The sequence below is a fragment of the Mesorhizobium sp. L48C026A00 genome, from assembly GCF_000502375.1.
Lineage (GTDB): Bacteria > Pseudomonadota > Alphaproteobacteria > Rhizobiales > Rhizobiaceae > Mesorhizobium > Mesorhizobium muleiense.
Genome location: NZ_AYWU01000009.1, coordinates 1 through 57671, shown reverse-complemented (window position 1 = coordinate 57671; position 57671 = coordinate 1). Strand labels below are relative to the sequence as shown.

Here is a 57671-nt window from a genome sequence, read left to right as displayed (position 1 = left end):
AGGCTCGTTGGTATCTGGGCTTGCCTCAATATTGGGCCTGGCGGCTGTCAGGCGTGCCATCGGCCGAAACGACGATCCTCTCGGCACAATCCCATCTGTGGAACAATGTGCGCAAGCAGTGGTCGCCCATTGTGGCGGGGCAGGGATGGCAGCGCCTCATGCCACCATTCCATCCGGCCTGGGAGAGGCTGGGGCCAATACGGCACGATCTGGCGCGCCGGCACGGCATACCGGAAGAGCTGTCTGTCCTGACCGGCGGCCACGACAGCAGCCTGAACCTCTACCGCTACCAGGCGGCAGGCATGCCCGACGCCTGCGTGATCTCTACCGGAACCTGGATTGTCGGAATGTGCGCGGCGACACCTCTCGACCGCCTCGATGAAAATCGCGGAATGGTGCTGAACAGCGACGTGACAGGACGCCCGGTCGGCGGCGTTTTGACCATGGGCGGACGTGAGTTCAGCCATGTGGCAGGGCAGGGGCAAGAAGGAACTGCGGCCGACGCTGCGCTGGTCAGCTTGCTGATTGAGCGCGGCACTTTCGCATTGCCGTCGTTCGGCGACGATGACGGCCTGTTTCCAGGCAGCGCTGGGCTCGGCCGGTTTGAAGGGCCGCCTGCAGAAACCCCTGCAGAGCGCAAGGCGCTCGCGGTGCTCTACGCAGCGCTGCTGACGGTAGAATGTATCGATGCGCTGAACGAAACCGGGCTGGTTGCATTGGATGGCACCTTCCTGAGGGACCCGCTCTACGCCACGCTGGTTGCGGCGCTGAGACCAAACGCCGAAACGGTCTACAACCTCGACTCCTATGGCACCGCGTCGGGTGCGGCGTTACTTGGCGAACATGAAACTCGTGACACGCCGGCTCCGATCGCGCTCAGCCTGCCGACTGCCTTTGCCGGCGATCGTGAGACGCTCGCAGCCTATGCACAGCGGTGGCGCGACCTGGCGAAGCGAAACAACCTGCAACGGGCCAAGACCAGCAAAAGGAACGATCGATGACTGATGACAGCGCTCTGCGCCGCGAGATGGTGGATGCTTGCCGCCGGATGAACTCAAGCGGCATCAACCAGGGCAATGCCGGCAATTTGTCGGTGCGCTCTAGCGACGGTTTCCTGATCACGCCCTCGTCGCTGCCCTACGAAACGATGACGCCCGAAGACATCGTCGAGATGGGCTTTGACGGCACCTATGTCGGCCGACGGCCCTCCTCGGAGTGGCGCTTCCACCGTGACATTTTGAGGGAGCGGCAGGAGATCGACGTCGTGCTGCATTGCCACTCGCTCTACGCCACGACGCTGGCCTGCCATCACAAGACGATCCCGAGCTTCCACTATATGACGGGAGTGGCGGGCGGCACCACCATCCGCTGCGCGGAATACGCAACCTTTGGCACGCAGGCCTTGTCCGACAATGCCTTGGTTGCACTCAAGGATCGCCTCGCCTGCCTGCTCGGCCAGCACGGCCAGATTTCGCTCGGCAAGACCATGGAGGCCGCGTTGTGGCTGGCGAACGAGGTCGAAACCCTGTCGCGCATGTATGTCCAGGCGCTTAGCCTTGGCGAGCCGCCGGTCCTTTCCGACGAGGAGATGGCGCGGGTGATCGAGCAGATGAAGAAGATGAGCTATGGCCAGGCGCCGGATCCGGAGGGAACGAACGATTTGGCGCGGCCGCGCGACGCTGCGGTCTAGCGCTGCTCCGGCAGATTTTAGTGAAGAGGTCTGTTTTCGCGCTGGGTGGCAGGTGAAGACTGAGATGTCCTCCTTACGGCAAACGGTGAATCAAATCGTTCAGCAAAAGCAGCGACGCGCCGGCGAACACGGCCGCAGCCGCGTCGTCCAGCATGATGCCGAGTCCACCCCTTACCTTGTCATGCACGACGCCGATGGGCCAAGGCTTGACGACGTCGAAAAACCGGAAAGCAAGGAAACCTGCTGCCCACCAGACCGGGTCTGGCGGCAGCATGGAAAGCGTTGCGGCCGTGCCGAAGGTCTCGTCAATGACGACGATCTGCGGATCCTCCGTCCTGGTATGGGCGACGACATGCGACGACGCCCATACTCCCACGGCGAATAAGCCTATATAGGCGAGCACGATCAGCCAAGGCGATGCAGGTATCAGGACCGCGGCAACAGCCACTCCGACGCCCGCGCCGGCGGTGCCTGGCCATACCGGAGATAATCCCGCGCCGGCAGAGGTCGCGAGCAGGTAAGCAAGCCTGGGCAGAAATTTACGCATGGCGTTTCGCACGGCCGACAGGGTGAATTGCGAATATGCGTTGTATCAGTCTTCCGGTTACTTCCGCTAACGCAGGTCGCGCAAAAGCAGGGCCCGACCCAGGGCCCAACCCGATAGTGCGCAGCGGTTTTGCGACAACGACGTGCGTAAAAACAAGAACTTAAAGCGCCTCGCATGAATCCATTCAGCCGCGACGCTTTAGACCGCCACTCGATTTGCGACAGCGGACACAGACGGACATTGCGCTGACCACCTCGATCGGCGCCGACGGGCTGGAACGAACCCTCAATTTGCCGGTTAAACGTCGACATCGTCAGAGGAGCCAAGTCATCATGATCGCCGGTCTCATGAAACGCCGTATCGACCCGCTATGGGAGCACGCCGCCTCTCCGCTGATCGGGATCGGCATGACCCCGAACCAGGTTACGTCAGGCGGGCTGGTGCTCGTCGCCCTGTCGTGCGCCGCCTATCTGTACAACCAGTCAAGCCTTGCCTTTGGCATTTGCCTGGCGTTTGCCTTCACCTTCGACGCGCTCGACGGGGCGGTTGCCCGTCGCAGACATATGAGCACCAAGGCGGGTGGCTATTTCGACGCCATGGCCGACCGTTATCAGGAATTCGCCGTGTTTGCGGCAATAGGCTGGGTCGCCGACCTGTGGGCGATCGCCATGCTCGCGTTCGCCGGCGGACTCCTCACCAGCTACGCCAAGGCGCGGACGGCGATCGAAATCCCCATAGAAAACCAGGCGTGGCCGGATTTCTTCGAACGGATGGAACGCCTGGTGTTCATTTGCGTGCTGTTGGTCGCCGACGGCTTGGCGACCGCCATGGGCGCCGCTTCGCCCTGGATTCTGACGGGCGGGTTCGCGCTGTACGCACTCGTGGCCAACGCGACAGCGCTGCAACGGATCAATCGCGCATTTGCGATGCTCAAACGAGCCGACGCGAAGCAGCCGTGAGACGGCGAAATCCCATAAGGATGAGGCGCCCGGCGCTCCCTGCGTGCCTGTTGTCCGCACCCCTCGTTAGACCGTTTCGAGCCGGCTGAACCGAACCGGGATGATTTTGCGGGTCTTCAGTTGTCCTGCCGAATCCTTGTCGATGACCGTCAGCAACTGCCCTTGTTCAGGGCCTACAGGCATAACCAGACGGCCCCCCGGCTTGAGCTGCTCGAGCAAAGCCGGCGGCGCCCGCCCCGCCGCGACGCTGACCAGGATCTTGTCGAATGGGGCGTGCTCTGGCCAGCCGCGAGACCCGTCCCCGACACGAATGCTGACATTGGACAGACCGAGGTCCTGCAGCAGAGCCTCGGCATGGCTTGCGAATTCCTCGATGATTTCGACGCTCCAAACGTGCCCGGCGAGTTCCGCCAGGATTGCGGTCTGGTAGCCCAGGCCGGTGCCGATCTCGAGCACCGCCTCGTGCGGTTGGAGCGCAAGGAGATCGGTCATGAGCGCGACGATGAACGGCTGCGAGACGGTTTTGTCGAAGCCGATCGGCAATGGCATGTCCTGGTAGGCATAAGGCGCGACCGAGCTCGGCACGAAGAGATGGCGCGGCACCCGCTGCATCGCTGCCATCACCCGTTCATCGAGCGCCGCCTTGCCGAGTTCCTCGCTTGTAAGGTCGGTATGGATTGCAATCATCTCGACCATGTGCCTGCGCAGCACTGCGAGGTGCTCTTCGTTCATTGGCTTCATGACCGTCGGGCTTTCTTCAACCAGGCTTGCTGCCAGATACGCTTATATCCTGTTCGTCACAGCAACGCCCGTCATCGTTTCCAGTTGCGGGTGGCCCACGGCGACCGGAGGTAATTTTGGCGTTGCGTCTGGTCGATATCGACGGCGGCCCTGGAGATCCGATGCCATGCCGCTATATCTGTATGTCCTAAAAGCGCGTCGTGTTTGACCGGCCTCATGCGACGCGCTTTAGTTTGTTGTTTATGCATGTCGTTATCGCAAAACCGCTGCACACTTTTGCGCGACATGCATCAGATCGCGGGTGATCGCCGCCCATGTACATCACGTCGGTGGAAAAATGGATACGCAAGCCTTCAGAGATTCGATTGCGAAATCACAGCCGCCCGCCGGCTTGAGTCCTGCCCTGCAGGCGCTGTGGTGGGATGCAAAGGGCGATTGGGAAAAGGCGCACGAGCGTGCGCAACTGCGCGACGATATGGCCGGTATGCGCGTGCATGCCTACCTGCATCGCAAGGAAGGCGATCAATCCAATGCGGAGTATTGGTATCGTCGCTGCGACGCCGCGCCGTCGACGTTGACGCTTGATGAGGAATGGCAAGAGTTGGCGCGGGAACTTTTGGAGCAAAGCTGACGGCTTCCGCACGAAAAGTCTGGCTCTGGCCGCGATCCGTCGTCGTAACGCAGGTTTTCCCACGATGCTGCTGCCTATCGACGATTCTGGGCTTGCAGGCCTAGGCGAGGGCAGGGGCTGCACTAGCTCCTGACTTTATCGGCAAGCGACACGGCGAGCTCGCCATCTGCGGCTCGGCCGCCGCAGTGGCGCGAAGAGGATACGTGGATCGCTCGCTGTACGCGCGATGTGAGGAGTTCGCCATGTTTCGTACGATTGCGTCGGCGCTGTTCGCCGCGCTGCTCTGCTCGGTGGCCGCGCGTGCCGCCTCGGAGGAGGTCCGCTACTATCCCGTTCCAGAGGGCGCCGGCCCGCACGATGTCGCTCCGGCGCCGGACGGCTCCGTATGGTACACCGCCCAGGGACAGGGCGCGCTTGGGCGGCTCGATCCTGATACAGGCGCCGTCAAGCACATCACCCTTGGCGACGGCTCGGCGCCGCACGGCGTGATCGTCGGTCCCGACGGCGCCGCCTGGGTGACCGACGGCGGCCTCAACGCCATCGTGCGCGTTGATGCCGAAACGGAAGCGGTGAAGGCGTTTCCGCTCCCTGAGGGGCACGGCTACGCGAACCTCAACACCGGTTCCTTCGACAAACACGGGAGGCTCTGGTTCACCGGGCAGGAGGGCATCTACGGCAGGCTCGATCCGGCGAGCGGCAAGGTCGAGGTCTGGAACGCCCCGCGCGGTCGCGGCCCCTACGGGATCACGACCACGCCGTCCGGTGAGGTCTACTACGCCTCGCTCGCCGGCAACCATATCGCCAGGATCGATGTTTCGACCGGCGAGGCTTCCCCGATCGACCCGCCGACCGCGGATCAGGGCGCCCGCCGCGTCTGGTCGGATTCCAAAGGCCGCATCTGGGTCAGCGAATGGAACGCCGGCCAGGTTAGCGTCTTCGATCCGGCCGCAAATGATTGGCGCAGCTGGAAGCTGCCCGGAGACGAGCCCCAGGCCTATGCCGTCTATGTCGATGAACGCGACACGGTCTGGCTCAACGATTTCAGCGCGAACGCCATCGTCCGCTTCGACCCGGCAACGCAGACCTTCGCGAGCTTCCCGTCCGACCGCGACAACGCCAACGTGCGCCAGCTCAACGGGCGCTCCGGCGAGGTATGGGGTGCGGAGTCCGGTACCGACCGCCTTGTCTTGATCGAGACCGAAACGGGCGAATAGAGCAAAGAGGTCGAGGCAAGGACGAAGGGCAATTTGCGCGAAGAGACCGCATGTCAGCGAGATGCCGCTCTACACGAAGAGAAAATCGCTGTTCGAGACGCTTGCGACGAGGACACCGTTTAGTGAAAGCGTGTCACTGTCGGAGAAGACGACCAGCGTGTCGCTCCCGACCTGCCGGAGTTCGCTATATCTTTGGTATCCTGAAATCTCCAGGAGATCATCGCCGGAAAGGTCGAAGTCGGTGATGGTGTCGTGGCCATGGCCGGCGGCGAAGACGAAGCTGTCGTTTCCCGTTCCGCCGGTGAGGATATCGCTGCCAAGACCACCGACGAGCCGGTCCGACCCGCCGCGGCCGTCCAGCCGATCTGCGCCGCAGAGGCCTTCGAGCGTGTTGGCTGCGCCGTTGCCCACCATGGTGTTGGCGAGTTCGTTGCCTTTTCCCGCCAGATTGGCAGCCGACCTCAGGAAGAGGTTTTCGACGTTGTCGGCCAGCGTCCAGTTTACATAGGCGTGCGTCTCGTCGAAGCCGCCATTGTTCGCCTCGATGGTTTTGTCACCGGCATTGTCGACATGGAAGACGTCATCACCCGCGCCGCCGACAAGCGTGTCGGCGCCCGCTTTTCCGTTCAAGATATCGCTGCCGCCCATTCCATAAATGACGTCCGCACTGGAACCGCCGGTAAGCGTATTGTTGCCGTCGTCGCCTACGATTGACCCCGGCGGCGGCTCGTCGAGTGGATCGATCCAGACGAAATCCGAACTGCTCAAGGAGGCGCTGGTCACGCCTTTCAGGAGAACAGTGTCACTGTCGGAGAAGACGACCAGCGTGTCGCTCCCGACCTGCCGGAGTTCGCTATATCTTTGGTAGCCTGAAATCTCCAGGAGATCATCGCCGGAAAGGTCGAAGTCGGTGACGGTGTCGTGGCCATGGCCGGCGGCGAAGACGAAGCTGTCGTTTCCCGTTCCACCGATGAGGATGTCGGCGCCAAGGCCACCGACGAGCCGGTCCGACCCGCCCCGGCCATCCAGCCGATCGTCGCCGCCGAGGCCTTCGAGCGTGTTCGCTGCGCCGTTGCCGACCATGGTGTTGGCGAGCCCGTTGCCTTTTGCCGCCAAATTGGCAGCCGACCTCAGGAAGAGGTTTTCGACGTTGTCGGCCAGGGTCCAGTTTGTATAAGCATGCGTCTCGTCGACGCCGCCATTGGTCGCCTCGATGGTTTTGTCACCGGCATTGTCGACATAGTAGACGTCATTACCCGTGCCGCCGACAAGCGTGTCGGCGCCGACCCCGCCGATGAGTTGGTCGGAGCCGCCGCGGCCCTCCAGCAAATCATCGCCAGCCAGCCCATCCAGCACATTGGCTCCCTCGTTTCCGCCGAGTTGGTCGGCAAAGGAAGAGCCTGTAAGATTTTCGATGCTGGTGAAGGTGTCGCGGTCGCTTCCGATACCGGTCCCGTCCAGGCCGAGATGTTGTTCCAGGGCGGCCATCCAATGTGAGGCGATTTTTGCATAGCCCCCGGCAGTCGGATGCAGCCCGCTGTCAAGCGGCGGCGCGGTGATGTCATCCGGTGTCAGATCACGCATGTCGACAAAGGCGATCTTGTGCCCCTGGGCGGCCAGTTCAGAGATCAGACCGGGCATGGCATCATTATACGCATCGACACGGTCTGCACGCGCTTGCGACTGTTGGCCGACGCGAACGGGAGGCAAGGATCCGACGAAGACGGTCAAGGCGGGATGGCTGGAGGTCAGGCTGAGCAAAAGGGTGCGCAAATCCTGCAGCATCGTTGGCACGCTGTCGGTCGAGCTGTCATTTGTTCCGGCGATCAGCAGCACGGCGTCGGGTTTCGTAGCTGCCACAACATCGTTGTCGATGCCGTTGAGTTGATTGAGCGTCCAGTTGCGGTGACCCTCGTGATCCCGATCGCCCATGCTGGCGGGTCCGTTGGACGAGGAACCGACGAAGTCGATCTTCACATTCAGTGCCGCCAACTGTTCCAGCATGAACTTCCGATACCCGCCGCTTTCGGTATCGGACGCGCTCGCGATCACTCCATAGGTAATGGAATCGCCCAGCGGCAGTATCGACAGCAACTTGTAAGCGTGGCCGGAAGCCAAATCGGCGATGACTCCACGGGACGAAGCGCCGTAAGTGACTGCGTCCGAACCGGCACCGCCGATGAAAGCGTCCGGACGGCTGCTGTCATAGAACACCGTCATAGTATTTTCTCCCCCTGGCAAAGCTGCTCACGGGCATGACCGCCTGGGCCGCAGCAGAAAGGCTCGAGATCGTCATAGGTGGTCGGCCGGTCGAAGTCGTAAGCAAGGAACCGCGGCGGCTGCCCGAACCAGCTGTTGGTGCCGCCGACCAGGCCGATCGTGTAATTCCACGATCTGCCGGCGTCCTCGTCCCGGATATTGCTGTCTGCGCCGCGTTCGAGCTGCCAACAATGCGTGCTGTGGCGCCACAATCCGAAGGGAACGCGAGCTTTCCTCCGTCTGACGAACTGGTGCAGGAAAAAGGCTGCATCGAAGCCAGCGCCGATCACGACGATACCATGGTGCTCGTCGGCGACCTGTTTGGCCCGGGTGTCGAGTACCACTGTCCATGGCCTCTTCAGCCACTGACCTGCACCTGACGCCGATGCGATCGGTTTTCTGCAGGTCAGCGAGACAAGTTCAATGTTGCATCGCACTCTTAGGCACTGCAACATAATATTTGCCACTACTTTGGGTAGATTGGCAACATTTTTTTGAGCCTGCAATACCCTGGCTCGACACCGGGCACCGTGACGCGGGCGGGCGATCGCTGTGGCTGTTCTTGTACCTAAATGGCGACAGATCGGCAATTTGACGTGGGCATTTATCGATAATTGGCGAAAACTGCGTGCGCGCATTGAGCCAGGGTGGAGCTTGAACTTTCGTCGTTGCCTGTGCGTTTAGGTTGTAGTACGCGTCCTGTTGCAGTGCAGCAATATCCGGCGGCAACGTGCGGCTGCGTGAGGGCTCATCCCGTCCCCCGGAAGGTGAGCACCGAAAACCGAACAGGTGAGGCGAAAATTCCGGAAGACGGGAGAAGCATGGGATGAGCATCGGAGCGGGCAGCGCCCGGCGTTGGCCGTCAGTCGGCATCGAGCGTTCACCCGTTGAGCGTTATGTCCTTGCAGCCCTTCTTTTTTTCCCGTTCCTGTGCGGGGTCGTTCCGATCCTGTTGTACGAGAAGGCGGCGTCCCGCGTGGCGTGGCACGATCCTGCCCTCGCCACGGTCAGCGCCATCGGGTTGGCCCTGCTTTGCTGCCTTTTTGCATTCGTGCGCTATCCCGCCGAGGCGCGGGCTGCGCGCATCATCGTGGTCGGCCTGGCGATAACGCTGGGCCTCTTCAGCTTCGGGCTTGGAGACGAACTCGGCATTGCCGACGCAGCTCGCGCCGACGCGTTGGGCAATGTACTCGTCTATTCTCGCCTGATCGCGCTTTTGGCCGCGCTTTTTTCGATCCTGCGGCCATCCTTCGCCATTTTTCCGATGGTCTATTTCGCCTTCCACAAGAACGTCACGCGGGCAGTTTCCGGTGCTGCGGAACTGGGCCGCAACGACTATGCGCCGTTGATTGAGGTCGGTCTCTTCCTGGCCTGTGGCCTGTTGGCCCTTGGCCTGCTGCAGAGTTTGAGCCGGCTGAAGCTCTTCACCAGGAACCTGCCCAGCCTTGGCGAACTCGGAACCAGGGAGTTCGCGGCTCAAGCTGCCGGCATATTGCTGCTTGCCGGAATCGGCGCCCATTTTGGCAACTACTTCATGTCCGGGATGGCCAAGGTCACGCTTGACGGAGGGCCGTTGAGCTGGATCCTCGAGAACCCGACCAGTTCCATTATGCTGGCCGGGTACGGGTTGGGCGCGGCCCCGCTGGGCTTTTCCGAATCGCTGCTCGCTCATGCTTATGAAGCGGTCAGAGCGGTCCAGATTCCGATGAATGTCGTTATCCTTGCTGCGCAGCTTCTATGCTTTCTCGCTTTTTTGCGCCGGCGGTGGCTCATCGGACTGACCGCGTTCTTCGATATCATGCATATCGGGATCTTCCTTCTGAGCGGCGCCCTATTTCTGCACTGGATCATCTTGAACAGTCTGATCGTCGCGGCTCTGACGAGAATGAAGGAAAGTTCGTTTTCCACGACTGCCATCGTAACCGGGATTGTTGTCACCATATTCGGCGACGCGGTCTTTTATAACGCGCGGCTCGGCTGGTACGATTCAAGGCAAATCCGGCAAGCACATTTCGAGGCGCTGACGAAAGAAGGTGACTGGGTGCGGGTCGCACCGAGCTTTTTCCGCGACGCTTCCTATCTGCTCTATGCCCGTCACTTCGGCTATCAGGAATATCGTCGTGAATCCGGCCACGTTCCGACCTCAGCTTGGGGCCAGATCGGGATCAGGAAGGTGCGGCCGAAGTCGTCGGACGTTGCCTCGTCCAACTATGAGGTCATGAAGCTTACCAAAGAGTGCGCCTATCCAGTCGAACTGCCAATCACGCCGCCTGACTACGATGCGGCCCGCCCGGCGTCGTTTATTCTTGGACAGCACAATCGCGCCGCGAACCTGGCGAACTCGGCTGTTGCGGTCGGTTACAACTTCTATCCACACCATCATTATTCCATGCCGTTCCTGCACCGCGCTTTTGAGGCGCTGGAGCCTCGCGACATCGTCGCGTATCGATACCTGGTCGATACCGTCTGCCTCGATGTCGCGGATGGCAAGGTCCTGCGGCGGGTTATGACCCAGACATTGGGGCCCAGGATCGATGTCCGCCAGTGAATCCGGCGAGGGCGCTGCGGACGTTTCAGCACGCGAGTTTTGACTATAGGGCAGCACCAGTTCCACGCTGGCAATCCTTGCCCCTGACGCTGGTCCAAGATTGCCACGGAAGTTGAATTTCATTCCCTGGACAGCCCGTCATAATAAGGCCGGCGGCGGCATTACCAGCATGTCTTGAGGAGGAGATAAAAATGCGGCTCAACTGGCCCTTGGTTTTCACGGATAAGGTTTCATCGGTGGTTTCTGCCGCAGCAGGGAGGAAGCGGCGTCGACGTCAGACTATCCTGATCTGTGCAGCTGTGGCGGCCGGTTCTGCGATCGCTAGTTTCGGGGCACAAGGCGCCGAAGAGGGAGCCTGGATCACCACTTGGGCTGCCACACCTGCTCCGCGCTGGTCGGATGATCTTCCTGCGCCTTTCGGAGTGCCGGAGGTATTGGAGAACCAGACCGTCCGCCAGGTCGCCCGCATCAGCGTTGGCGGCAATAGCGTGCGGGTCGTGCTGTCGAATGCTTTCGGCGAAAAGCCGCTGACCATCGGTGCCGGCAGCGTCGCAATAGCAGGCAAGGGCGGCAACGTCGATCAGGCGACCTTGAAGCCTCTGACCTGGGGCGGCAATAGTTCTGTGGTCGTTCCGCCGGGAGCTCCGATCCTCAGCGACCCCATCGCTCTCTCGGCAGAAGCGCTTTCCGAAATCTCGGTCAGCATTTTCCTGCCGAAGAAGACGGCGTTGTCGTCGGTGCATTGGGATGGCGTGCAAACCGCCTACATCTCCGGCCCGGGCAATTTCACAAACGAGGCTGCGTTCAAGGCTGACAGCACACTCAAATCGCGCCTGTTTCTGAGCGACATATGGGTTGACGCCGTGCCGGAATCCGAGGCGATCGTGTTTTTCGGGGATTCCATCACGGATGGGAATTGCTCGACCCCTGACGCCAACAATCGCTGGCCGGACCATATCGCCAAGCGATTGCAGGAGGCCAACCGCAAGGTCGCGGTGGTCAACGAAGCCTTTTCGGGCAATCGCGTGTTGACCGACGGTATGGGTGTCAATGCCTTGGGACGTTTCGATTCTGATATACTGAGCCATCCCAAAGTCTCGACCGTCGTCCTTATGATGGGCATCAACGATATCGGCTGGCCCGGCGAAAATGCAATCACGCCGGACGACAAGGAACCGACGGCGCAAGACATCATCACCGGATACAAACAACTCATCGATCGCGCGCACGCCCATGGCATACGCATTGTCGGCGCGACGTTGACCCCCTTCGCCGAAACCTTCAAAGGACTTCCCACCGAGGGTTACTACACGCCCGAGAAAGAAAAGATTCGCGTCGCGGTGAACGAATGGATCCGCACCGGCGGCGGCTTCGATGGCGTGGTCGACTTCGACAAGGTGATGGAAGACCCGGCCAAGCCGGGGTATCTGCGCGACGACTACGACTGCGGCGATAACCTCCATCCCAACGACGCGGGATACAAGGCAATGGCAGACGCGGTCGATCTCGACGTCCTGTTGGGTTCAGCCAAGTAGTCGGCTGTCGCTGCTGACCTTGCCGCGCTGCTCAGGCATTGCGGCAAGGTCGGTTCGCGCATGGCTCAAGTGAGCCCGAGCCGGACAAGATGGCGTACGACCGGTGAGAACATCTCCTGGCCGATGTAAGCTCCGGTGTTCGTATTTTCGAAGAGTGGGCCGGCGACGGCCGCATCCTCGATCACCGGAATACCTGCCTGGCGTGCTTGAGCCGTCATCTCGTCAGCCGCTCGGCCCTGGCCCTTGCCGACGACCGTCGGCACCGGCGTTTCACCCCTGACGTAACGCAATGCCACTGAGCGGTCACCGGACACGAAAACGATGACCGCGTTTTTCACGCCCAGCTTCGCCGGTTGCATCACGGCCTCACGCCGCTGTCGCTGCTGTTCATGTCGAATCAACGGATCGCCTTCGAGGTCCTTGTGTTCGCGCTTGTATTCGGTTGTCGTCATGCGCATGTCGCGCAGGAACAGCCAGCGCTGAATAGGAACATCGATCACGCCGATGACGACAAAGGCCAGGGCGGCGGCAATTCCAAGCGGTGTCAGCACCGCTTTGATAATTGGCTCCAGGCATGACGGAGCGCATCCCGGAGCATCGAAGAGCGGCTGCAGCCATGCGATCAAAAGGAATGCGAACAGGCCGGCCAGCAACACCACCTTGGCCAGGCCTTTGGTGAACTCGACGACGTTGCGCAGCGACAGGATCTTCTGAAGACCCTTCGCCGGGTTTATGTGATCGAATTGCGGCTTGAGCGGTTCAAACGAGAAGACCGGCCCGAACGTCCCCAGCATGCCGAAGACCACGGCGAGAACGACAACGATTCCGACGAGCGGCAAGGTGGCAAGCATCAGCAATGACAACGAATGGCGGATAGCCTGCAGGCTGACTTCAACGAACGAATCGCCGGGGGCGGTCACGGTCTGCACGAGTTCCGAAAGGTGCCCGAACAGCATCGGCCAGGCAAAATATAGATAGCCAAGCGCTGCGAAAAGCGTGAAGCCGGAGGCCAGGTCGCGGCTCTGCGAAACCTGGCCTTTGCGGCGAGCGTCGCGAAGCTTCTTGTCGGACGCCGGTAGTTTCTTTTCCTCAGCTTCTTCGGCCATGTTGCAATCTTATCGCACTGTTGTGGTTCCAGTCGGCCAAGGCCGTGTGTAAGGTGCGGCGGGCTTGAATACGGAGAGGTGAATATGCGGCTGCACGTCGTGTTCTTGCCCGTTGTCGCCATGCTGGCGGCGGCCGGTTGTCAGACGACCAAAACCGGCACCGAGCAGGCAAAGGCACAGGGCCCGTCGTCGCAATCGGAGCGTCTGATCAAGCTTGCGGACGATATCCATGCGCAGGGAGACAGTGGCACCGCTATCGCGCTCTACCAGCGCGCGGCAGCGATGCCGGATGCCAAGTCGAGCGCCTTCGTCAAGGCGGGCGAGGCCTATATGCGAGCCGGCTACCCCGCCGAGGCGGCTAAAGCCTATCAGGCCGCGCTGGCAAAAGCGCCCAATGACGGAGGGGCAATGCTCGGGCTTGGCTCGGCGATGATGGAGACGGGCGATATCGATGCCGGCATGCGCGCGCTCGCGCAGGCCGCGCCGCTGGTCAATACCAGCAGCGCCTATATCAGGCTGGGCGTGGCGCAGACATTCGCCGGTCAGACGGGGCAGGCGCAGACCACTTTTGCTCAGGCGTTGAAACTTGCGCCGGGGGATCTCGACGTCGAGAGCAACATGGCGTTGGCCGCGGCGCTCGAAGGCAATTCCGCCACGGCACTGCCGCTGGTCCAGAAGATCTCCGCCGCACCCAATGCGCAGTTGCATCACAAGCGCAACGTCGTGGTGGTCTACGGACTTCTTGGCCAGGCCGATCAGGTCAGGGCCTCGCCACCGATCGGCCTGGCGACCAAGGAGGTGAATACCTTGCTTGCGCGTGCCAGAACCATCCGGTCGAAGGGCAGCACACAGGCAAGGGCGAAAGCGCTCGGCTCTATCGTCGGCTAGCGCAATTCCAGGAAAAGTGTGAAACGGTTTTCCCGGGAAAAGCGCATAGCGCTTTCCCTGGGGAATTGCGCAAAAACAAGGAGATAGAGCGGTTCGGCGTTTCCGTGAAACGATGAACCGCTCTAGAGCATCGGTCCGGAAAGGGTTGAGGCCGACGCGCAAACAACCGGACAAGTTATGCATGTCGCGCAAAAGCGTGCCCTCGGGCCTGCCCGGAGGGTGGGCAACGCCGCATCGGCTCACTCGACTGGGAGCGTTGTTTGCGGCGTCGCCGGCCCGCTGTTGGCTCCACCGATCGGCGCCTCTTCGCCATTGAGGTAACGCCGGGCGGCATTTGCCGTCGGCGCGGCCGCCGCCGCCCCCATGCGCCGGCCCTCGACGAGGTCCCGCTGGCTTTCGGCCATGCGTTGAAGATTGTAGGCGTTGGCGCAGCCGGGCGGCAGGTGGGAGCCGATGCCGGTGACGATCGTCAGATTGGTCGCAGCGGCAGAACGGTCGTCATCGGCCGGTTCGTTCAGACATGCATTGGGAGCAAGGATGGAGCCGCCGACGCCCTTCTGCGAGCCGCCGGTGTCGGTCGAAACATAGCTGTAGCCGGGAGAATATTCCTGCGGCTGTTGCCGGTTGTTCGCGCAGCCGACCAGAAGCAGCACTGGAAGAACAGAGCACAATGCGATGCGAAATGTCATGTCCGGTTCCCCGCTACTTGATGATCAGGCCCATCGCCGATGCGTCATTGGCGCGCTTCCTGTGGCGCTTGGCCGCCGGACGATCGAGCGGCGTGGCGAGGCTGTCGCGCACCGGCTCGACCAGATAGGGCGTGATCAGGATCACCAGTTCCGTCTCTTCGCGCTGGAAGCGCTGTGACTGAAAAAGCGGGCCAAGCACCGGCACATCGCCGAGAACCGGAAACTTTTCCAGATTACGCGAGGTCCGCTGCTGGAAAAGACCGGCGATCGCAAAGGTCTGGCCGCTCGCCACCTCGACCGTGGTGTCAGCCCTGCGCACGACGAAACTCGGCATGGCAAAGCCATTGGCGCTGACTGAGCCTGCTTCCGACAAGGAACTGACTTCCGGCTGAACATGGAGCGCAATGCGATCGCGGCCGATCAGTGTCGGGGTGAACCCGAGGGAAACGCCGAACGACTTGTATTGAACGGTAACGACGTCCGTTCCTTGCGGAATCGGAACCGGAATTTCGCCGCCAGCAAGAAAGCTCGCGGTCTGACCAGTCATCGCTGTCAGGTTCGGTTCGGCCAGTATCTTGACGACGCCGTTTCGTTGCAGCGCTTCGATGAGAATGTCGAAGTTGATGCCCTGCGGCTGGTCCATGCTCAAACCAAGATTGCCGGTGCCGGAGGGCACGCCATTGTCCTGGAACATGTTGAATTCGAAGCCGCCGCTCCTGTATCCGACAGACCAGTCGACGCCGTAGGACTGCAACTCAGTGCGCGAGACTTCGGCGAAACGGACCCGGATGTTGACCTGCTGCGACCCCTGCACGGTCATGTTGTTCAGCGGCGGCTGTTCCGGCGGCGAGAACGTGCGGGCGATATTGTCGACATCCGTTGCCTCCTCGACGCCTTGTGCCTCGCCGGTCGCAACAATGCGGGTCCCGAAAATCGAGAGATTTGTCGCCGAGTTCGGCTGCATCGCGTCTTTCGCTTCGTTGGCAGGCGTGACATCGGGGGTGACGCGGAACTGGGCCGTTGCCTCGACCCGCTCATCGGCCGTGATTGCAATGAGGTTGGTCAGGCCGGGCTTCAGGCCGAAGACATAGACCATCCCCGGCGACACGACCTGAAGGTCGGCGATCGTGGTGTCGGCGATCAGGACCGATTCAACGGGTTCATTGAAGCGCAGCAGGCGTCCTTGCCCGACCGGCAGGTCGACCGTTGGCCGGCTCGGCAATGGTGACACATCCTGTGCCATCGCGTCGGCATGTGTGAACAAAAACGCCAGCAAGACGCCAATCGTCGCGATAGCGAGCCAGCGCATCCGCCCGGCGAAAGTGGCGGATCGAACGCCTACTGCGGTATCGTGGATTGTCATGCCGTTCCCCTCTTGAGCATGTAGTTCCCCCAATTGTCCCAATCCGCCCGGCTGGCATCATGAGGCTGCCTCTTGTCCGGCTTTCGCCTCAGCCGATGGCAGCGACCGAGAGACGTTGCGTGCCACGCCCGAGCGGCCGGCTATCGTGGCCAATGGCTGGACGTTGAATTCCTGTGCGATTTCCCCGAAGGACAGGACCGGAAGCTCGATGGCATTGTGCGTGAGCAGGCTTCGCATATGACGGCGTACATCCATCGCCGCGAGGACGACCGGTGAGACATCGGTGGCGTTCTGCGACAAGGCTCGTTCGATTTCGGCGATCAATGCCTGTGCATCGTCATCCGAAAGGTTCAGGAACGTGCCGGTCGATGTGCTTTGCACCGCGTTTCGCAGGATATCCTCGGCCGAGCGCTGCAGAACATAGGCTGCGATGATGTTGTTACGGCCAGCGAAGCGGAAGCTGATCTGGCGTTTCAAGGACGTGCGGATATATTCCGTAAGCAGAACGACGTCCTGTTCGCGTTGACCCCATTCGATCAGCGCTTCGAGGATCAGGCGCAGGTTGCGGATCGGCACGTTTTCGCCGACAAGTCGCCGAAGCACCTCGGCGATTTTCTGCAGCGGCACGATCTCCTGCGCCTGTCTGACCAGATCCGCATAGTCCGGTTCCATGTCCGACAGCAGCCTGCGCGTCTCCTGGATCCCGACGAAATGGCCGGCATAGAGCCGAAGTGCATTTCCGGTCCATTTGGCCGCTGTTTGCGCCGGCGTGGAGAAGACGAAGCCGGCTTCCTTCAACGCCGAAAGGTGGCGATCATCGACCCACATGAATTTGCGCTGACCGGCAATCGGAGACCCCTTTTCGTAAGTCACATCGAGCAGATCGAGATGGGTGGGGTCCGCTTCGACAAGAACGCGGTCGGCGGGGATTTCGGCATCCAGGATGGGTGCGCCCTCCAGATCGATGCGCATGCTTCTCGCTGAAAGCTTCTCGTCGACCTGCAGGCCGATAGCCGGAACGTCGACACCGAGATCGCCGAAAAGCTCGCGGCGCACGCCATCAGCGAGCGTGGCGAATTCGGGTTCCAGGACCGAGCGTCCGAGTTCGGTTCCGAAGCGTACGACGATGCGGGATGATGAAGGCAGTGCTGCGACGGGCGTCGATGAAAGCGACGCCGGTTTTCCAGCTTGTTCGGCCACGGCGATCTGGCCGATGTCGCTGAGCTCGGATTCCCCCGCGGTACGGCGGTTGATCGCATAGGCGCCCGCGCCGAAGCAGGCACCAAGGATCAGGAACACAAGGGACGGAAAGCCCGGCACTATGGCCAGTCCGACCATGATCACCGCGGCGAGTGCGAGTGCACGGGGGTCGCGTAGCAACTGGCTGGTTATTTGCTTGCCAAGGTCGCTCGTGCCGTCAGAGCTGCCGACGCGCGTCACCATCGTGCCGGCGGCCACGGCGACAAGCAGTGCCGGTATCTGCGCGATCAGCCCGTCACCCACCGTGAGCAGTGAGTAGGTCACGGCGGCGTCGCCCAGCGACATATCGTGCTGCAGCGTCCCGATCGCGAAACCGCCGATCAGGTTGACCAGAATGATGACAATGCCGGCGATGACGTCGCCTTTGACGAATTTCATGGCGCCATCCATCGCGCCGAACAGCTGGCTCTCACGCTCAAGCTGCTGGCGCAGCCGGCGTGCCTCCGCCTGATCGATGTCTCCGTTGCGCAACTCCGCATCGATGCTCATCTGCTTGCCCGGCAGCGCATCGAGCGTAAAGCGCGCGGCAACTTCGGCAACGCGTTCCGCACCCCGTGCAACCACGATGAACTGCGCAACGGTGATGATCAGGAAGATCACGAGGCCCACGGCAATACTCCCGCCAACGACGAAACTGCCGAAGGCCGAAACGATCTCGCCTGCGTCGGCCTGGAGCAGGATCAGTCGCGTGGTCGTGATCGTGATCGCCAGCCGGAACAAGGTGGCGATGAGGATGACCGATGGCAGCGACGAGAACTGGAGCGGATGAGAAACGTAAAACGAAGCCAGCAGGATGAGCACGCTGACGGCGATATTGGTGGTGATGAGAATGTCGACGAGGAAGGTCGGCAATGGAATGAGCATCATCACCACTGCAACGAGCATCAGGATGGCGATGACCAGATCGCTGCGGCGTGACAGCTTGGCAAGGAAGTCCAGAAGGCGCTCCGATATCGTCATTCGGCGGCTCGATGCGACAGGAAGCTGCGCAAGGCATTGTGCGCCTCGGCCTTGCGGCCGGCCACAAGCAATGCTCGGCTCTTCAGCAACGCCAGCGTCGGGTGGTCCATTCCCTCCAGCGTCTCCAGCCTGGCTATGGTGGCAAGCGCCTTGTCCGCTTCGCCATCGAGTATGAGCAGATGCGCCAGCGTGCGAAGAACGCCGGCATTTCCCGGCGACAGCTGCGCCGCGATTAGCAGGTAGGCCGCGCCCCGCTTTGCCTGCCCGTGACACCCATAGAGATAACCCAGGACATGCAGCAGATGCACTGTTTCATTCGGATCAGTCAGGTTTAGATTCCTTCCTGTATCCGGGCAAGCAGATCGCGATGACGCTCGATTTCATCCTCCATCAGCGTTCTGGCAAGTGCCTTGAGTTGCTCGCCACCCTCAAGGCCGGGAACCAGATGCGCTACAAAATGCTGGAGGATGGGTACCGAGCGGCGCAGGATGGCTGGCTCGGGAATACCGGGCATGACAAAGTTGATGAGCGCCTCGTCGAGTGATTCGCTGTTCGTGCCCCGAGAGGACTGGAATTCCGCGGTTCCTGGCTTTTCCGTACCAGCGGCCGATGTCGTCCCCTGGGCCCGGCTTGCGGTCTTGTCGACGCCGTTCATCCGCCGACGGTTGATTGCCTGACCACGCACGCCTTCCGCCTGCCGCACCTCGCGGCCGGTTGTATCCATCCTTGCCGTATCGAATCGCGGCCCTTCAAGCCGGCGGTTCACGGATACTTCAGCGCGACCGTGGCGCCGCCCTTCGTCAGGAGAAGTTCCGTCTCGCCAATGCGCTTGACGGTCCAGCCGTCATTGGTGAATGCGCCCTCATGATAGCGCGCGCCGTCGGTGGCGATGACATAGGGCCGCTCGCCATACCAGATCGCCTGCAGCCTCAGGCGCGGAGCCTGCTCGGCGTTGCCGATCATGACATTGGAGGCGAGGGAGATGTGCGCGCCGAACGCCTGGTCGAACCAGGATTGCGTTTCGGTCCAGGCAGCATTCTTGTCATTGGCGATCATGCCCGAAACCACGAGCCGTCCAGGTGATTGCTGAACGGTCAATGTGCTGATGCCGGATTGCTCGAGGCGCAGCTTGAGCTGGCGTTCCGCGACGGCGGCGCTGGGTGCTTGTGTCGGCGATGGATCGTCCAGAACACTCTGCCCGGCCTCGCCAGCGAAGGCCAACGTGATCGGTTTATCGACTTGAGCGGATGACTTTTTGCCAATGTCGGGCTCGGCGAAGGAGAACCCATTGGCGGCGACGGAAACAGCGAAAACGGCAAAGAGAACGCTGCCCGCAACCAGCAGGGGGCGATTGGAAACAGACCAGCGATTCGGCGGGCGTTCCGGGTTGACCAGCCGGATATGGGCATCGCCGATGCTCATCGAAAGCGGCAGCTTGCAGCGGCGGCCTTGGCCTTCACGGATGATCTCGCCGGTGGCGAGCGTGACATCGCCGCCGACGGCTTCGATTTCAATCTGGCTGCCCTTGCTCCGCAATCTTGCGTGGACCGGCGCGATGCCGGCGTCCCTGAGGACTATTTCGGACTCCGTGCTCGAGCCGACCGTATACAGAGGCTCGACCAGGCTGAGTTGGGCGCCCGCGTGAAATCCGTGCGTCACGCTGAGCGCAACGGAATGTCGCGATGCCGGGGTGCTGGCGATGCCGATAGAATGAGCGGTCATGCCACTTCATCTCCCGCTGATGACAATTCAGATGCAGCCTGACAACGGCATCGAAACGTTCGTGCCGTGGACGTGCGCCGCCGGGTGCTTGCGGCGGCGCATGGTTCGAGAATCCCGGCTTAGGCCTTTTCAGCCGACTGGCCGAGCGTCCTCGCGGTGCTCATCAGCATGTCATGTTGGGACTTCGCGATCTCTTTTGTGATCTCGAGGCTAAACATGCGCTCCTGATGCTTGATCATCTTGTCCAGGTTCTGTTCCGGCGACCCGGCAGCGCCGGACGTAATGGGAGGGGTAGCCATCATTGTCTCCTTGAGGGACCATTCAAGTTACAAACTCCGGAATCACGTCGACGCGATCCGGCAGGTTGCGAAAGCAGCTTAAGGCAGCGTGATCGAAAATGAAAGTCCACTTGGAATATATGAACCAGTTCGGTTCCAACTGTTGCATTGCCACCATTGGAGGAGTAACCTGCCATCGGGGTAAATGGGGTATGGCAGAATGGAACAAGGTCCTTTGGCGGAGCTGTTGGCCGAACGGTTCGAGAATATGCCGCCGCAGCTGCGGGTCGCCGCGCGTTTCGTGCTGGACCATCCTAAGGATGTCGCACTGATGTCGATGCGCGAGCAGGCGCATCAGGCCGGCGTTTCGCACAGCACGATGATGCGGTTGGCGCGATGGCTTGGCCTTGAAGGCTACGAGGATATGCGCAGCCTTTATGCGCGCGCGCTGCGGGAGACAGGCGCCGGTGAGCCGGCGCGACGCGGTGCCGAACAGGGTGGCGTTCCCGGATATTCGACTGCAGGGGTTGTCGCCGACACGCTCGCGGCGCAGGTTTCAAGTCTGGGTGAGTACGGCAATGCCTCGCAATTCATCGCCGCCGCCGACCTCCTTGCACGATCACGCAATCTGTTTGGCCTCGGCTCGCGCTCCGGTTATCCGGTCGCCAGCCACTTCGTTCACATCATGTCGTTTCTGGCCGACGGCGACCGCAAGGTGACGCTTGTCGGCGAGATCGGCGGACATGGTCTGGATGCCTTGCAGGGCGCGGGAAGCGGCGACGTGCTCCTTGCAGTGGGCATGTCGCCTTATGAACGCACGACGATCGACGTGGCGCGCCAGTCGGCCAGGCAGGGTGTCGGCGTGGTGGCAATCACCGATAGCAGCGTGTCGCCGCTGGCCCGGATCGCGCGCGAGACCATCATCGTTACGGCAAATTCGCAGTCGTTCTTTCGCAGCATGGCGCCGGCGTTCGCCGCCGTCGAGTTGCTGGCGGCGCTGACGGCTGCGCAGTCTGAAGTGAATGCTGCAGAACGAGTAAGACAGTCGGAAGAGCAACTCGCTGCTTTCGGCATTTATTGGAAGCCGCCCCGGTAAGCTTCCGGGGCTTCCACTGTCGGGCGCGGGGGCGTTGACGGCAGGCAGACTGCCTGAACCAGGACTGGACCGGCTCCGGAGGTTGTTTGATGATCCGCCCGATTAACACCGTCAAGCCGCCGCCGCCGCCCAGGGTCGATCCAAAGGCAAATGCCGAGCAGATTACGCGGCTGCAGGCGGAAGCCACGAAATTGCAAAATGAAATCCGGCTCGCGAACAAGATGGGCGAGGCCGACGCGGCCGCGGGCGCCCGCCAGCGGCTGACGCAGGTCAATGCGGATCTGACGACGGCGCAGCCGACTGCCCCGTCGCCACAATCGACCGCCCCGGCGCAGCCAGGACCGGAGCTGCCTGCCGCGGTCACCACGGCAAACGGCAATGGCGGCGCCACCGCCGCGCCGGCGCTTTTCACGCAGGATCTCGGCGGCGCGCCAAACCTCGTTGTTTCGCCGGAAGTCAAAGCGCCGGAAGTCAAAGCGCCGGAAGTCAAAGCGCTGGAAGTCAAGGCGCCGAAAGTCGAGGCGCCGAACGCCAAGGCGAACGACATCCTCAAGGCGATCGAGGGCGGCAAAAGCATCGACAACATCGCCGCCGAGCAGCACATGGCTCCCGAGGATGTGGTGGCGGCTCTGAATGCCGGCGGCATGACGGCGGTAGCGACCGAGCACGCCAACGGCGACACCCGCACGGTGGTGATCACCGTTGGAGACCGCACGATCACCGAAAACCAGGATTATCATCACGGCGGCTACTACACCGAAGAGACCGGCCCCGACATGCAGGCGACTTCATCGCCGATCCGTGACGATCTCGGCCGCAAGGAAACCACCAGTGTCGACGCGCAGACCGGCGCGATCACGACGACGCTCGTGGACGATCTCGGCGACGGCGCGGTCACCGAACGCACGTCGAACCCGCAGACCGGCATCACCGCCACCACCCACACGGCTGCCGACGGCACCGTCACGGTGGAGAAGGCCCTGCCGAACGGCGCAAAGGTTGAGACGGTAACGCCCAACAACAGCGTCGCCTTGCCGGTAACCACGGTCACGGGGCCGGATGGCGACGAAGTAATCCTGGCGCAGACCCAGACCGCCGACGGCTCGGGCGCGGCGTCGATCCAGGAGCAGCTTGCCGAGGGCATGAGCATCGAGGAGATCGCCGAGGCGAGCGATCTCACGCCCGAGCAGGTGATCGCCGAGCTGAACGCCGCCGGCCTCGAGGTGACGCAGGGCGGCGACCCGGGCGAAACCCTGCAGATCGTCGTCACGGATCCGGAGACCGGCAAGACGGTCACCTACAACAACGACTACCAACACGGTTCGACTTCGGTGACGACCATCGAGGGGAATACCGAGACGACCGATACGGTCGACGGCAATGGCAGGACCAGCCACACCGAGCGCAACACCGAGACCGGCGAGCAGACCACCACCATCGTCGACCCTAAGAACAACACCGAAACGACGATCGTCGTCGACAAGGACGGCCGGCGCACCGAGACCGTTGTCGAGACGCTGGGGGATGGCGAGCCGATCAATTACGAGGTCCAACCCGGTGACAATCTGAGCGACATCGCCGAGGCGCATGGTGTGACGCTGGAGGATCTCGCCGAGAGCAATCCGGAGCTGTTCACCTCTCCGCGCGATCCCGACCTTATTCATCCCGGGGAAACCGTGGTGATCGAGGGCGGTACCAACACCACCGTCGAGGTGACGTTCAACGGCTATACAATGACCACGTCGCCGGACGGCAAGATCACGCTGACCAACGCAACGACCGGCGCCGTCACCGATATCGCGGCCGGCACCGCGCAACAGGCGCTCGCCGAGCTGCTGCTGGACATCAACCCGAACAGCAGTGACCCGCAACAGGCCAAGGAAGACCAGATACTCAAGACGATGCTGGACGGCATATTCGGCGGAGCGACGCCAGAGCTGACCACGGAGGCGCTTGAAAAGCAGCAGGCCGTGGTCGCTGCAATGGAATTGTATGGTCCGGGACAAGACGCAACCGGCGCGACTCTCGACGGTGGCCCCACGTCGGTTGGTCCCTACGGCAACCCACCGTCACCCACGGCTCCTTCGGGCGGGAAGTGGGTGCCATTGCTGGTCGACGGGAGCTGGAAATGGTTCGACCCGGAGGTGGCCAAGGCGATCGCAGCCGAGAACGTGGCGATTGCGAACTTCGGTGAGGCAGAAGCAAAGGCTGCGCAGAGCGCGGCACAGCTCGACGTCTATGCTCTGGACCCTGAATTCAAGAACGCCATGGACGGTGCCGAGTCAACGCTCGACGCGGCGTTGGCGCCTTATGGACTGGATTGGAAGCCGCCCGAGCCGAAGGGCACGCTGGCAGATGCGCAAAGCCGGTTGACCCTCGCCAACAACGCCCTTGAAAGCGCCAGCACCGCCCGGGTCGAATACGAGCAGGGCCAGAAGTCACTTCTCGAAGCGATCGACAAACAGGTAGACCTGCCGACGCTCAGCGATCCCAACCAGACGGCTGTCAGCAACCCGGATGGCCCCAGTGCCGAGGAAACCAACCAACAAGGAAAGGCCGCGCACGCGGAGGTCGCCGAGCTCTTTACAAACGTTTCGCTACACACCGCAAACGGCAACAAGGCGACGATCGATCAAATGATCAGCTCGACCGAGCTGGAGCTGAAGCTTACCGATGCCAAGCCTGGAAGCCCAGAATACACGGCCATCGAAGAGCGGCTTGAAGGTCTGCAAACGCTCCAGGGGGCAGCGGCCAATCAGGTGACCCTGGCCGAGGCATATCAGGAGTATGGGGTTGCACAGGCAGAGGCGGCGGATCTTGCCGTAACCATGGAGCCTCTCAAGCAGCAACTGCTTGCGCAGGCGCAGGAAAGAAACCCGCACCATTTCGATTGGGAAGGCTATACCAATGGACATGGTGACTTTACCGGCAAGATAAAATCGCAGGACATCATTGAGGAGAACGGTCAGCTCTATGTCGTTACCGAATATGAGAACGCCACTTTCACCGACGAGAACGGTGATGACACCAACATACATAAATCTGCCCTGACATATGACCTCAACGACGAGGGTATCAGGGAAGATTTCCGCAACGATCCGCTCAACAAGCAGTGGCAGGAGATGCTGGCCTCGACGCAGGACCTATCGGCGCCGGTATGCACAGCCAATGCAAACGGATCGCAATCGGCGCTGGACGCTGCCAGGTCGAAGATTGTCGGCGTGCAGGTCGACCAGCTTGATGCTGGGCTGAGAGATGCGAAGACGGGGCTCGTCGACGCGACCGCGGCACGCGACCAGGCGATCACCGACTACGGGCCGGGAACCGTAGAGGCGCCCGCAGGCACGCTCAAGCCAGGCGAAACGGCGATGAAGATCACGGTGAACGACCGCGCCCTGTGGGTCGCGCCGGAGGTTGCCGCGGCCTACGAAGAGCATGGGCCGGGTGCGATCGGCGACAGCGGCAAATGGGTCCAGATCGAGATGGACGGCCAGAAGCTGTGGGTGCACCCCGAAGTAGCGGCCGCGGAAATCGATCGAGGCCAGGCGGAGACCGAAAAGAACCAATTGGAGGACTGGGAAGAAAACGTGCGGCCGGCGATGGTGGCGGGGCGCGACTGGTACGCTTTTTCCGCAAGCCACCCCAAACTTCTCGAATACGGTTCCGCCGATCATGAGGCGAAAGTCAAGTACGAGTATTTTGAAGAACACAAGGACCAGGCGCTGGCTGGATATCAGGTCCAGTTGGAGAACCTCTACGAGGCCGGCTTCACCGGCGAATACGAGACATTTACGCCGGACCAACTCAGCACTGCCGTTGGTCAGACCCTCGGGCCCGAGGCAGACGTCCAAAAGGTCACCGAAGAAATCACCGACCGCGGCGGCGACGACGCCAAGGTCAAGATCGTGCCGATCTTCTCCCTCGACGGCGGGAAGGAATCGACGACGGCTTTGTTCGCGATCAAGAGCGGCGACGACGAAATCGGCTATGTCGACAGCTCGGGCAAATATTACAGCACCTTCGATGAATTCCAGCACGAGAATCGCATCTTCAGCGAGAAGGGCAATCTGGTCATGGCCAAGGGCGGCGACATGTCGCTCGGCAAGGATGGTTTTTCGCTCGACGAACTGGAAGTGGCCGACGCGCGCAAAGTGGATTTCTGGGACAAAGCTACCGACATTGGTCTTGGCATCGTCGCCGGTGTCTCCACCATCGTCTCGTTCGTGCCGGGCGGCCAATGGGCGATTCCCATCGCGATCGGCTCCGGTTCAATCCTTGGCGGCAAGGCTCTGATCAAAGAGGGTGATCACCTCCTGCAGGGCGGCGACTTCGACAGCCAGTCGGGTTGGAATATCGCGACCGGCGTAACTGCGTTCCTGCCCGTGGGCGCGGGTGCCCTGCGCACATTCGGCTTGGCAAAGACAAGCCTGTCCAGATCCCAGGCTTTCGCGGGCGGCTTCGGGATGACCCGCATGAAGGATGCCAGCTGGGGCATCGGCAGATTCCAGGTGAACGTAGAGGAGGCCTCTTATGCTGGTAAGGTCTCGGAGTTTATGCAAAGCGGCAACAGGCTGACCAACGCTGCGTGGATCCTCGATGCCGGCGCCGTGGTTACCGGTGTTCCGTTGCTCGGCAAATCGGTGGAAGATCTGGCGGCGCATGGCGGCGAGATGTCCCTGCTCGAGCTCGCGAACGCCGTCGTGGGCATAGGCGTCGGCACTGTCGGCACGGGGCTGGGCGGCCGTTCGCTGTTGTCCAACATGCCTGGAACGGGCGGTACTCGGAGCGGAACTTTTCCGGATTCGGGGCCGCAACCGCGGGCCGTCTACGAGATGGGCGCTGACGGTGTCTACAGGCCGACCGGCGAGCAGGTCATGCCGGACCCGGATGAGATCATCATCGACGGCGATGTGGCCGGCGAAACATCCGGCCAGCAGGGAGCCGGTTTCAGCGCCCGGGACGGTTTTGACAACGCGGGTGCGGCTAACCGGCCAACCGGTCCACGGGCGCTGCCGGCGGGCGTGTCCGATGGTCCGAATCCACCGCCACCCACGGGCGGCAAGGGTGATCCATCAGGCGACGGACAATCGTCGAGGCCGATGGTCGTGCATGAGCAAGGCACCGACGGCGTCTATCGCCCGACCGACAAGCTGGTCCTCCACGATCCCAGCCACCCCGTCGTCGAGGGGACGGTTATCAACGTCCACGATGAAGGGCCGAGCGCCCCGGGCGAGCGCGGCGATCCCGAGAATGCCAGCGACCGAGACGCCCAAGGAGCGCGTGAGCAGAATGTGCGCGTCCCCGCCGACGGCGATCCGATTGTCGTTCCGCCGGTCCGCGGCGATGGAACGACGCGCCCGGCCGAGAGCGGCTTGCGGCTCGTCTGGGACCCGGCGACCAAGACGTTCACCGGCATGCCAAGCCCCAATCCCGCGGAATACGTCTACACCAGCGGCAAGGATCCGCAGCAGACGGGCTACCTCGACGGCGCACGCCCTTCCGACCCGGCCGTGCTGGCCACCCCGGACGAGGTCCTGCTCCAGTCCGAAACGGAAACACGCGGGGCGGAAGGCAGCCGCCCGTTGATGCGCTACACTCTCGGCAACCGCCATACCGGCGAGATGCTCGTCGATTTCAACCTGCCGGAAGGGCAGAGGGTTGTCGCCATACCCGAACCCAAGGCGATCACGTCGGCGCCGGAGCCGGTGCCGGCTCCTGTCGAGCTCGACCCTTCCTTGCCGGTTCTTTATCTCGGCGCCGATGGCCGCTGGACAGCCGATAAGGCCCGCACCGAGCCACCGCCCGTGACGGACACCGAGCACCCCAGCCCGGTTCGGCCCGACGGCACGCCGATCATCAACAATCGCTCGTCAAACCCGTACAGCTTCGGCCAGACGTTCACTGCAGTCAAAGCCGGCCTGCGGCGCATCGGCACGCGTTACCTTAATACCGAACCCCGCTATGATTATCCGAAGCTCGGCGAACTGGTCGACAGCATCTATCACCGGCCGGTTCCGCAGGACGGCGTCACCGCCGGACAGGACATCTATGTCGAGGCCGGCGGCGAATACCTGCCGGCCAAGGTCGTCGTCGCCGGCCCGCAGGCGAGCATGACCCGCGACATCGTCCCCGACATCGTCCCATTGGGCGAGCATGCGACGGATGCCGGCTACCTGGGTTCCGGCCCGACCGTCGAACGCGCCAAGCGCGGGTCGATAACCACGCCGAACGGCCAGCTCAGGGTCAACACCCCGGCAAGGGAAGTCCATGCGTTCGATCCTGCCAAGAATCCGGAAGTCAGCCGTCGCTCGGCGCTCGGCGAAACCATGGCCACGACCTTGCCGGCGCTTCCCGACGATGCGGCAACGCCCGCGCCGATATGGACGCCCGAGCAGCTGCAACTCGTCGGCGACTACCTCAATTCTCTCGAACGCTCCAGCGATCCTGTCGTCCGCGATGCGGTGACCATGACCAGAGTGCAACTCGGGGGCAGGGCCTTGCCTCAGTCCGGCACGGACATGACGCCGGCCCAGCATCATGCGCTTGTCGAAATGCTCAACGCCGACCACAACAGCCCGTTCACCGGCTCCAAGCCGGCCGGCCAGCTTTCGATGAACGGCCTGACGACCCTCCAGGTGTTCAGCGCACAGGGCAAGCTGCCGCATCTGTCGCCGGGAGAAGTGATCGACCAACTCAGCCTGTCGTCCGACGCCAGGCTGCCCCGCGGGGAGCAGTCCCTTACCGCAGGGGCGCTGCCAAGAAAAGCCGGCTGGACCGATGCCGGCCGTGGCATCGTCGGCGATTACCTCAAGGCTGCATCAGGCTCCACCGATCCGAACCTTGCCGCCGCGGCAAATGCCGCCTCGCCGTTTTTCAAGGGGCGCGCCACCAAGCCCGGCAAGGCCGTGACTGCCGCGCAGCAGGATGCGCTCATGCAGGTCCTGGCGGCCGACAGTGGCAGCACGTGGGTTTTCGGTCCGAAGCTTCAGCCGGGCTCTTCGTTCAAACCCGCCGGCAAGCTTTCGCCGGAAGGCCGCTACAATGAGGAGGTCCTGTCCGGCCACGACACCTGGACGCCGTATCTTTGGCGAGAGATGCGCGGTTACGCCGCCAACCAGCAGAAATCTGCGGACCCCGCGGTCCAGTCGCTCGCGCACGCGCTGGAGAACGCGCTGCCCGCAAGCAAGCCCAGGGCCGGGACCGAGATCAACAGCGAGGTGCCCGTCCTGCTGGAGCGGTTGCTGGATGCCGACAAGGCGAGTTCGTGGCGCGCCCCGACATTCTTCACCGATGCACAAGGGGTCTGGCGGTCCGACCGCGCCACTGTCTCCTGGTTCCTGCAGGAACACGAAGCCAATGTCCTGGGCGGCCCCGTGCTGAACGACGTGGTGACCAACGGCGCCTTGCTGGCTGCCGGGTGGATCCTCGGCCCCGACGGCCGCACGATCACGCTCGGCGGATCGATGCTCGGCATCGGCCTCAAAGTGCCGCTGCCCAGCCGTCAGGTCTATGGCGAACTCAGCCTGAAGAACAACGGCCCCGACGGCGGCACCGGCTTTCTGCTCCCGGTCCATCCCAACGATGCGAAGGGCCAGAAACTCTTCGTCAATGGATACCGGCCGAATTTCGCTTATGATGAGGCGGCGGCTCCCTCCGCCCAGTGGGTCGCATCGGCGCCGATGCTGTCGAAGAACACGTTCCAGAACGAAAAAGCCGCTGGCGTTTCACTATCCATCTTTGGCTTCTCTCTGAGCGGGGCCTACGTCAATCGCACGCTGCGCTATCTCGGCGGCGAAGGCGGCCGGCCGGGATATACGCACAGGGAGCCTGGCCCGCTCAGTCAACGGGCAGCCTCTTTCTGGGAGGAGGCGGCGAGAGGTGGCGCCAGCCACTATAGCTCCGAAGGCAAGGTGCCGGGTTTCGAGGATCGTCTCCTCTACCGCAACTACAACGTCATGGCGCCCTTCGGAGGCGGCAAGGAACCCTGGCGCGGCACCCCCGCCTTCGAGGCCGTTCCGCGCGAGACGGGCGCCGGGCCGCTCAACCGCCTGGACCGCAAGGACCACGGCGCCGGTCTCGCCCTGAACTATGGGCCATTGCCGCTAACGACGGTGGAACTCGGCTCGGTGAGGAAGGATGTTGTCCCGCATGCCCGTACCGCCCGCGCCCATCCCGGATCCTCCGAAGGCGCGCAAAAGGTTTTCTCCGCGCTGGAGACTTCGGGGGGGCAACTGACGCCGGACGTCCTGCAGCATCTCGACGCCTATCTCGCCGAGGTTGCGGCATCGCCGCACGGCGATTTGAGGTTCGCTGGTCAGCGCGTGTTGGATGTGTTCCCGGAACTGGGCGTGGCGCCATATCCGGACCAGCTCGCCGGCGGACGGCCAGACGGCATGAGCCGGCCAGCATGGAAAGCGTTGCGGCAACAGCTGGACCAGCAGGCCCGCAGCGAACTGACGCCCACGCAGGCACATTACCTCAACCGGCTGCTCGAGCAGGACGTGCTGCACAATTCGCCGCCGACCCCGCCGGCACAGGGCTCGGGACGGCCGGATGGCACCCCGCCGCCACTGGGCCCGGGGCCGTCGGATGGCACCCCGCCGGCACTAGGCCCGGGGTCGTCGGAAAAAACGGTTCGGATCGTGGACGAGAATGGCGAAACGGCCACCGTGAGGTATCTCGGGACGCCGCCCAAGGGCGCGGAGAACGTATACGTGCCGCCTGCGGATGGTCCGCAACTCCGCGGCGACGACCCGACCTTGGCTCACAAGTCGCATATTCTGCATCGCGATCCGGAAACCGGGGAGCCGGTGGTGCTGCCCTGGATACGTGGGGCTTCCGATGACCATGTGCCGGGGAGCCTTGGGCATCCCGAGGAAGGCAATCTGCCCGTCGACGGCCCCGGCGACCCCGCAAGACCCTTGCGCGGCAATGTCGGCCCCTATGTTTTCCGCGCCGATACACGCGCGCCGAGCGAGATCAGGGACGCCGGCGGCTTCTCGCCGCCGCCGCCGACCGGAATCTGGGTGGACAATCCGCAAGGCATCGTCCTGAGCAACTATGTGCTGGGCAATACCCATGGCCGTTTCGTTGGCACCAGCCAGTCGATCTCGGGCGCCAAGGCTTTCGTTTCGGAAGAGTCACGGGCCGCGCGGCAGCAGGGCCATACCTATCTCTACACGCTCAATCCGAGTAGACCGCGCCTCCACGTCCCGACCGAGTTCGAGGCGATGGGCCGGCCGGTCAGCGACAGCATGGCCCGCGTCGACGAGACTGCAATCGACGGCAGCATACCATGGAACGAGGTCCATGGCTGGCGGATGATGGATCCGGACGGCAATTTCGTCGGTGAGTTCACGCGCAATGAGGATGCCGTCGCGCCTGGCGGATCGACACAAAAACGCCCGCAGGTGATCTTGCGGCCGGCCGACGAGTTCTGGGATGCGCCAGAACAGGCCGAAGCGCCGCCGCCGCCAGTGGCCGCGGTGGTCGGCCGCGAAGCCCCGGCCGTGGCCGGCGAAACGCCGCCGACAGAGAATAGTGCTGCCGAAACGCCGACAGCCGCGACATGGCCGCCGGCGCCTGACCGGGGCAGGGCGGTTTTTGACCCCGTCAGCGGAAACATCATCAGCCTTGAGCTTCCGGCGAGTTTCGCCGCGGAGCCGGGATTTGCCGAACCTGTGCGGGCACCGAGCGGGCCGGAGGTCAGAGCGCTTGCAGCCGATAAGATTGCCGGGCTGACCGGTCCGCAATTGCACGCCATCAAGCCGGAGAACATCGCCAAGCTGGCGCCTGAGCAGGTGGCTGCGCTGAGCCCCGAGCAGATCCGGCAGTTGACGTTCGATCAGCTTGCCGCGCTTCCGCCGAAGCAGTTGCGGGCGCTGGGTGGCGAACAGCTCCAGGCGATCAGGCCAAGCAAATTGCAGGCTGTTGCCTCTGGCCGGATCACCGGCTTGCGGCCGGATCAGGTCGCGGCCTTCTCGCAAGAGCAACTCGCCGGATTGACCATCGAGCAGGTGCGCAAGCTGACGCCCGACCAGATCGCCAAGCTCAGTGACGAGCAGCGCAACGCCCTTACGCCGGAACAGGTCACCGCCATGCGGCCTGCCCAATTCAGCCATCTCAATGCAACCCAGTTTGCGGCGCTGGACCCCGCTCTCGTCGCGGCACGCAATCCTGCGACAATGGCAAAGCTGTCTCCACGCCACGTCTCGGCACTGACGCGGGAGCAGCTTGACGCTCTGACCATTCATCAGATCGAGGCGCTGACGAAACAGCAGATAGCGGCGCTGACGCCGAAGCAGCTTGGCGAGTTGAGCCCCGGCCAGTTGCGCAAGTTCACGCCCAGGCAATTTACTTGGATGTCGACGGAGCAAACGAACGCGCTTTCGGTGCTGCAGATGACCAGTTATCGGGCGACCCACAAGAAGATCATGACACCGGATCAAACTGCGGCCGTCGATCAGGCGCTGACCCTCGCCCGCATCAAGGAGAACGCGCAGTTGGTCGCGACCTTTGGTCCAATGGCCGGCTCCTCCTACACGGTATGGCAGATACTGCCACCGCATTGGGCCGCGACGGCTGCGGGCGTTGCGTTCGGCGTGCGCGGCATCGTCTTCAGCGCGCAATCGGTCTTTCCGAACGCCACGGCAAATCACAAGCCGCTGGGACGCGCCCTCAATGCCGCGAGCGGGGCGTCGTTCATCTTCTCGTCTCCAGGCTCGGCCGCCGGGCTGCTGCGCGGCGACAATGTCTGGTTGAACGGCTCCTTCTCCCTGGGCAATGTGATCTACGGCACGAAATCCGCGCTGCAGTCGATCGCCGGACGGCCGGTGTTGCGGAACGTGGCCGAGCATCTGGCCGGTCCTGGTTATGTCTTCGGCTCCCTTCTCTACACGGCACAGAACCTGCACTCGCCGCTGGCCGCGACGGCGGGCGCCTTGTTCACCGTCGGCAGCGCCGAGTTCTGGGTGTCGGCCGCGCGCACCGATCTGCTCAACCGCCGGGCCGTGCCGAGGACGCCAGAGCAGATCGACGCCCGGGCAAAGTCCGACGCGCGCTGGGGGATCGCCGATCGCATCGCGCTTGGCGTGACCTTCGGCGTCGGCATGCTGCTGTTTGCCTGGGATACGCTGGACGACCAGCCATGGAACACCGGCAAGACGCCGCCGACCGACCCGACCGCGCCGGGCGACGCACCTTCCGGCGTCGATGGCGCGCTACCGGACGAACAGACCGCGCCGGGTAACGATCCTTCCGGTGTCGAGGGCGCGCCGCCGGACGAACAGACCGAGCAGCCTGATCCCGGGACGCAGACCCCGCCGCAGGACTTCCCGCAACTAGCCGTGCTGGCCGATGACGGCCTGAACTTGCGGACCCAGCCTGACGGGGATTCGACTGTGGTGACGGTTCTGCAACCCGGGAGCTTCGTCGAGCAGACTGCCGCGCCTTCGGCAGACGAGTCAGGGGAGGCCTGGATACCGGTCGAAGGTTTCGGGCCGGACGGCGAAATGCATAGTGGCTGGGTTTCCGGCGATCATGTCGAGGCGCATGCCGACGGCAGCAGCAACCCTGCGGGCCGCACCAATCCAACGCTGGAGCAAGACGGCTACCAGTGGGTCGAGGTCAAGAACGGCGACAGCATTCGCCTGATCGCCAGGACCCATTCTGCGGATGTGGCCGAGACGGTGGTGCTCAACATGGATCATATAATGAGCCCGGATGTGATCTTCTCAGGCGACCGCATCTACCTGCCGGCCACCTTGGTCGGCTGAGAAACCGCGGGCCTGAGCTTGTCGGTTCTCGCAGCATAGGCATGCGCAACGCAGCCGGCCAGCTTTGCCGCCCGCTCCGCTATCGGATTGGAGGGTTCGGAAGAGTAGGAGGCGGTGAACTGCAGGTCGGACGGGTGCCATTCGCATTCGACGATGCGCAGTTTTCCGCTTGCGAGATAGTCCTGGACGACTCCCTCGGGCAGCGAGGCTATGCCGATTCCGTTGAGCGTCATGGTGATGGAAGCGGCCAGCGAGTTGGCCGGAAAGATGCGCGGCGTCTCCTCGAATTCGCCGGTGAGCTTGCGGTAGAGTTCGCTATAGGGTCGCGTGGTGCGCGCGTAGCTGATGATGGGAAACTGCATCAGGTCGTTCAGCGTCACCATGCGCCGGTGAGGCAATTCCAGCTGCGGCGAGCAGACCCAGACAAGCGGAAAGGACGGCATCTCGATATTCTCGATGCTGTACTCCAGGACAGGGCCCATCAGCACCGCAAGATCGAGCCGGTGTGACATGAGTTCGTTGCGAAGGGTCGTCGTCGCATCGACGACGATATCGGTATCGACAAGCGGAAAGTTTGCCTTCAGTGCCGTGAGGAAATCCGGCAGCCAGGTGTGCACGATCGTTTCGGCGACCCCAAGCCTCAGCACCCTCGTCGTCTCTGAAGTCTCTGAAAGAGAGCTGGCCATCAGTTGCAGCCGCTCTGCGACACGCAGAACCCGTTGGGCAGGCGGCAGCAGCCGTTGTCCCTCGGCGGTCAGCCTGACCGTGCTGCTCTGTCGCTCGAACAGCTTGGCGCCAAGCGCTTCCTCCAGCCCAGCAATTCGGGTGGACACCGCCGGCTGCGTGGTGTTCAGGCGTTCAGCCGCCCTGCGAAAGCTTCCGAACGTCGCCACCAGGAGAAAGGTTTCGAGCTGCTTGATATTGAAAGGTATCACGACTGGGAATCACTCATTTGCGGCTTTCGGGAACGGCCATCAATGCCGCACAATGATCTGGCTGCCGATCTTCACGCGGTCATAAAGATCGATGACGTCGTCATTGGTCATGCGAATGCAACCGGAGGAGTTGGCCTGTCCGACGGTCCATGGCTGGTTGGTGCCGTGGACGCGATAAAGCGTGTTGCCGATATACAATGCGCGCGCGCCCAATGGATTGTTCGGTCCTCCCTCGACATGGGCAGGCAGGAAGCGGCCATTTGACGCTTCCCTGGATCGCATTTCGGCCGGCGGCCGCCAGTCCGGCCAGGTCTTCTTGCTCGAAATCGTGTCGCGGCCGGCCCACTCCAAGCCCTCCTTTCCAACGCCCACCGCGTATCGCAGCGCCCTTCCGTTGCCCAAAATGTAGTAAAGCCGCCGCTCGGTGGTGCTGATAACGATCGATCCCTTCGGTTGAGCCTCACTGAAATGCACGATCTCCCTGGGGGTTGCTGACCAGTCGCTCCGGGTTTCTCCATCGGAAGTCTGGTCGGGTGCGGAAGGGGAGACCAGCACATTTCTTGCCGGATCGTAAGTCCAGCTTCGTGGGTCATAACCGCTATTCGATTGGGCCTGCGCCGGCGCCATCGCGGCAATCGATAGGGCAGCGATCAGAAATGCACGCAACCACTGGTTAAGGCGCGGGGCGACCCGGACTTTGCGACCCGCAACCTTGACGGGAACAGGCAGGTTCGCAAGCAGGATCATGATTGCCGCCAAGACCGATCTCTTCTGCATCCAGGCGTCCAGCTGACGATCACCTGATTCCAGCGCGCACCATATCGCTTTGCAGGCGGTTCGCAACATTTGGCACCAAATGCTCGTGCGCAATCCAATTGGACTTCCAATTCTGCAATGTGCACGATAGAGTGAATCGGCGGGTAAATCATGAAACCAGCGACGCGGGCCATCGCTCGTGCGTCCCTTTGCGATAGGACCAATGTTGACGGGACGCGACACCTGCCATGCGGATCGGTTCTCGGGAGCCAGGGCTGCTTTTGTCGCCTGCGGTCTTGCGATGATCCTGGCGTTCGGCCTTGCCTCGTCGCAGGCCAACGCCGCCGAACCGCGCTGGCCTGCCGGCCCGTACAAATACATCACCGTCGATCAGTCGGTGGCCGACGCGCTGGTCGAGCTAGGCCGCAACATGCGGGTGCCCATGCGAGTCAGCAAACTCGTAAAGGGGCGTTTAAGCGCCGGCATGCCGGTTGGAACGGCCCGCGAGTTCCTGCAGGAGATCTGCGATCGATACGGCTTGGTCTGGCATTTCGATGGCATCGTCATGAACGTCGCGACCGAAGCTGAGGTCCGGACGGAAATGATCGCGCTTGATGCCAACACGGCTGCCGGTGCGGAAGATCGGCTTTCGCGGCTGGGGGTCATCGACCCGAAGTTTCCGATCAAGGTGTCCAGGCAAGACGATGTTGTCTCGGTATCGGGGCCGCCGTCCTATGTTGAACTTGTCAGGAAAACACTGGGAGTTCCTGCGGCGCCGAGCACGAAGCAGGATGTTGGCAAAGTTGTTCCGGTCCGCGTTTTCCGCGGCAGGCAGGCGGAGGCGCAGAATGTTCCCTCCGGCAAACCGAACTAAGCAAGCAGGAGGGCAGGTTCATGCAAATCGCGCCGATTGGAGCCCTGGAAGCCACACTGGCGAACTTGACCACCAGCATGGCTTCGCAGCAGCAGATCACCGCCGGCACGACAGCGCAGCCGGGTAACCGGATGGTGGGTGCCAATCAGGAAAAACATGATGCCGCGATGGTCAGTATGCCTGAACGCGGTGATATCGCCGCGCGGGCAGGCCAGCAGGTGGCGCAGTCGTCTTCGGGAGCCAATCCGGCGATGGCCGGACAATCGTCCAAACTGGAAAAGACCGAGCCGATCGCCGAACACAAGCTGTTCGACTATCTGGCCGAGGTGGAGAAGGCTGGGGGCGGGGCGCTCACGGATCCGTCTGCATTGTTCGGTTCTGCGGTTCAGTCGCTGGAAGGGACCATGCAGCAGGTCCAGAAGGCCCTTGGCCAGGCAAACGCCCCTGTGAGTGCTGAAACGGCCGCCATGCAGGATGGCGCCGGCAAGACCGCCCCGTCAGGCAAGGCCCCGTCAGGCAAGGAAGACGAAAACGCCACCGCAAAAAATGCCGAGCAATTGCTCGAACGATCCATTTCGGTGATGTGGGCAGCCGCCAATCTCGAAGTGGTCACGAGCAGCGTAACGGCCGTTACGTCGTCCACCAGCACGCTGATCAAGCAACAGTAAGCCTACGGAGTGTTCGTGCACACGATAACCTTGCCGCGGCGGTCGACACTATTGAATCGATGCGGCGTCCGGTGCCGCGTCGCGCTCGTTGTGGTGAGCATGCTTGTGCTCCAGGCGTGCTCGGTTGAGCTGTATTCCGACCTCAACCAGCGGCAGGCCAACGAGATCGTGGCCACGCTGATGCGTCATGGCATCCCGGCCCAACGCGAGGCGGGCAAGGACGGCAAAATGACGGTTTCCGTACAGAAGGACCGTTTCGCCGAAGCCATGGCGATTCTCGACGAAAGCGGGTTGCCCAAACAGGAATTCCAGACGCTCGGCGACGTGTTCAAGCGAGACGGGCTTGTATCCTCGCCGGTCGAAGAGCGTGCGACGATGATTTATGGCCTGAGCCAGGAACTGTCGCAGACGATTTCGGACATCGACGGCGTGCTTTCCGCGCGCGTTCATCTCGTCCTGCCCGAAAACGATCCGCTGAGACAGCGGCTGGTGCCATCGTCCGCCTCCGTTTTCATCCGGCATCGCGCATCCGTTCCGATGAATGAGCTGATCCCTCAGGTCAAGATGCTGGTGGCCAAAGGCATCGCCGGGCTGACTTATGACAATGTATCCGTCACGCTCATTCCGGTGACCGCGGCAGTTCCCGAGCACGCAACCGGCGAGCCAGGTTTCACGACGTTCCTCGGCCTCTGGCTGCATCGCGACAGCGTCGCCGCCGCGATGTGGCTGTTTTACGGCATGATGGCGGCTATAGCGGCGCTGGCTGCCCGCCTGGCTTACGTCCAGTGGTATCGACGACCCGGCGTTTATGCGCTCGACGCTTCGGCAATGCCGGTGAAGAAGACATGATCCAGACCGGCTCGAAGCGAACTGCCAGCAGCCCGGAATGGCAGACATTCATGTCCAATCCCGCAGGCTATGCGGATGCGGCCCGGCTGGCGCAATGCTTTGACGGCACGATCGGCGAGGCTGCCTGCGAGCGTATGTTGCGGTCGCAGCGCCTGCATGAGCGATTGTCAGTGCTTCTGCTCGAGCGTTACGGCCTCAGCGGCGCCGTCTCCAACCAACCAGCCGATGAGACAGACCTGGCGATTGCCTTGTCGTCGGGTGAGGAGTTGGAGGACCTTGCGCTTCGCGCCGGCGCGATCTACTGGGCCGGCAGTCTGGCCGCCGTCATTGATGGACGCCAAGCCGCCGCGTTGCAGGCAGCGCTCGGCGCGGAAATCTGCGCTTTCGCAGTCGCCAACCGCGATCTGGCCGGTCCAATGCAGCCGTTGGAGCCCCTGGATGACATTGATCGTCGTGTCCATGCCGACGGCCTGCGTTGCCTTGGCGCCTGGTGTCAGGCGCTGCCGGGCGAAACGAGCATGCGGGTCCGCCTCAAGCTGATGCCGCATGCGCTTGTCGACCAGCCGACAGCCGAACCATTTGCCGAAGCTGGTCCGGCAATCGTTCGACGGGCGATGGGTTAGGCGATATGGTCGAACCGGACAAAGTGACCACTGCCGTGCCGAGGCGCCCCGTCGCCCGCCTCCTGCGCGCTGCCGAGGCACGCGCCTGGCAGGATGGGCACGCTTTTCTCGACGAAGCCAGGCGTGATGCGCAGCAGTTGCGTGACGCCGCTCGGCGAGCCTATGCGGCCGAATATGCGCAGGGTTATGAAGATGGCAAGGCGCGAGGCGACGAGGATGCCGCGCGTCTGGTGAGCGAGACCGCGGTCAAGGTCGATCGCTATCTCGGTGGGCTGGAAGCCGAAATCATCAATCTGGCTCTCGATGTGGTCAGGCGCGTGCTGGGAGAATTCGACGCGAGCATGCTGGTCGCCAAGGCGGCGGCGCAGGCCGTCACTGAAATTCGCCGCGCCAAATATCTAAAAGTCCGACTTCATCCTGCTTCCGTCAACAGGGTTCGCGACGAACTGAACGCGGTCCTGCGCGAGAGTGAGTTGGGCATGACGGTCGAGATCGACGCGGACGATACGCTGGCGACGGGCGCCTGCATCCTCTCGACCGACATTGCCGTCATCGACGCCAGCATCGAGGCACAGCTCAACGCCATTGCCGCTGCGATTTCATCAAAGGCCGAGGCGGCGGCATGACAAGTCCGGCCACCAAGCTCGAGAGCCGCCTCGCATCGATCGTTCCGAACCTGCGTTCCGGCCTGCGTGAGGATGCCAGCCGGCCTAGGAAAGGGCGTGTACGGCGGGTCACCGGCACGGTCATTCACGCGACGGTGGAGGAGGTTCGGATCGGCGAGATCTGCGAACTCCTCGATCCCAGGACCGGCACGGCGACCAAGGCGGAAGTCGTTGGGCTCATGGACGACATGGCGATCCTTGTTCCGCTTGGCGATCTCACCGGCCTTTCAAGCCTCACCGAGGTCATTGCGACCGGAAAGACCCAGACGGTGCCCGTCGGGCCCGGCCTGCTTGGTCGGGTGATCAGCGCGTTCGGCGAGCCATTGGATGGCAAGCCGCTTGCGCCGGATGGCATTACCGGCAGCTATCCCGTCAACGCCTATCCGCCGTCGCCGCTGGAGCGCAGTTTGATTTCCGAGCCTATCCAGCTCGGAATCCGCGCCCTCGATGGGCTTCTCACCTGCGCGCGTGGGCAGCGCGTCGGCATCTTCGGCGAGCCTGGCGTCGGCAAGTCGATCCTGCTTTCGGATATCGTCAGCGGCACCGACGCAGATGTTGCCGTGGTTGCGCTTGTCGGCGAACGCGGACGTGAAGTGCGCGAATTCATCGAGCATCAGCTTGGGCCGGAAGGGCTGGCGCGCGCAGTCATCGTCGTCGCGACGTCCGACCGGCCGGCGATCGAGCGCGTCAAGGCCGCTTATGTGGCAACCAGCATTGCCGAATATTTTCGCGACCAGGGCAAGCATGTGCTGCTGGCAATGGACAACATCACGCGGTTTGCCCGTGCGCAGCGCGAGATTGGCCTCGCTTCAGGCGAGCCGCCGACGCGTCGCGGTTTTCCGTCTTCGCTTTTTGCTGTTCTGCCCCGATTGCTCGAGCGCTCAGGGCCTGGCCGCGTCGGCTCCATTACAAGCCTCTACAGCGTTCTTCTCGAGGGCGATGGCACGCTGGATCCGGTTGCCGAAGAAATCCAGGCGCTTCTCGACGGCCACGTCTTTCTGTCGAACGAGCTTGCACAGCGCAATCATTTCCCGGCCATCGACGTGCTGCGCAGCCGCAGCCGCCTCATGGACACGGTGGTGCCGGCGGAACATCGGTCGGACGCCGGCTGCTTGCGGGAGCTGCTCGCCCGCTACGCCGACGTCGAATTGCTGCTGCGCGTCGGCGAATACGAAAAGGGCAGCGATGCGGTGGCGGACGAGGCGGTGGCGAAGATCGACGCCATCAACGCCTTCCTGCGACAGCCTTCCGCCACCCACGAGACAATCGAGCAGACACGCGAACGCATGCGGGGGATCGTCAATGAAAGATCGTGACATGATCGCACGATTGCGCGACCTCAGGCGCCACGGTGAACAGCGCGCAAACGAAGCGGTCATAAGGCGATACGCCGCTGCGCAGCGGGCCGCCGGGGCGGTTCTGGAGGCAGCCGCCGCGGTCAGCGAACACCTGCAGCGCACAGCCGACGCTGAGGATGCAGCATTCGCTTCGCTTGTCGGGCAACCGGTGAAGGCCGCCAGCCTTTACCGGCTTCAGGGACAGTTCGAGAACGCCGCCAGGCAAACCGAGCAGCTCCGGGAAAACGAGAAGATGGCCGGCGTCACCGAGCAACGACGCAAGACCGAGTTATCGGCCGCCCGCAACGATCATCGCGCCAGCATGAAGGCGGTGACGAAGCTGGACGGGCTGTTGCAGCATCTGACCAAACGCACTGCGCGTCGCAGCCTGGCGCTTGCCGAGCTTTCCGAGGAAGACGAGCGCGGTCCACTGCGGTTGCCCACAGAACGATAGTCCAATCCGTGATCGTGAATATGGAAGTGTGATGCCTCAGGCCTTGGCGTCGGCAAAAAAGAAAGCGCGCGCAGAGCCGGCGAGACGCACACGCTCGAGCGTTGGCGAGCCGCTGACATTGGAATCTGTTGCGGCTGGGGAGGTTGAGGCATTGAACGCCTTCTACCGCCGTCGTGCTGCCGCGCAGATCACGATTGCCGGGAAAACCATGGCGATCGCCGCCGTCTGGCCGGCGCCAAACCCTGTGGACCAGCCAATATGCACGATTGCGTTCACTCTCGGAGACATGGCGGGCAAATTGCGCTTGCCGTTATCTGTTGTCGAACGAGGCCTTGCCAAGGCTGACGAGCTGATCGACGTGAAACGACCGGCACCCGCTCACGCCGCACTGCTGCTGGAGTCCGAATTCGAAAAAGATCTCGAATGGATCGAGAGCAAGCTGGGCGAGACGATCGCTATTACGTCGATCGAACAAGAAGACAGCGTTCTGGACCAAACCGCGTTGGCTTTCATCCTGGCCGGCAAGGACGAAACCATAGGTTGCGCCTTGCACACCGACAGCGTCGGTCTGGCGGTGCGGGCCGGGCGCTTTCTCGACGCGATCGGCAAAGCAAGACCTCCGGTTCCTGCCGAATTCCCGTTGCCGGTCTGCCTCTGGCGCAACGCGCTTACAATCAGCCACGGTGATCTTCAAAGCCTGCAACCTGGCGATGTGGTGCTTTTCGATGACGAAGAGGAAGAGGAAGAGGCGGCATTGGTCATTGCCGAGCGGCTTTATGCCCCGGCGGTGCTGACTGCCAGCGGGCCGCAACTGCTTGCCCCGCCGACTGCAATCGCTGGATCGAAATGGGAGTGGACCATGAATCAAGACACGCCGCCGCACGCCGATCAGGCATTGGAGGAGGCAACTCTGGACGAGCTGCCGGTTGCGCTTGCCTTCGAACTCGGCCGCACGGCGCTGCCTCTCGGCGAGGTAAGGCAGCTTGCGCCCGGCGCCATCGTTCCGCTCGCCAATGTGACGAAGGAGACGGTCGACATCATCGCCAATGGCAAACGCGTCGGCCGTGGCGAGATCGTCCGGATTGGGGAGAGCCTGGGCGTGCGGATCGCCCGTATGTTCGACAATGCTTGACAATTCGCCCAACCTGCTTGGGATCCTGATTGCCGTCGGCTTTGTCGGTCTGCTGCCGCTGGCAGTCGTCACCATGACCGGTTTCCTGAAGATCTCGGTCGTGCTGTTCCTCATCCGCAATGCGCTCGGCGTCCAGCAGATGCCGCCCAATCTGGTGCTCTACGGCATAGCGCTCGTGCTCACGGTCTATGTCACGACGCCGTTGCTGAGCGAGATGTCGGGACGGCTCCAGGAAGGGCAGGTTCAGTTCCAGACGACCGACGACCTCGCCAGGGCGACGCAACTGGTGAGGGAACCATTGCAGCAGCACCTGATCAAGTTCACCCAGCCGGAAGAGCGGCAGTTCTTTCTCGACGGAACGAACCGCCTGTGGCCGGAACAGGCACGACAAGATCTGAAGGACGACGATCTTTCGATACTTGTTCCTGCCTTTGTCGCGTCAGAGCTTACGCGGGCATTTGAAATCGGCTTTCTGCTTTATCTTCCCTTCCTCATCATCGACATCGTCGTTGCCAACATCCTGATGACGCTCGGCATGATCATGGTCTCGCCGGTCCTCATTTCGGTCCCGCTGAAACTGTTCCTTTTCGTCGCCATAGATGGCTGGTCGCGGCTGATGCACGGCCTGATCCTGAGTTACGTCTGACGCCGCTGGGAGGTTTGCATGAGCAATGACTTCATCCTGGCGAAGGTTCAGGGCGCGCTGCTGACGGTGCTGTTCGCGTCGGGCCCGGCGATCGTCGCGGCGCTGGCCGTTGGGATCCTGGTCGGGCTGGCCCAGGCGCTGACGCAAATTCAGGACCAGTCGCTGCCGCAGACGATCAAGCTTGTCGTGATCCTGCTGGTCATCATCGTCTTCGGCCCGCTGCTTGGCCAGCAGATCGCCGAGCAGGCCTCGACGGCGCTGGACGAATTCCCCGTCGTCACGCGTTGAGGCGCGCGGATGCCGGTCGAACCCTTCTTCGCGTCGGTCAAGGAGCTTCAGTTGTTTCTTCTGGCGGGAGCTTTCGCGCTCGCCCGCATGACCGGGTTCATGCTGCTGATGCCGCTCTTTTCGCGCGTGCCGCTGTCGGGCCTTCTGCGCAACGGCGTTGCCCTGGCGCTGGCGGTTCCGGTCTTTCCGATGATCGTCGACAAGCTGACAAACACCGACATCGCGACGACGATGATCGTCGCCTACATGCTCAAGGAGGTCGTCGTCGGGGTAACGCTCGGGCTGGCGATGGGCATTCCGTTCTGGGCGGCCGAGGCTGCCGGCGATATCCTGGACCTGCAGCGCGGCTCGACGATGGGCACGCTGATCGATCCGATGATGACCCATGAGACGAGCGCCACCGGCACCTTGCTCGCCGTCATCATGGTCACGGTCTACCTGGCCGCCGGCGGCCTCGAACTTTCCCTGACCAGCCTCTACGACAGCTATGGCCTGTGGCCGATCGACCAGCTTCTGCCGGTGTTCAGCAAGGATGCGGCCGGCATTTTCCTCGATCTCTTGAACCGCATTCTGATGATGGCATTGACCCTGGTTTTCCCGCTCATCATCAGCATGCTGTTGTCCGACCTTGTGCTGGCCTTTTTGGCGCGCGCCTCACCGCACCTCAACGTTTTTGCGCTTTCGCTGATCGTGAAGACGCTGGTGTTTAGCCTGGTCTTTGTCCTCTATTCTGCTTTCCTGCTCTTCTACATGGAGCGCGACCTTGGCTTCCTGCACGAGGCAGGCCGACAGATAGAAGCGATCGGCTGCCGCAACTGTCAATGACAGCAGGAAGGTTTGCGCAAGCGTCGGTCGTAAGATGAAGCAATCGTTGGCCGGCCAATAAATACAATTTATCGTTGAGGAAAGATTCTGACAATTTGACAAGCAGCCGAGCCGCCAACGATCTTACGCCCTCCCGACTTGTCTCTGAACCGGAAGCGATGGCTCGCCTGACCACTTCACCGATCTTCGAGGACCTGCGACTGGTCGATGCGGACAGGCTGCGCAGGCTTGTCAGAATGGGCGCCTATGAGGGGCATACGGGGGGGCTGGCGCATGGCAAGCTCCAGGCCAATGTTGTGATTGTGCCGCGCAGCTTTGCCAGCGATTTCCACCAGTTCTGCATCCGCAACCCGAAACCCTGTCCATTGGTCGGCGTTAATCGCGCCGGCAGCCCATTGATCCCAGCGCTGGGCGACATCGACATCCGCACCGATGCCCCCCAGTACAACATCTATCATTTCGGCGAGCTGACCCGTCGGAGGACGGACATCATCGACCTGTGGCAGGATGATTTTGCCGCTTTCGCGCTCGGCAGTTCGCTGACCGTCGAAGCTGCACTTGCCGAAAAGAAACTGAGCCGCATCGGCTGCGGCAAGGCCTCACCCAAGTTCCGAACCAGGATCCAGACGTGCCGCGTCGGACCGTTTGGTGGCGAAATGGTCGTCTCGATGCGTCCGATAAGCCGTTGCGATGTCGACAGGGTTCGCGCCGTCACCGCACGCTTCCCGCATGCCCACGGCTCTCCCATCCATGTCGGAGATCCCACGGTCATCGGAATAGCCGATTTGATGGCTCCCGACTGGGGCGATGCGGTCAAAATCATCGACGGGGAGGTCCCTGTATTCTGGGCCAGCAGCATCACCGCACAGGATGCACTTGCTCGTGCCGAGCTGGCGACCTCGATCACGGTATCGCCGGGGCACATGCTGATCACCGATGTCGATGCACGAGCCGACGCGGGCGCTTTCAAAGTCTACTAGCAGTTCTTCATCGCCGGTCAGCGTTAATGCTATTCGAGATGCGAAATGCGGTGAGAGTCGGTCTCGATCTGCCTCACCACATCTTCGATCATGTTGCAGTGGCCCAACCTTATGCACTCGAGGCAGTGAAGCTCCCCGGCAAGTGCTCCCACTAGGTGATAACCATTTGGTAACCTTCCGAACTGGAAAGTGAAAAAGTACTGGCTACTTTTGCCCTCGATAGATGTTAGGGCTGGTATCGAGCGAGACAAAGGAGATAGGACCGGGATGGCCACGGTACTGAACGCCAAAGGCGTTCCACTTCCCTACAGCGGATCCTCCGTAAGGTGGTATTCGGCGACGAATTCCGGCCCGACACTTTATGGCAGCACATACAACGACTCGATGTATGGCGACGCTGCCGTCACCGTCACAATGCGTGGCGGCAAGGGCGACGACATCTATTATCTGTATGCCGCGAAAAACAAGGCGGTCGAGCTGTCCGGCGAAGGGGTAGACACCATCTCGACCTGGATGAGCTACAAGCTCCCGGCCAATTTCGAGAACCTGACGGTCACCGGCGACAAACGCTATGCTTTCGGAAACGAGCTGAACAACATCGTTACCGGCGGCTCCGGCCAACAGACGCTCGACGGCTTGCAGGGCGATGACGTGCTCAAGGGCGGATCCGGGGCGGACATTTTCGTCGTCAACCCCGGCAACGGCAGTGACCTGATCCTGGACCTTGGCGCGACGGATACGGTTCGCGTCGGGAGCTACGGCTTCACCTCTTTCGAAGAGGTGCGCGCCAACATGGTCCAGTCGGGAGCCAACGTCCGCCTAAATCTGTCCGACGGCGAGTTTCTCGTCTTCGCCAACAAGACCATCGGCGATTTCACTGCAAGCCAGTTCAAGCTGGCCGTGGACAGGTCGGCCCTGGAACTGACCTTTTCGGACGAGTTCGATACGTTGGACCTGTGGAACGGCTCGAGCGGCACCTGGGATTCGAATTACTGGTGGGGGGCCGAGAACGGCAGCACGCTCACGAGCAACAATGATCTTCAATGGTACATCGATACCGACTACGCCCCGACACGCTCCGTCAATCCGTTCAGCATCGAGGACGGCGTTCTCACCATTACCGCCGCCCGGGCTCCTGAAGCGATCCGTCCCTACATAAATAACTACGAATACACGTCAGGGTTGCTGACGACCTACGAATCCTTCGCGCAGACCTACGGCTATTTTGAAATTCGAGCCGACATGCCCGAAACACAAGGTGCTTGGCCGGCCTTCTGGCTTCTCCCGGCGGACGGCTCCTGGCCACCGGAACTGGACGTCATCGAGATGTTCGGTAAAGATCCAAACAAGCTCATCCTGACAGGCCACTCGAACGCGACGGGAACTCATACAACAGTAGGCACGACGGCCTATGCCGCGGATACCGAAGGGTTCCACACGTATGGCGTGCTTTGGACAGAAGACGAACTCGTCTGGTATTTCGACGACGTCGAAGTCGCTCGTGCCGCAACGCCTGCCGACATGCATGACCCGATGTATATGCTGGTGAATATGGGGATTGGTGGCCAGGCGGGAGAGCCCGCCGACGAGCTTGCGACGCCTGCCGAAATGCAGATCGACTACATCCATGCCTATGCGTTGCAAGACTGGGTTATCTGACATTTGACAGATGGACTCGGCACCGACACGTTCGTCATCATTTCGGGCGCGGCCATTGCCGCCTGAGACCGAACTGGAACTGATGTGAAGCCGACGTCGCATCCCATTCCACCCGAGCCGCCGCGAACGACACTCGCGGCGGTTTTGGCCTCCTTCCGGCGAGCGTTGGCCGGAATTGCGTTGATGAGCGGCGTCGTCAATGTCCTGGCGCTGACCGGCTCGTTCTTCATGCTGCAGGTCTATGATCGTGTCATACCCGGCCGCAGCGTGCCGACGCTCGTCGGGCTCGCCGTGTTTGCCGGCACACTTTTCGTTTTTCAGGGCGTTCTCGAACTCATCCGGTCGCGTTTGCTGGTGCGCATCGGGATGGCGCTGGACGCGCGCTTGAGCGGACAGGTCTATGCCGCCCTCATGCGTCTGCCGCTGCGAACCAAGCTCGCAGGCGACGGCCTTCAATCCTTGCGCGATCTTGACCAGGTGCGATCGTTCATGTCGAGTGCCGGTCCGACCGCGCTTTTCGACCTGCCGTGGGTGCCGCTCTATCTCGGAATCTGCTTCCTGTTCCACTTCTGGATCGGCATGACGGCGCTGGCCGGCGTGGTCATTCTGTTCAGCCTGGCATTGCTTGCCGAAATTCGCACGAGAGAGCCCGCCAAAAAGGCAAACAGTCAAGCGGCAGCGCGCAATACACTTGCCGAAGCGACACGTCGCAATGCCGAGGTTCTGCAGGCCATGGGCTTTGGCTCGCGCATCGCCGAGCGCTGGTCAGGGATCAATGCCGGCTACCTCGACACCAATGCAACAGCCAGCGACCTTGCCGGGACGCTCGCAACGATCGCGAAGATCCTGCGCATGATGCTGCAATCGGGCATCCTGGCGATCGGCGCTTATCTGGTCATCCATCAGGAGGCGACCGGCGGCATCATGATCGCAAGTTCGATCATGATGAGCCGGGCGCTCGCACCTATCGAACTGGCTATCGCCCACTGGAAGGGCTTCGTCACCGCCCGCCAGGCCTGGGCCCGGCTGACCCAGCTTTTGGTCCAGCTTCCCGAAACTGCGACAAGTGTCTCGCTGCCTGCTCCGAGATCTGCTCTTTCGGTCGAAAGTATCAGTGTCACACCGCCGGGTGAGCGCCGGATGGTCGTGCAGGACGCCACCTTTGCATTGGAACAGGGCGTCGGCCTCGGCATCGTCGGGCCAAGCGCTTCGGGCAAGTCATCGCTCGTTCGGGCAATTGCCGGCATATGGCTGCCAATCCGCGGCACCGTCAGGCTGGACGGCGCAACGCTCGACCAGTGGTCGCCGGAAGAACTGGGCAAGCATGTCGGCTATCTGCCTCAGGATGTGCAACTGTTCGACGGCACAATTGCCGAGAACATCGCGCGCTTCGAACCGCAAGCGCCCTCGGACAAGATACTGGCGGCTGCGCGCGCGGCCGGCGTTCATGATCTCGTCATCCACCTGCCGGAAGGCTACGAGACGCGCATCGGCGAGGCCGGTTCGGCGCTTTCGGCTGGCCAGAGGCAGCGGGTGGCGCTTGCCCGGGCTCTCTACGGTGACCCGTTTCTGGTTATTCTCGACGAGCCTAACTCCAACCTCGATGCGGAAGGCGAGGCGGCCTTGACGGTGGCGATCCAAGGCGTGCGCGCGCGAGGCGGTATAGCCGTCGTGGTCGCACATCGTCCGAGCGCGCTTGCCAGCCTGGATCAGGTTCTTGTGATGGCGAACGGCCGTATTCAGGCCTTTGGCCCAAAAAATGAGATCTTGAACAAGATAACCCGCCCAGCGGGCGTTCCCTTGAAAGTCGTTTCCGGACTAGAAGAGACGGCATCCTGATGGCGCAACGCATGATATTCGCGGCCGATCGCACCATTCGACGCTATCTGCTTGGCGGTGTCGCAACCTGCATCCTGCTGGTTGGCGGGGCGGGGAGCTTGGCTGCCGTCACCGAGATTTCCGGAGCCGTCATCGCTTCGGGAAAGCTGGTTGTCGATTCCAGCGTCAAGAAGGTGCAGCATCCGACGGGTGGCGTTGTCGGTCAAATCTTCGTCCGGGAAGGCGATGCCGTGCAATTGGGCAAGGTCTTGATCCGCCTCGATGAGACCATCACCCGGGCCAATTTGGCGATCGTCTCGAAGAGCCTGGACGAATTCGAGGCGCGGCTGGCTCGCCTTGAGGCCGAGCGCGACGGCAAGGCAAGCATCGTCTTTCCAGCTTCGCTTGTGTCACGCCAGGATGCCCCCGAGATTGGTCGGGCGATGGCCGGCGAGCAATCTCTGTTCGAATTTCGCCGACAGGCACGCGCCGGTCAGAAGGCTCAGTTGCAGGAGCGCATTGCGCAGCTTGCCGAAGAGGTTTCCGGATTGACCGAGCAAAGAGATGCCAAGAGCCAAGAAATCAAATTGATCGGCTTTGAGCTCGAAGGCATGCGCAGACTTTGGCAACGCAAGCTGGTTTCGATCGATCGTATTACTGCGCTTGAACGCGATGCCGTGCGGCTTAAAGGCGAGCACGGGCAACTGACTGCGGCCATAGCGCAATCGAAGGGTCGTACCTCCGAAATCCGTTTGCAGATCATCCAGATCGACCAGGATTTGCGCAGCGAAGTGGCAAGCGAACTGCGAGACGTCCAGGCAAAGATCTCCGAGTCCGTCGAGCGCAAGGTTTCGGCCGAAGATCAGCTCAAACGCATCGACATACGCAGTCCGCAGAACGGTGTCGTTCATCAGCTCGGCGTGCACACGGTCGGTGGCGTTATATCTCCAGGCGAGCTCATCATGCTGATTGTCCCGGTGACGGACGACCTGACCGTCGAGGCGCGCGTGGCTCCGCAAGACATCGATCAGTTGACGCCAGGGCAAGGCGCGACCCTGCGGCTGTCGGCATTCAATCAGCAAACGACGCCGGAACTGAATGGTGCCGTCAGCAAGATTTCCGCCGACCTCAATGTCGATGAGAAAACAGGCACCGGCTTTTACACCGTGCATGTTGCTTTACCGCGCACAGAGCTTAGCCGGCTCAAGGGCGTGGCCCTGGCGCCAGGCATGCCTGTCGAGGTGTTCTTTTCGACCGGCAACCGCACCATGCTGTCCTATCTCGTGAAACCTTTGGCGGATCAGATCCAGCGAGCTTTCAGGGAGCAGTAGGCTCTCTCTGCGAGCCGACGAGCTGAATTCCGGAACAAGGATGCGATTTTGCCGTTTCGCCTGAAACCGGAAGCGATCCCACATGTCCGAGTTGACGAATGAAGAGATAGAGGGTCGGCTCAATGCCCAGCGAGAGACTCTGGCGCTGGTCGTCGCGCTTCTTGCCGGCCCCGACAGGATCTCCGAGCGAATATGGGCCGAACTGGAGGCCCGTTTTCAATTCCAGAACAATCAGGAAGACCCCGGCGCCGTGCCAAGCTGTGCATTCGCCATTGAGAGCGCGATGATGCGGGAGTTCAAGCTGATCTTCGAGGAAGCGCGGGCACGCAAGGCGGAATGGAACGCCGAATAGGCGGGCGGAACAGATCCGTCTCTCCGGATGGATAGCAACAATTTTCCCGACCTGACGCGGAAACATTTCCGCCATGCCGGTGTTACTCACTGAGTGGGGCGCGAGGCGCTTCCTTCTTTGAGGCAATGATGAGCTTCGACAAGACATTGCAGATCGCCCACATCCGGCTGAACGAGACCACGGCTAACCGGGATCCGGACCGGCAGGTTGCCGGGTTGAAGTGCAGACGGCTTGGCGAACGGGCCTGAGCTGTGGCGAGTAACGGCACGACCCTTCCGACGGTTCTTATCACCGGCAGCAGCGGCTTCCTGGGGCAGGCGATCGCGCGAGGCTTGATCGACCGCTACCAAGTCATCGGCCTCGACGTTGCAAAACCGAAGCATGCCCCTGCCGGCATGGGGACGATCGAGATCGATCTCACCTCGGATGAGGGCGTGAGCAAGGCTGTGCAGGCGGCACGCGAGCGCAGCGGCGGCCGCATCGCTTCGGTCGTCCATCTTGCTGCCTATTACGACACGACCGGCGAGGACAACCCCAGATATGACGCCGTCACCGTGCAGGGCACGCGCCGGCTCCTGAAGGCGCTGGCGGCGGTCGAGACCGAGCAGTTCGTGTTCTCCAGCACGCTTCTCGTCCATGCGCCAAGCCCGGGGAAAGGCGCGAAAATCAATGAGGACTCGCCGCTCGACCCGGCCTGGGCCTATCCAAGATCGAAGGCCGAAACCGAGGCGCTGATTTCGCGGGAGCGCGGCCAGATCAAGACGGTGACCCTGCGGCTCGCCGGCGTCTATGACGAAGACTGCCGGGCGGCCTTTATTGCCCAGCAGATCGCCCGCATCTTCGAACGCTTGCCGACCGCGTATCTGTTCGCCGGCGATATCACCGCCGGCCAGCCCTATCTGCACAAGGACGATCTCGTCGATGCAGTGGTGCGCACCGTCGACCGGCGCGCCGAACTTCCGGCCGAGACCGTGCTTCTGATCGGCGAAGAAGACACACCGTCATACGAGGAGATGCAGAAGCGCATCGGCTGGCTTATCCATGGCGAGGACTGGCGCACCCTGGCGCTGCCGAAGCAGCTGACGAAGCTGGGCGCGTGGGTGCAGACGGAGGTGCTCGACCAGGACACCGACATCAAACCGTGGATGATCGAGAACTCGGACGATCATTACGAGATCGACATTTCGCGGGCCAAAACCCTGCTGGGCTGGGCGCCCAGACACAATCTGCTGGACACATTGCCGGAGATGATCCGCCGGCTGAAACAGGACCCCACGGACTGGTATGCGGCCAACAAGCTCGATCCGCCGGTTGTCGCGGCTTCTGACCCCGAGATCGAGCAGGCCGAAAGGCGCCTCAAGGGACCGCTCGAGCGAAGCAAGGAAGAGGTCGAAGCGGCGATAAAACGGCATCGGTCGAGGACGCTCTGGGCGCCGATGACCAACGCTGCGCTTGGGCTGTGGCTGGTCACCTCGCCAATGACAATTGGCCTGTTCGATCCCGTCACAGCCGCAATGCCACCCGCTCTGGGGCACGCTGTCGCGGAGCCGCAATTGCGCAACGCAGGCCTCGGCGTCAGCGAGATCGTTTCCGGCCTGCTGGTGACGGCCTTTGCGTTGATGGGCATGTCCCGACGCTGGCGCTGGGTGCAGTGGATCACGGCGTCGCTCGGAGTTTGGGTGATGCTGGCGCCGTTGCTGTTCTGGACGACCAGCGCCGCCGCCTATGCCATCGACACGCTCGTCGGCATGCTGATCGTCGCCTTTGCGGTGATGATCCCGCCGACCCCTGGCATCAGCCGCCGCGCGCTGGCGGCCGACGACGACATTCCGCTGGGCTGGACCTATTCGCCATCGACCTTCACGCAGCGGATACCGATCGTGGCGCTGGCCTTCGTCGGCCTGTTCGTCTCGCGCTATCTCGCCGCTTTCCAGATGGGCCACGCGGATGGGCTGTGGGATCCGTTCTTCGGCCCCGGCGGCGCGCCGGTGCGCAACGGCAGCGAGGCGGTGGTGACGTCATGGGTCTCAAAGGGTTTTCCAATCGCCGATGCCGGGCTCGGCGCCTTCGCCTATTGCCTCGATATCCTCGCCGGCGCGATCGGCGACCGCCGGCGCTGGCGCACCATGCCGTGGATGGTGCTCCTCTTCGGCCTACTGATCGTTCCGCTTGGCGTGGTCAGCGTGTCCTTCATCATCATCCAGCCACCGCTGATTGGCGCGCTGTGCACGCTCTGCATTCTCCAGGCCGCCGTCACGGTGGTGCTGATCCCTTACTCCGTCGACGAGGTGCTGGCGACCATCCAGTATCTCTGGGGCGCCACGAGGGCAGGCGAGCCGTTCTGGCGTACTTTCTGGATGGGCGGACCGGCGCTGTCGGAGAACCAGACGCCTGGCGCCGATCTCGACCGTCCGGTTTTCGAGGTGCTGAAGGAATTTGTCACCGGCGGCGTCAACTTCCCGTGGACGCTGGCAGCGAGCACGCTGCTTGGCGCCTTGCTGATGACCACGCCATTGATCTTCGGCACGCAGCCACCGCTTTACTTCAGCGATCACGTCGTCGGCTGTCTCATTATCATGGTCGCAGTCACGGCCATGGCCGAAGTGGTCCGGCCGCTGCGCTTCCTCAATGTCGTGCTTGGCGCATGGATCGCGGTGTCCCCCTTCGTGCTTGCCGGCGGTGAAACCCTGGCGATGGTGGCGGACGTTGCGATCGGTCTGGCGCTGATCGTGCTCAGCCTGCCGCGCGGCACGCGCAGCGACCAGCACTATGGCGGTTGGGATCGAGCGATTGTCTGAGCAACTCGACTTCAGCACCTGGCGAAGCGAAGCGCGCCGAGTGCCAATCTGCAGGAGCAGGTCAAAGGAAGAGATCGAACGGCCTGAACGAGGCTCTGCCTGACGGGGCTAGATTTGTTCGCCGAGCAGGATCCTCGCGTCCTTGGCCGCGACGATGAACGCCTGGCGCGCGACCCTTGGCGGCTTATCGCCGCGGATAACAGCAAGGCAGGCTGCGATTGCAGCCAGACGCGTCTTGGACGCTGGCGTCGGCCAGTCCTTCAGCAGCACTTCAGCCGCATCGGAGACAGACAAAACAACCCTGTCACGATCGATCCGACCGGGTTGAACGACAATTGGCTTTCTGAAACGTCTCGTGCGCACGATACTCTCCAAAGCGAGGAGTATGTTAGCCGCGTCTGATCTTGTTGGCCACCTCAAATGTTAATTGCGGGAAGGCGAGGTTCGGACAACGTCCGCAAAGGCTGTGAACGACCATGATCTATTTCACGGCCGACACACATTTCAGCGATCCCCGCATTCTGCGCATCGATCGCCGCCCGTTCGGCTCGCTGGCCGAACACGATCGAGCGCTGATTTCGCTCTGGAACGAAACCGTCAGCCCGGATGACCAGATCTGGCATCTCGGCGACTTTGCCAAGGGATCGGCCGAATTCGTTGCATCGCTGCTGTCGTCTCTTCATGGCGAGAAGCATCTGACTATCGGCAACAACGATGGCGCGGCGACCATAGAGGCTGCGGGTTGGGCCAGCACACAGCATTACAAGGAACTGACGATAGACGGCAGATTGCTGATCCTTTGCCACTATCCTTTTCGCACCTGGAATCAGATCGGCAAGAAATCGATCAATCTGCATGGCCATTCCCACGGCAGGCTGAGCCCGGTCACACGCCAGTACGACGCCGGCGTCGACAGCTGGGATTTCCGCCCGGTCACCCTTTCCGCCATCCTTGCAAGCCGACGGCGGCGAACGGTCAGCCGGGATATTCAACGCGAATGATTAAAACGCGGGTCATCCGGCTGTTGCCGTTCCAGTGGCAATCAGCCGAAGAATGCAGCGGCTCAGAATAAAAGCGCTCCGCAGCGATCCGTCGCGCCCCCCTCTGTCCTGCCGGACATCTCCCCACGAGGGGGGAGATTGGCCTCCATCACTGATTTCGCCAACCACCAACCGTGCAAAAAAGGGACGCTGTCCGCGAAGCTGCCGATCTCCCCCCGTGTGGGGGAGATGTCCGGCAGGACAGAGGGGGGCGCTGTCCCTCGGCGATCAAAGGTTCTGCACCGCAGCGCGCTCCAAGGTCACGGCTGGATACCAGCGTCTGCGCCCACGCGGCGAGCATGCCAATCCGGGCTGAACGTTCTGCCATCTGCTGCGTTCTCCCGGGGCAGGGCGCGTAGGGACCGCAAACATCGGCGCCCAATAGCCATGACGAGGAAGCAACGGAATGAGCGAGATGACCGAGCACAGAGGCACTCAGCCGAGCCAGCCAAAAGGCACCGTGATCGCATTCCCCGCGCCGGGCTGCGAGCCTCTCTACGCTCACGAGCGGGAAGCCATAGCTGCCGTCGCCCGCACCATTGCCACGCTCAAGGGGTTTGCCTTCCGGCAGGGTCTAGGCCACAGCAGCGGCAATGGCGGGCGCTTGTACTTCGTGCCGGACGACAGCTTGCTTGCCAGCGATGCGGCGCGGCTGGGTATCAACGGGCCGCAAGACCTCTTCGGCGGCGTGGTGCCTTGGCGATTCGCGACCACTAAGGCGATAACCCACGAACTGGTCGACGACCTGGCCGAGCGACCGAAAGAATGGTCAACCGGCTTCGGCAGAACTGTCGCCGCCGCAGTATTGCCTGGCTACACCGTGTTTTCGCGGCACGATGCGCTGCGAGCAGCGCAACGCCTGCTGAGGCATGGGCTGGCCCGGCTCAAGCCACCGCTTGCCTCGCGAGGCCAGGACCAGCACATCGTTCGCACGGTCGCTGACGTCGAGAGACTGCTCGAGCAATACCGCTCCCCCGACTTGGACGAGTGCGGTCTGGTGCTCGAAGCCGACCTTCGTGACGTCGTCACATTGAGTGTTGGCAGAACGGAGATCGACGAAATCATGGTCGCCTACTACGGCACTCAAACGACGACGACCGACAATGCGGGACAATCCGTTTATGGCGGGTCTGATCTCATCGTCGTGCGCGGCGGATGGGAAGCTCTCGAAGACCTTCAGCTTCCCCGCGCACTAGCTTTGGCAATTGCGCAGGCGAGGGCCTATGACGCGGCGATGGCCGAGTGTCCTGGATTTTTCGCCTCGCGGCGCAACTACGATATCGGCCAGGGTGTCGATTCGTCGGGTATCTGGCGATCCGGTGTGCTCGAGGCCAGCTGGCGCATTGGCGGCAGCAGCACGGCCGAGCTTGCGGCAATAAAAATCATGAAGCAGGACCCGGACATCCAACTGGTGCGTGCGTCCGCGGTCAAGACGTTCGGCAATACCAGCCGGCCGCCTGACAACGCGGACGTTCACTTTCAAGGAGAAGACCCCGATGAGGGTCCGATCACGCGCTATACCGTCGTCACGCATGCGACCCGGGAGCCGCCAAAGAAAGCGGCGGATTAGTGTCTAAAAACGCTTAGGACCAGGGAACATCCGTCGGCGGCTTGAGTTGTTCGGCATGATCCCGAAAACCAATCCGAAGGAGGAAAAAGTGATCGAGGTTATTTCTGCTCCTGGGAATGTCGCCGCATTTCGCGTTGCCGGTACCGTGACCGCGGAGGACTACGACAAGATCATCCCGACCATCGAAGAGAAACTGAGCGAACATGAAGAGATCGGCATCCTGGCCGACCTTACCGATCTGGAGGACATGACGGGCGACGCGTTGCGCCGCGATCTGCAGTACGGCTTGAGCAAACTTGGCGAACTCCACCGCTTCCAGCGTGCCGCAGTGGTGTCCGAAAAACAGTGGATCAAGGCAGCTACCGAAATGACGGGCGCACTGTTCCCGCAGATCGAGGCGCGGGTGTTCCCGGCGGACGAAAAGACCCAGGCTCTGGCGTGGGTAGCACGCGTTCAATAGCGGTATCAAGGGGAGCGGCCATGCCAACCATCTACAACAAACGACAGAATTCGGACGGCCTGTGGGAAGTCTATGACGACGAGAGCGAGGAAGCCGTCGTGGTTGACGGCATGCCGCTTTCCGGCCTCGATGAACTCGAAGCCAATGAGGCCATTCGAAAACTCAAGCGGGGTGAGGTGACTTCCGACAACATTCCGCCGACTGCCCAGTCTGGCTGGCCTCCGACCAAAGACGGCATATAATCAATGCAAGCGTCCTGCCCCGGCGCGAGCAGGTTGCAGGGGCCACGTTTCCAGTGCATTCTTGCTGTCGTCGATGACCACACAGTATCTTAACCACCAGTTGGAATGCCCTTATTGCTTGACGATAAGGCTGAGGATTCCGGCCGACGCCGGTCCTGACGACCGGATCCTTTGCGACGACTGTGGCGAATTCCTCGGGACCTGGGACGATCTGCTTACCGATTTTGAGAGGCAGGGCGGCCAGGATGGAGTGTTCCGTCTCGACAAGGGTCGTATCAAGCGGATCGATTGAGCCGATTGCTGGCGAAGCCATTTGCTCGCACCGCCGTCTCGCCAGCGTAAGCCTTGCAGCACCTGCGCGGCCTGAGGCGAAAAATTTCCAGCGGCTCGAATCATCAGGGAACTTGTTGCCGGCCGGCGGGGTTATCGGTCGCCTTCCCAGTTAGGGAGGCTAGCTCCAAACCTCAGCGGGAGACGACCATGGCAACTGCGAAAAAAGCTGCGAAAGCGACAACCAAGGGCCTTGAGGACCTGTTCCTCGACGGGCTGAAAGATCTTTACTACGCCGAAAAGAAAATACTGAGGGCGCTGCCGAAAATGGCCAAAAGCGCGGAGTCGGAAAAAGTGACTGCTGCCTTCGAAAAACATCGCATGGAGACGGAAGTTCACGTCGACCGGCTCGAGGAGGTGTTCGAGAAATTTGGCAAGGCGGCACGCGGCAAGACCTGCCCGGCGATCGACGGCATCATTGAAGAAGGCTCCGAGATCCTCGAAGACTATGACGGTGCTCCTGCGCTCGATGCCGGACTGGTCGCAGCGGCGCAAGCCGTCGAACATTACGAGATCGCCCGGTACGGCACTCTTGTCGCCTGGGCGGAACAGATGGGAAAGGCCGATGTCGCCGCCCTTCTCAAGGCAACGCTCAAGGAAGAGGTCGCGACAGACGAAGCGCTGACCGGGTTGGGCGAGGGTGGTGTCAACCAACGTGCCCTCCAAGCCGCCGCCTGATTCCTGGTGGTGACAGGCTTGCGGAGCCCAGGCGAAGATCGCCAGGCTCCGCTCGCAAGATGCAGGTAGTGCCTTGCCGTCCGGGATTCTTGAACCGGCGTGGCCGACTGCCATTGCCAGGCTTGAATTAGCTTGAGCCGGAATCTTCAAGAAGACCAATGGGTTAAAAGACATTACGCAAATGTCAGGTGAGAGAGCCCGCTATCGTTGGCGTTGGCGTTCGGCATGGCGTTGAGTGGCCGAGCGACCCGTTTAGCGAGCCCGGTCGCGGGTGATTGGAACATCTGCCGACCAACGCCGTTGATATGCTCGGCAGGCGAAAGGGGCTGCATATGTCAAAACTTCAGGCGGTGACTCCAGAGCATCTGCAGCGGCTCAAGCTCGAGGCGTCTGCTTATTTTGGTCCGAAAGTGCTCCACGAAGCATTGTTGCGTCTTTGCCAGGCTTGCGGACGCGATAGCCTTGACCGGTTCGAGAAGACCATGGTCGATAAGATCGAGGCAATGCGCGATGAGAAGGCCGATTTCGAGACAATGAAGGAATTTGCCATCGAACAGCTTTACGCCTGCGTTCGCGAGGTCAGTAGTTCGCCTGACATGAAACAGCCGCTGGAGGGAGCAGAAGCCCGAAGGACGCCTGGTCGGTCGGAAGAGCCGAAGACCCTGGAAGACCAGTTGCAGGCCGGGCTTGAGGATTCTTTTCCCGCGAGCGACCCGCCGGCGGTGGTGTCCACAGCGATATCCGGCGGGGCGAAAAAGCTGGTCGGGACTGACGAAGTCCTGAAAAAGCAGCGGGAAGAGGCGGCCAAGAACAACGACCGGTCATAGACGGCCGCCCGCCCAATCCGAGATTTTCCAGCACCTTATTTCGATGTCCGGAACGATCCAAACCTTCATGCATTTAGCTAGCGTCTGCGTTCATCAACTCTTTCTTGCTGGGAGCTGGACCATTGTCCTCCAGGGGCTACCCCTTGGCCAACCAGGAAACGGATGACGTTTCCATCGTTGACCTGATACCTGCCTTGCGCGCCTTCGCCCGCACCTTCTGCCGGGTTCCCGACGATGCCGACGACCTGGTCCAGGAGACATTGACCAAAGGGCT

At 62.0% G+C, this 57671-nt stretch carries 51 protein-coding genes (1 of these 51 running past the window's edge); 35 read left to right on the top strand and 16 right to left on the bottom strand.

All coding sequences use genetic code 11. From position 1 onward, the window contains the following. Both X738_RS59350 and X738_RS59345 read left to right on the top strand, forming a co-directional pair. On the top strand, positions 1-1001 hold the 3' portion of the coding sequence (locus X738_RS59350) for an FGGY family carbohydrate kinase (RefSeq protein ID WP_023799536.1). The gene continues 460 nt to the left of window position 1, outside the view; 1001 of the gene's 1461 nt are visible here — the last part of the coding sequence; its start codon lies beyond the left edge, outside the window; its stop codon occupies positions 999-1001. Then, a complete protein-coding gene (locus tag X738_RS59345) occupies positions 998-1690 on the top strand; it encodes a class II aldolase/adducin family protein (protein WP_023799535.1) in 693 nt (230 codons plus the stop codon). The genes X738_RS59350 and X738_RS59345 overlap by 4 nt, the downstream gene beginning before the upstream one ends. Positions 1691-1763: 73 nt before the next feature. Here X738_RS59345 and X738_RS59340 read toward each other — a convergent pair whose 3' ends face one another. Then, positions 1764-2237, bottom strand: coding sequence for a phosphatidylglycerophosphatase A family protein (locus X738_RS59340; protein WP_023799534.1), 474 nt, complete (start codon positions 2235-2237; stop codon positions 1764-1766). A gap of 332 nt (positions 2238-2569) precedes the next feature. On the opposite strand from X738_RS59340, the gene X738_RS59335 reads away from it, so the two are divergent. Further along, entirely contained in the window at positions 2570-3196 is a 627-nt protein-coding gene (locus X738_RS59335) for a CDP-alcohol phosphatidyltransferase family protein (RefSeq protein ID WP_023799533.1), read from the top strand. A gap of 66 nt (positions 3197-3262) precedes the next feature. Here X738_RS59335 and X738_RS59330 read toward each other — a convergent pair whose 3' ends face one another. Continuing rightward, positions 3263-3937: a protein-L-isoaspartate(D-aspartate) O-methyltransferase gene (locus X738_RS59330; protein ID WP_023799532.1), complete on the bottom strand. Its 675-nt coding sequence runs from the start codon at positions 3935-3937 to the stop codon at positions 3263-3265. Between the two features lie 337 nt (positions 3938-4274). Here X738_RS59330 and X738_RS59325 point away from each other — a divergent pair, with 337 nt between their 5' ends. Together X738_RS59325 and X738_RS59320 are read left to right on the top strand one after the other, a co-directional pair. Next, positions 4275-4568 carry a hypothetical protein gene (locus X738_RS59325; RefSeq protein ID WP_023799531.1) on the top strand — a complete coding sequence of 98 codons (294 nt, stop codon included), beginning with the start codon at positions 4275-4277 and terminating at the stop codon, positions 4566-4568. Positions 4569-4810: 242 nt separating this feature from the next. Continuing rightward, entirely contained in the window at positions 4811-5782 is a 972-nt protein-coding gene (locus tag X738_RS59320; protein ID WP_023799530.1) for a Vgb family protein, read from the top strand. A 69-nt stretch (positions 5783-5851) separates the two neighbouring features. Here the strand turns inward: X738_RS59320 and X738_RS59315 are convergent, their stop codons facing one another. The 3 genes from X738_RS59315 to X738_RS84790 all read right to left on the bottom strand — a co-directional run bounded on the left by X738_RS59315 (position 5852) and on the right by X738_RS84790 (position 9560). Then, positions 5852-8002 carry a GDSL-type esterase/lipase family protein gene (locus tag X738_RS59315; RefSeq protein ID WP_023799529.1) on the bottom strand — a complete coding sequence of 717 codons (2151 nt, stop codon included), beginning with the start codon at positions 8000-8002 and terminating at the stop codon, positions 5852-5854. Next, positions 7999-8547 (bottom strand): hypothetical protein, encoded by a 549-nt coding sequence (locus X738_RS59310; RefSeq protein WP_198032824.1) that lies wholly within the window; start codon positions 8545-8547, stop codon positions 7999-8001. Before X738_RS59310 ends, X738_RS59315 begins: the two co-directional genes overlap by 4 nt. Before the next feature lie 374 nt (positions 8548-8921). After that, positions 8922-9560: a hypothetical protein gene (locus X738_RS84790; RefSeq protein WP_156942596.1), complete on the bottom strand. Its 639-nt coding sequence runs from the start codon at positions 9558-9560 to the stop codon at positions 8922-8924. Here X738_RS84790 and X738_RS84785 point away from each other — a divergent pair. After that, the gene (locus X738_RS84785; protein ID WP_156942595.1) at positions 9534-10589 is read left to right on the top strand and encodes a hypothetical protein; all 1056 of its coding nucleotides are present in this window, start codon (positions 9534-9536) and stop codon (positions 10587-10589) included. The genes X738_RS84790 and X738_RS84785 overlap by 27 nt on opposite strands. A 434-nt stretch (positions 10590-11023) precedes the next feature. Then, entirely contained in the window at positions 11024-12124 is a 1101-nt protein-coding gene (locus X738_RS59300; RefSeq protein ID WP_023799526.1) for an SGNH/GDSL hydrolase family protein, read from the top strand. A gap of 65 nt (positions 12125-12189) precedes the next feature. On the opposite strand, the gene X738_RS59295 is transcribed toward X738_RS59300, so the two are convergent. Then, positions 12190-13230: an EscU/YscU/HrcU family type III secretion system export apparatus switch protein gene (locus X738_RS59295; RefSeq protein WP_023799525.1), complete on the bottom strand. Its 1041-nt coding sequence runs from the start codon at positions 13228-13230 to the stop codon at positions 12190-12192. 84 nt (positions 13231-13314) lie between these two features. Here X738_RS59295 and X738_RS59290 point away from each other — a divergent pair, with 84 nt between their 5' ends. Beyond that, entirely contained in the window at positions 13315-14118 is an 804-nt protein-coding gene (locus X738_RS59290) for a tetratricopeptide repeat protein (protein ID WP_023799524.1), read from the top strand. A 239-nt stretch (positions 14119-14357) separates the two neighbouring features. Here the strand turns inward: X738_RS59290 and X738_RS59285 are convergent, their stop codons facing one another. From X738_RS59285 to X738_RS59255, 7 genes are all read right to left on the bottom strand, one after another. Next, positions 14358-14807, bottom strand: coding sequence for a hypothetical protein (locus X738_RS59285; RefSeq protein WP_023799523.1), 450 nt, complete (start codon positions 14805-14807; stop codon positions 14358-14360). 13 nt (positions 14808-14820) lie between these two features. Further along, complete coding sequence (locus tag X738_RS59280; protein ID WP_031255055.1) at positions 14821-16170, bottom strand: type II and III secretion system protein family protein; 1350 nt, start codon at positions 16168-16170, stop codon at positions 14821-14823. 57 nt (positions 16171-16227) lie between these two features. Continuing rightward, the gene (gene sctV / locus X738_RS59275; RefSeq protein ID WP_023799521.1) at positions 16228-18390 is read right to left on the bottom strand and encodes a type III secretion system export apparatus subunit SctV; all 2163 of its coding nucleotides are present in this window, start codon (positions 18388-18390) and stop codon (positions 16228-16230) included. Next, a complete protein-coding gene (locus X738_RS59270; protein ID WP_023799520.1) occupies positions 18387-18698 on the bottom strand; it encodes a hypothetical protein in 312 nt (103 codons plus the stop codon). The genes sctV and X738_RS59270 overlap by 4 nt, the downstream gene beginning before the upstream one ends. A gap of 23 nt (positions 18699-18721) precedes the next feature. Beyond that, on the bottom strand, positions 18722-19114 hold the full coding sequence (locus tag X738_RS59265) for a hypothetical protein (protein ID WP_031255051.1): 393 nt from the start codon (positions 19112-19114) through the stop codon (positions 18722-18724). Between the two features lie 38 nt (positions 19115-19152). Further along, a complete protein-coding gene (locus tag X738_RS59260) occupies positions 19153-20112 on the bottom strand; it encodes a SctD/MshK family protein (protein WP_023799518.1) in 960 nt (319 codons plus the stop codon). Positions 20113-20231: 119 nt separating this feature from the next. Beyond that, positions 20232-20411 carry a hypothetical protein gene (locus tag X738_RS59255; RefSeq protein ID WP_023799517.1) on the bottom strand — a complete coding sequence of 60 codons (180 nt, stop codon included), beginning with the start codon at positions 20409-20411 and terminating at the stop codon, positions 20232-20234. Between the two features lie 214 nt (positions 20412-20625). Here X738_RS59255 and X738_RS59250 point away from each other — a divergent pair, with 214 nt between their 5' ends. Further along, complete coding sequence (locus X738_RS59250) at positions 20626-21486, top strand: MurR/RpiR family transcriptional regulator (protein WP_084833737.1); 861 nt, start codon at positions 20626-20628, stop codon at positions 21484-21486. Between the two features lie 89 nt (positions 21487-21575). Continuing rightward, positions 21576-33260 (top strand): LysM peptidoglycan-binding domain-containing protein, encoded by an 11685-nt coding sequence (locus X738_RS59245; RefSeq protein ID WP_023799515.1) that lies wholly within the window; start codon positions 21576-21578, stop codon positions 33258-33260. Here X738_RS59245 and X738_RS59240 read toward each other — a convergent pair. Both X738_RS59240 and X738_RS88715 read right to left on the bottom strand, forming a co-directional pair. Further along, positions 33233-34195 (bottom strand): LysR family transcriptional regulator, encoded by a 963-nt coding sequence (locus X738_RS59240; RefSeq protein ID WP_023799514.1) that lies wholly within the window; start codon positions 34193-34195, stop codon positions 33233-33235. The genes X738_RS59245 and X738_RS59240 overlap by 28 nt on opposite strands. 39 nt (positions 34196-34234) lie before the next feature. Further along, the gene (locus tag X738_RS88715; RefSeq protein ID WP_306454952.1) at positions 34235-35326 is read right to left on the bottom strand and encodes a L,D-transpeptidase; all 1092 of its coding nucleotides are present in this window, start codon (positions 35324-35326) and stop codon (positions 34235-34237) included. Between the two features lie 22 nt (positions 35327-35348). On the opposite strand from X738_RS88715, the gene X738_RS59235 reads away from it, so the two are divergent. From X738_RS59235 to X738_RS59160, 17 genes are all read left to right on the top strand, one after another. Then, the gene (locus tag X738_RS59235) at positions 35349-35825 is read left to right on the top strand and encodes a type III secretion protein (protein WP_245277672.1); all 477 of its coding nucleotides are present in this window, start codon (positions 35349-35351) and stop codon (positions 35823-35825) included. A 20-nt stretch (positions 35826-35845) separates the two neighbouring features. Beyond that, positions 35846-36493: a hypothetical protein gene (locus X738_RS59230; RefSeq protein WP_023799511.1), complete on the top strand. Its 648-nt coding sequence runs from the start codon at positions 35846-35848 to the stop codon at positions 36491-36493. Positions 36494-36502: 9 nt separating this feature from the next. Then, entirely contained in the window at positions 36503-37342 is an 840-nt protein-coding gene (gene sctJ, locus X738_RS59225; RefSeq protein WP_306454951.1) for a type III secretion system inner membrane ring lipoprotein SctJ, read from the top strand. A 50-nt stretch (positions 37343-37392) separates the two neighbouring features. Further along, positions 37393-37965, top strand: a complete 573-nt coding sequence (locus X738_RS80855; protein ID WP_198032823.1) for a SctK family type III secretion system sorting platform protein — start codon at positions 37393-37395, stop codon at positions 37963-37965. Between the two features lie 5 nt (positions 37966-37970). Continuing rightward, positions 37971-38591, top strand: a complete 621-nt coding sequence (sctL, locus tag X738_RS59220; RefSeq protein ID WP_023799508.1) for a type III secretion system stator protein SctL — start codon at positions 37971-37973, stop codon at positions 38589-38591. Further along, entirely contained in the window at positions 38588-39946 is a 1359-nt protein-coding gene (locus X738_RS59215; RefSeq protein WP_023799507.1) for a FliI/YscN family ATPase, read from the top strand. The genes sctL and X738_RS59215 overlap by 4 nt, the downstream gene beginning before the upstream one ends. Continuing rightward, positions 39933-40421 (top strand): hypothetical protein, encoded by a 489-nt coding sequence (locus X738_RS59210; protein ID WP_156942594.1) that lies wholly within the window; start codon positions 39933-39935, stop codon positions 40419-40421. The genes X738_RS59215 and X738_RS59210 overlap by 14 nt, the downstream gene beginning before the upstream one ends. A gap of 151 nt (positions 40422-40572) precedes the next feature. Then, a complete protein-coding gene (gene sctQ, locus X738_RS59205; protein ID WP_198032822.1) occupies positions 40573-41553 on the top strand; it encodes a type III secretion system cytoplasmic ring protein SctQ in 981 nt (326 codons plus the stop codon). Then, entirely contained in the window at positions 41546-42199 is a 654-nt protein-coding gene (sctR, locus tag X738_RS59200) for a type III secretion system export apparatus subunit SctR (protein WP_023799504.1), read from the top strand. The genes sctQ and sctR overlap by 8 nt, the downstream gene beginning before the upstream one ends. 18 nt (positions 42200-42217) lie before the next feature. Then, positions 42218-42487, top strand: coding sequence for an EscS/YscS/HrcS family type III secretion system export apparatus protein (locus X738_RS59195; protein WP_023799503.1), 270 nt, complete (start codon positions 42218-42220; stop codon positions 42485-42487). Between the two features lie 9 nt (positions 42488-42496). Next, complete coding sequence (gene sctT / locus X738_RS59190) at positions 42497-43312, top strand: type III secretion system export apparatus subunit SctT (RefSeq protein WP_023799502.1); 816 nt, start codon at positions 42497-42499, stop codon at positions 43310-43312. Positions 43313-43470: 158 nt separating this feature from the next. Next, complete coding sequence (locus X738_RS59185) at positions 43471-44292, top strand: D-glutamate cyclase family protein (protein ID WP_023799501.1); 822 nt, start codon at positions 43471-43473, stop codon at positions 44290-44292. A 267-nt stretch (positions 44293-44559) separates the two neighbouring features. Further along, positions 44560-45951, top strand: a complete 1392-nt coding sequence (locus X738_RS59180; RefSeq protein WP_023799500.1) for a glycoside hydrolase family 16 protein — start codon at positions 44560-44562, stop codon at positions 45949-45951. A gap of 84 nt (positions 45952-46035) precedes the next feature. Beyond that, positions 46036-47790, top strand: coding sequence for a type I secretion system permease/ATPase (locus X738_RS59175; protein ID WP_084833729.1), 1755 nt, complete (start codon positions 46036-46038; stop codon positions 47788-47790). Then, complete coding sequence (locus X738_RS59170) at positions 47790-49100, top strand: HlyD family type I secretion periplasmic adaptor subunit (RefSeq protein ID WP_023799498.1); 1311 nt, start codon at positions 47790-47792, stop codon at positions 49098-49100. Before X738_RS59175 ends, X738_RS59170 begins: the two co-directional genes overlap by 1 nt. Before the next feature lie 82 nt (positions 49101-49182). Further along, positions 49183-49452, top strand: coding sequence for a hypothetical protein (locus X738_RS59165; RefSeq protein ID WP_023799497.1), 270 nt, complete (start codon positions 49183-49185; stop codon positions 49450-49452). 251 nt (positions 49453-49703) lie between these two features. After that, positions 49704-52250 carry an NAD-dependent epimerase/dehydratase family protein gene (locus X738_RS59160; RefSeq protein WP_023799495.1) on the top strand — a complete coding sequence of 849 codons (2547 nt, stop codon included), beginning with the start codon at positions 49704-49706 and terminating at the stop codon, positions 52248-52250. A gap of 108 nt (positions 52251-52358) precedes the next feature. Here the strand turns inward: X738_RS59160 and X738_RS59155 are convergent, their stop codons facing one another. Beyond that, a complete protein-coding gene (locus X738_RS59155) occupies positions 52359-52613 on the bottom strand; it encodes a DUF982 domain-containing protein (RefSeq protein WP_023799494.1) in 255 nt (84 codons plus the stop codon). Between the two features lie 113 nt (positions 52614-52726). Between X738_RS59155 and X738_RS59150 the strand changes: the two genes are divergently transcribed. From X738_RS59150 to X738_RS0141695, 8 genes are all read left to right on the top strand, one after another. Beyond that, positions 52727-53251 (top strand): metallophosphoesterase family protein, encoded by a 525-nt coding sequence (locus X738_RS59150; protein ID WP_023799493.1) that lies wholly within the window; start codon positions 52727-52729, stop codon positions 53249-53251. Positions 53252-53696: 445 nt separating this feature from the next. Further along, positions 53697-54860, top strand: coding sequence for a DUF3182 family protein (locus tag X738_RS59145; protein WP_023799492.1), 1164 nt, complete (start codon positions 53697-53699; stop codon positions 54858-54860). A gap of 55 nt (positions 54861-54915) precedes the next feature. After that, the gene (locus X738_RS59140; RefSeq protein WP_031255037.1) at positions 54916-55320 is read left to right on the top strand and encodes an STAS/SEC14 domain-containing protein; all 405 of its coding nucleotides are present in this window, start codon (positions 54916-54918) and stop codon (positions 55318-55320) included. A 20-nt stretch (positions 55321-55340) separates the two neighbouring features. Then, positions 55341-55562, top strand: a complete 222-nt coding sequence (locus X738_RS59135; protein WP_023799490.1) for a hypothetical protein — start codon at positions 55341-55343, stop codon at positions 55560-55562. A 118-nt stretch (positions 55563-55680) separates the two neighbouring features. Next, the gene (locus tag X738_RS59130) at positions 55681-55854 is read left to right on the top strand and encodes a hypothetical protein (RefSeq protein ID WP_245277671.1); all 174 of its coding nucleotides are present in this window, start codon (positions 55681-55683) and stop codon (positions 55852-55854) included. 188 nt (positions 55855-56042) lie between these two features. Beyond that, complete coding sequence (locus X738_RS59125; RefSeq protein WP_023799488.1) at positions 56043-56570, top strand: YciE/YciF ferroxidase family protein; 528 nt, start codon at positions 56043-56045, stop codon at positions 56568-56570. A gap of 275 nt (positions 56571-56845) precedes the next feature. Further along, positions 56846-57397: a hypothetical protein gene (locus tag X738_RS59120; RefSeq protein ID WP_245277670.1), complete on the top strand. Its 552-nt coding sequence runs from the start codon at positions 56846-56848 to the stop codon at positions 57395-57397. Positions 57398-57540: 143 nt separating this feature from the next. Next, positions 57541-57671 (top strand): sigma factor (locus tag X738_RS0141695; RefSeq protein ID WP_031255035.1); only part of this gene is annotated, 131 nt, incomplete at its 3' end.

What these genes read in the sequence shown, in the direction of transcription:
- X738_RS59345 (WP_023799535.1), top strand. Translation starts at nt 998, where the DNA reads ATGACTGATGACAGCGCTCTGCGCCGCGAGATGGTGGATGCTTGCCGC.
- X738_RS59340 (WP_023799534.1), bottom strand. Translation starts at nt 2,237, where the DNA reads ATGCGTAAATTTCTGCCCAGGCTTGCTTACCTGCTCGCGACCTCTGCC.
- X738_RS59335 (WP_023799533.1), top strand. Translation starts at nt 2,570, where the DNA reads ATGATCGCCGGTCTCATGAAACGCCGTATCGACCCGCTATGGGAGCAC.
- X738_RS59330 (WP_023799532.1), bottom strand. Translation starts at nt 3,937, where the DNA reads ATGAAGCCAATGAACGAAGAGCACCTCGCAGTGCTGCGCAGGCACATG.
- X738_RS59325 (WP_023799531.1), top strand. Translation starts at nt 4,275, where the DNA reads ATGGATACGCAAGCCTTCAGAGATTCGATTGCGAAATCACAGCCGCCC.
- X738_RS59320 (WP_023799530.1), top strand. Translation starts at nt 4,811, where the DNA reads ATGTTTCGTACGATTGCGTCGGCGCTGTTCGCCGCGCTGCTCTGCTCG.
- X738_RS59315 (WP_023799529.1), bottom strand. Translation starts at nt 8,002, where the DNA reads ATGACGGTGTTCTATGACAGCAGCCGTCCGGACGCTTTCATCGGCGGT.
- X738_RS84790 (WP_156942596.1), bottom strand. Translation starts at nt 9,560, where the DNA reads ATGGGCGCCGATTCCGGCAAGCAGCAATATGCCGGCAGCTTGAGCCGC.
- X738_RS59295 (WP_023799525.1), bottom strand. Translation starts at nt 13,230, where the DNA reads ATGGCCGAAGAAGCTGAGGAAAAGAAACTACCGGCGTCCGACAAGAAG.
- X738_RS59290 (WP_023799524.1), top strand. Translation starts at nt 13,315, where the DNA reads ATGCGGCTGCACGTCGTGTTCTTGCCCGTTGTCGCCATGCTGGCGGCG.
- X738_RS59285 (WP_023799523.1), bottom strand. Translation starts at nt 14,807, where the DNA reads ATGACATTTCGCATCGCATTGTGCTCTGTTCTTCCAGTGCTGCTTCTG.
- X738_RS59280 (WP_031255055.1), bottom strand. Translation starts at nt 16,170, where the DNA reads ATGACAATCCACGATACCGCAGTAGGCGTTCGATCCGCCACTTTCGCC.
- sctV (WP_023799521.1), bottom strand. Translation starts at nt 18,390, where the DNA reads ATGACGATATCGGAGCGCCTTCTGGACTTCCTTGCCAAGCTGTCACGC.
- X738_RS59265 (WP_031255051.1), bottom strand. Translation starts at nt 19,114, where the DNA reads ATGGATACAACCGGCCGCGAGGTGCGGCAGGCGGAAGGCGTGCGTGGT.
- X738_RS59260 (WP_023799518.1), bottom strand. Translation starts at nt 20,112, where the DNA reads ATGACCGCTCATTCTATCGGCATCGCCAGCACCCCGGCATCGCGACAT.
- X738_RS59255 (WP_023799517.1), bottom strand. Translation starts at nt 20,411, where the DNA reads ATGGCTACCCCTCCCATTACGTCCGGCGCTGCCGGGTCGCCGGAACAG.
- X738_RS59245 (WP_023799515.1), top strand. Translation starts at nt 21,576, where the DNA reads ATGATCCGCCCGATTAACACCGTCAAGCCGCCGCCGCCGCCCAGGGTC.
- X738_RS59230 (WP_023799511.1), top strand. Translation starts at nt 35,846, where the DNA reads ATGCAAATCGCGCCGATTGGAGCCCTGGAAGCCACACTGGCGAACTTG.
- X738_RS80855 (WP_198032823.1), top strand. Translation starts at nt 37,393, where the DNA reads ATGTCCAATCCCGCAGGCTATGCGGATGCGGCCCGGCTGGCGCAATGC.
- sctL (WP_023799508.1), top strand. Translation starts at nt 37,971, where the DNA reads ATGGTCGAACCGGACAAAGTGACCACTGCCGTGCCGAGGCGCCCCGTC.
- X738_RS59215 (WP_023799507.1), top strand. Translation starts at nt 38,588, where the DNA reads ATGACAAGTCCGGCCACCAAGCTCGAGAGCCGCCTCGCATCGATCGTT.
- X738_RS59210 (WP_156942594.1), top strand. Translation starts at nt 39,933, where the DNA reads ATGAAAGATCGTGACATGATCGCACGATTGCGCGACCTCAGGCGCCAC.
- sctR (WP_023799504.1), top strand. Translation starts at nt 41,546, where the DNA reads ATGCTTGACAATTCGCCCAACCTGCTTGGGATCCTGATTGCCGTCGGC.
- X738_RS59195 (WP_023799503.1), top strand. Translation starts at nt 42,218, where the DNA reads ATGAGCAATGACTTCATCCTGGCGAAGGTTCAGGGCGCGCTGCTGACG.
- sctT (WP_023799502.1), top strand. Translation starts at nt 42,497, where the DNA reads ATGCCGGTCGAACCCTTCTTCGCGTCGGTCAAGGAGCTTCAGTTGTTT.
- X738_RS59185 (WP_023799501.1), top strand. Translation starts at nt 43,471, where the DNA reads ATGGCTCGCCTGACCACTTCACCGATCTTCGAGGACCTGCGACTGGTC.
- X738_RS59180 (WP_023799500.1), top strand. Translation starts at nt 44,560, where the DNA reads ATGGCCACGGTACTGAACGCCAAAGGCGTTCCACTTCCCTACAGCGGA.
- X738_RS59170 (WP_023799498.1), top strand. Translation starts at nt 47,790, where the DNA reads ATGGCGCAACGCATGATATTCGCGGCCGATCGCACCATTCGACGCTAT.
- X738_RS59165 (WP_023799497.1), top strand. Translation starts at nt 49,183, where the DNA reads ATGTCCGAGTTGACGAATGAAGAGATAGAGGGTCGGCTCAATGCCCAG.
- X738_RS59150 (WP_023799493.1), top strand. Translation starts at nt 52,727, where the DNA reads ATGATCTATTTCACGGCCGACACACATTTCAGCGATCCCCGCATTCTG.
- X738_RS59145 (WP_023799492.1), top strand. Translation starts at nt 53,697, where the DNA reads ATGAGCGAGATGACCGAGCACAGAGGCACTCAGCCGAGCCAGCCAAAA.
- X738_RS59140 (WP_031255037.1), top strand. Translation starts at nt 54,916, where the DNA reads ATGATCCCGAAAACCAATCCGAAGGAGGAAAAAGTGATCGAGGTTATT.
- X738_RS59135 (WP_023799490.1), top strand. Translation starts at nt 55,341, where the DNA reads ATGCCAACCATCTACAACAAACGACAGAATTCGGACGGCCTGTGGGAA.
- X738_RS59125 (WP_023799488.1), top strand. Translation starts at nt 56,043, where the DNA reads ATGGCAACTGCGAAAAAAGCTGCGAAAGCGACAACCAAGGGCCTTGAG.